This window comes from Mycolicibacterium iranicum, assembly GCF_002101705.1.
In the GTDB taxonomy this organism is placed as follows: Bacteria; Actinomycetota; Actinomycetes; order Mycobacteriales; family Mycobacteriaceae; genus Mycobacterium; species Mycobacterium iranicum.
The window spans coordinates 1-55365 of record NZ_LQPC01000047.1; the positions used below are offsets into that span (position 1 = coordinate 1).

Genomic DNA, 55365 nt, shown 5'->3' on the forward strand with positions numbered 1-55365 from the left:
GCCGCGATGGCCGCATCGAGCTCAGCATCAGCCATCCCGGCACACGACACCGAATCCGGCAGCCCTTCGAACATACATGCGACTTTACCGACCCCCACCGACAAGTTCGGCACCAAATCCGCAGCGGCAGTGAGGAAATAGAGCTGGCCAACCTGGACGGCCAGGTGATCGGCATGAACACGGCCATCGCCACCGTCGGCGGATCGGAGGCGGGCAACATCGGCATCGGGTTGGCCGTACCGATCGACCGTGCCGTCGAGGTGGCCAGAGAGATCATCCGGAACGGCTGAGCACACCGTAGCGCCCAGGTCAGGCGTTTCCCGCACCCGCGATAGGCTTGGCCTCGTGTTTGAATCCCTGTCCGACCGGTTGACCGGTGCCCTCTCAGGCTTGCGGGGCAAAGGCCGGCTGACTGATGCCGACATCGATGCCACCGCGCGTGAGATCCGACTTGCATTGCTCGAGGCCGACGTCTCGCTGCCTGTCGTCCGCGAATTCATCTCCCGCATCAAGGAGCGCGCCAAAGGCGCCGAGGTCTCCGCGGCGCTCAACCCCGCGCAGCAGGTCGTCAAGATCGTCAACGAGGAGCTCATCGGAATCCTCGGTGGTCAGACGCGCCAGCTGTCGTTCGCCAGGAACCCACCGACGGTCATCATGCTGGCGGGTCTGCAAGGTTCGGGCAAGACGACTCTCGCCGGCAAGCTGGCGAAATGGCTCAAAGGGCAGGGGCACACCCCGCTGCTGGTCGCCTGCGACCTGCAGCGTCCCGGTGCGGTCAACCAGCTGCAGATTGTCGGTGAGCGCGCAGGCGTGCACGTCTTCGCCCCCCATGCGGGCACTGTCGAGGGCTCCGATGACACCGCACCCGGGGATCCGGTCGCCGTCGCCGCCGCCGGTCTGGCCGAGGCCAGGTCCAAGCACTACGACGTGGTGATCGTCGACACTGCGGGCCGGCTCGGCATCGATCAGGAGCTGATGGCCCAGGCGGCGGCGATTCGTGACGCCGTCAACCCGGACGAGGTGCTCTTCGTCCTCGACGCGATGATCGGTCAGGACGCCGTGACCACCGCGGATGCGTTCCGCGAAGGCGTCGGATTCACCGGCGTCGTGCTGACCAAGCTGGACGGCGACGCGCGCGGTGGCGCCGCGCTGTCGGTCCGCGAGGTCACCGGCCAGCCCATCATGTTCGCGTCGGCGGGCGAGAAGCTCGAGGACTTCGACGTCTTCCACCCCGACCGCATGGCCAGCCGGATTCTCGGCATGGGCGACGTTTTGACCCTGATCGAGCAGGCCGAACAGGTCTTCGACGCCGAGCAGGCCGAGGCCACCGCCGCCAAGATCGGCAGCGGCGAGCTCACCCTCGAGGACTTCCTCGAACAGATGCTGGCCATCCGCAAGATGGGCCCGATCGGCAATCTGCTCGGGATGCTGCCGGGGGCCGGCCAGATGAAGGATGCGTTGGCCGCTGTCGACGACAGCCAGCTCGACCGCGTGCAGGCGATCATCCGGGGTATGACGCCGCAGGAGCGTGCGGACCCCAAGATCATCAACGCCTCGCGCCGGTTGCGCATCGCCAACGGCTCCGGAGTGACCGTCGCCGAGGTCAACCAGCTCGTCGACCGGTTCTTCGAAGCCCGCAAGATGATGTCGCAGATGGCCGGCCAGATGGGAATGCCGTTCGGCCGCAAGAACTCCCGCAAAGCCGGCAAGGGCAAGAACAAGCAGGCGGGCAAGAAGAAGGGCGGCAGGGGCCCGACACCGCCGAAGAACCGCAACCCGCTCGGCGCCGGAATGCCCGGGATGCCGGCCGGGTTCCCGGATCTGTCCAACATGCCGAAGGGGCTCGACGAGTTGCCGCCCGGCCTCGCCGACATCGACTTGTCGAAGCTGAAGTTCCCCAAGAACTGATGCAGGCATTCCGCGTACGCGGTAGAGGACTGCCCCTCGACGAGCCGGTCGAGTGGTGGGTGGTCGACGGACGACTGTCCGCTGAACCGGTGGCCGACGCCGAGACGATCTTCGACGGCGGCTGGGTGCTTCCCGGCCTGGTCGACGCCCACTGCCACGTGGGGCTGGGCCCCGGCGGTGAGATTGAGCTCGATGAGGCCGTCGCACAGGCCGAGACCGAGCGTGGCGTCGGTGCGCTGCTGCTGCGCGACGCCGGATCACCCACCGACACAAGGGTTTTCGACGATCGTCTGGACCTGCCGCGGATCGTCCGGGCGGGGCGGCATCTGGCCCGACCCAAGCGGTACCAGCGCGGGTTCGCCGCCGAGTTGGAGGATCAGTGGCAGCTGCCCGACGCGGTGGCACAGCAGGCCCGGTGGGGCGACGGCTGGGTGAAGCTGGTGGGGGACTGGATCGACCGGGACACCGGCGACCTGGCTCCGCTGTGGTCCGACGACGTCCTGGAAGCGGCGATCGACGCCGCACACGCCAACGGTGCCCGCGTCACCGCCCACGTGTTCGGCGAGGACGCGTTGCCCGGGCTGATCAAGGCGGGAATCGACTGCATCGAGCACGGCACCGGGCTCACCGAGGACACCATCGACTTGATGGTCGAGTACGGCACGGCGCTGGTCCCCACGTTGATCAACATCGAGAACTTTCCCGACATCGCCGGTGCGGCGCATAAGTATCCGGACTATCAGAAGCACATGCGGGCCCTGTACCAATCCTGTTCTGCCAGAATCGGTGCCGCCCGCGAGGCCGGGGTGCCGATCTTCGCGGGCTCAGATGCAGGTAGTGCGGTGGCACACGGCCGTATCGCCGAGGAGGTCGACGCGCTGAAGGGGGTTGGGATGTCGCCGACCGAGGCGCTCGGTGCTGCCTGCTGGGACGCCCGCGAATGGTTGCGGAGGCCGGGCCTTGAGCACGGCGCGTCCGCCGACCTCGTGTGCTTCGCCGAGGACCCTCGCACGGGCGCTGCAGTGCTGGGCAATCCGACGATGGTGATCCTGCGCGGAGTCGTCTACTGAGATGGCGCGTATCGTCGACCTGAGCCACCGGATCCGCGCCGGCCTCATCACGTACCCGGGCCTGCCCGCGCCTGTCATCACGCCGCACCTGACCCGTCGTGAATCTCGCGAGAAATACGCTCCGGGAACCGAATTCGCGATGGACATCATCACCATGGTCGGGAACACGGGTACCTACCTGGATTCGCCATTCCACCGGTACGCCGACGGGGCCGACCTCGCGGGCCTCGATCTCGCGACGCTGGTGGGCCTGCCCGCCGAGGTATTCCATCTCGAAGGTCAGCGCGCCGTCACCGCCACCCATGTCGCCGGCCGTGAGGTGCGCGGGTGCGCCGTGTTGCTACACACGGGATGGGACAGGCACTTCGGCACCGATGCGTACGGTTCGGGTGCGCCGTTCGTGACCGCGGAGGCGGCGCAGCATCTGGCGGAGGCCGGCGCGGTCCTCGTCGGCATCGACTCGGTCAACATCGACGACACGGAGTCCGGCGGACATCGCCCGGTGCATACGCTCCTGCTCGGTGCCGGGGTGCACATCGTCGAGCACCTCACCAATCTCGGCGCGCTGCCCGAGAAGGGTGCGCGCTTTACCGCGGCACCTCCGGCGATCGAGAACTTCGGGACGTTCCCGGTGCGCGCGTTCGCAGAAATCGCCAACTAGGCCGAATTGCGCGACGCCGAAGCGGTTCTCGGGCCCGCATTCCGCCGCTGCGTCACGCAACTTCCTACGGTTGGCTGAATCCGTAGTTCAGCAGGTCGATTGCCTGCCCGTACAGATCGCCGCTGCCGTACATCTGAACCACGACCAGGCGCCGGTTACCGCGCTGCGCCGCGCCGACGTAGGTCTTGCGGGCGAGATTGGTGAAACCGGTCTTGCCCCCCAGGTCGCCGGGATACCGGCTCAGCAGCTCGTTCTGGTTCTGCAACGTCTTACCGGGGAAGGGTGCCGACGGTGACCGCATGATCTGGGCGATCAGCGGATACTTCAGCGCTGCGCGCATGATGACCGCCAGATCGTGTGGGGTCGTGACGGATTCCCACCCCGGACCGTCCAGTCCCGACGTCGATGACGCTTTGGTGCTGCGTGCACCGACGAGTGCGGCCTTGCGGTTCATCGCGGCGACGGCGACCTGCTGGCCGCCGAGCATGTCGCCGAGCATGGTCGCGGCGTCGTTGCCCGACACCATCAGAATGGCGGCCACCAGTTGCGCGGTGGTGTAGGCCTGCCCGGGTTTGAGCCCGACACAAGAACATTCGATCCTGGTGTGGGACTCGTTGGCCCTGGCGAAGTTGTCCGGCCGAAGGTGGTCCAGCACGGTCATCGCCAACAGAACTTTGATCGTGCTGGCGGGAGCGTAGGTGCCGAATGGATCCTTGCTGGCCAGTACGCGGCCGGTGTCCAGGTCGGCGACCAGCCACGCCTTCGCCGGACCATCTGGAAGGGGTTGGGCGGCAGCGGGTTCGACGGCGGGTTGGGCCCAACCGGCCGGTGCGACGGACACCGACGAGGCAGGGATGAGCGCTCCGAGGGCGAGCGCCAGCCCCGCGAGTTGTCTTCGCACAAATGGCGACGCTAATCGCGCCAGGACTCGACTTGCGCGCGATCAGATATCCATCCGGTCTCAGCCGGTTTAAAGCCTGCTGATCCCCGGATTCGGACCGAGCGCGAAACCCCAGTCCAGCAGCGCCGCGGCCTGATCCCAGTACGTCGGCCCGCCCTCTTTGACCAGCCCGTACATCAGCGCGACGACGAGATGTCTGCCGTTGCGCGATGCGCCTGCGACGAACGTCTTGCGCGCGAGGTCGGTATAGCCGGTCTTGCCTCCGAAGGCGCCGGGGTAGCGGTGCAGCAGCTCGTCCTGGTTCACCAGCACGGTGTCGCCGGTCTTGGTGGGGAACACGGCGGTGGGTTGCGCGGTGATTTGCGCGAACACCGGATAGGCCATCGCGGCGCGGAAGATCACGGCGAGGTCGTGGGGCGTGGACCAGATGTCGATTCCGGGGCCGTCGATGCCCGAGGGTGAGCCGGCATTGGTGCCATAGGCGCCCACCATCGCGGCCTTGGCGTTCATTTTCGTCACGGCGGCCTCACGACCGCCCAGCATCGTCGCCAATGTGTTGGCGGCGTCGTTGCCCGACACCAGCAGCAGACCTTCGAGGAGCTGGCGGGTCGTGTAGGTGACGCCCGGGGCGACTCCCGCGCAGTTGCACTCGACCTTGGTGTCGGCCTCGTTCGCCACGATCGTCGCGTCCAGGGGCAACTCGTCGAGGGCCACCATCGCCAACAGGATCTTGATGGTGCTTGCCGGGGCGAAGTGGCCGTTCTCGTTCCGACCGGCCAGCACGGCGCCGGTGTCCATGTCGGCGAGGACCCACGCCTCGGCCGGTCCGTCGGGAACCGGCATCGAGCCGGCGGGCTGGGCGATCCCCGACATGGGTACGGCCGAAGCCTCCGGCGACGTGATCGCAGCGCCCCCGGCGGCCAGACACAGCGTGGCCGCGAAGGCCGCGAGAAGCCTTGTCATGGCGGCTGAGTCTAACTGCGCGTGATGCGGCGGGCGGATCGTGTTCAATCTAAAGCCATGTTGAGCATCGAGGAGATCTCGGACCGGCTGGAGATCCAGCAACTGTTGATCGACTACTCCACGGCGATCGATCAACGTCGCTTCGACGACCTCGACGCGGTCTTCACCCCGGACGCCTACATCGACTACCGGGTGGCCGGCGGCATCGACGGCAGCTTCCCGGAGGTGAAGGCGTGGCTCAAAGAGGTGCTGCCCAACTGTCCCGCGTACTACCACCTGGTCGGCAACGCCGATGTACGCATCTCGTACGGTCCGGAGGGGGACACCGCGACGTCGCGCGCGATCTGTTTCAACCCCATGGCAATGGGCGGTGACGGTGGCCAGATCTATTTCGTCGGCATCTGGTACGTCGACGAGTTCGTCCGTACCGATCAGGGCTGGCGGATGAGCAAGCGCGTCGAAGAGAAATGCTTCGACAAGATCGTGTGACCCGTCACCGGGCGCCGCGCCGCGCGATCTTTGCCGCGGTGCGCTTCAGGCGGTCGGACAGATACAGCGAGAACGCCACGTTGAAGACGTCTTCGCGAAGCCGGGTCAACGTCGAGCTGGTGATCAGCCAGCGCCCGTCGGTCTTCTCGTAGGTCTCGCGGTAATGCCCGTAGCCACGCAGGTTGAACCCGGGCGCCAGCCGCACCACGTCTTCGAGGGCCCACACGCCCTGTGCGGTCGTCGGCGAGGTCAGCTCGATTTCGGGAGCGTGCACCTGGTGCACGGTGACGTTGCCGCGCAAGCTGCGGCGGGGGAACGCAACGAACTCATCAGCTCCGGTGATGACCTTGCCGCCGGCCTGCGAGGTGTCACTGTGGAAGCCTTCGCTGAACAACGACCGCCACGCGTCCCAGTCCTTGGTGTCCAGGAGCCGGCAGTAGCGCGCCTTGAGCTGCTTGATCGCCTCGATCTCCCGCAGCGCGGCCGCGTCGTCCATGCCTAGAAAGGTGACACTGCGGTGTCGTTTTGTAAAGCGTCCGCGAGGTGGCCGGATGTGGGATTTCCACTGATGGGCGCAGGTCTGGCACAATGGGCGGCTGTCCGCGTACGGCTTCCGCGAGGATGCGCCGTGCCCAGTCACACACGTAAGGCAAAACCGGATCCGGCATCCCGCCGCGATCGCTGAATTGCAGCGTGGCAATCACAGGAGAGATCGCTCAATCATGGCTGTCAAGATCAAGCTCACCCGCCTCGGGAAGATCCGCAATCCGCAGTACCGCATCTCGGTCGCCGACTCGCGCCCCCGCCGCGACGGCCGCTCCATCGAGGTCATCGGCCGGTACCACCCGAAGGAAGAGCCGAGCCTCATCGAAATCGACTCCGAGCGCGCCCAGTACTGGCTCGGCGTCGGCGCTCAGCCCACCGAACCGGTTCTGCAGCTGCTGAAGATCACCGGCGATTGGCAGAAGTTCAAGGGTCTGCCCGGCGCAGAAGGCACCTTGAAGGTCAAGGAGCCCAAGCCCAGCAAGCTCGACCTGTTCAACGCTGCACTCGCCGATGCCGACGGCCCCTCGACCGAGGCCACCACGCCGAAGAAGAAGAAGGCTCCGGCCAAGAAGGACGAGCAGCCCACCGAGAGCACTGAAACTGCCGAGGCCACCGAGGCACCCGCCGAGGCCGCCGCCGAGACCCCGGCTGAAAGCTGAGTCGGCAGTGAGCTCTGTCGTCGTCGACGCCGTCGAGCACCTCGTGCGCGGAATCGTCGACAACCCTGACGATGTGCGCGTCGACATGGTGACCAACCGCCGCGGCCGCACCGTCGAGGTCCATGTCCACCCTGATGATCTCGGCAAGGTCATCGGACGCGGCGGTCGCACGGCGACCGCGCTGCGCACGCTGGTGGCGGGCATCGGCGGTCGCGGAATCCGCGTCGATGTGGTGGACACCGACCAGTAGCGAACCGAAGGGCGCTGCCTGATGGATTTGGTCGTGGGGCGCGTCATCAAGGCGCACGGCGTCACGGGTGAGATGGCCGTCGAGGTCCGCACCGACGATCCCGACGGCCGGTTCGCGCCGGGTGTAACTCTGCGGGGGCGCCCGGGCCGTGGTGGCGCCGAACGCGACTTTGTCATCGAATCCGTTCGTGCACACGGTGATCGGCTTCTGGTTCGGCTGGAGGGCGTCGGTGACCGCAATGCGGCCGATGCGCTGCGCGGCATCCTTTTTCTGGTCGATTCGGGCACTCTGCCACCCATCGACGATCCCGACGAGTTCTACGACCACCAGCTCGAAGGTATGACGGTCACGACGACCGAGGGGCGCATCGTGGGCACGGTGGCCGAGGTATTGCACACGGCCGCAGGCGAATTGCTGGCGGTACGGGATGCAGACGGGGCCGAGGTGCTCGTCCCGTTCGTATCGGCGATCGTCGTGTCGGTGTCGCTTGCAGACCAGGCGGTCGTGATCGACCCGCCCGAGGGTCTGCTCGAACTCTGAGGACGCGCAGCCGTGAAGATCGATGTGGTGACAATTTTTCCCGCGTTCCTCGACGCCCTCCGGCAGTCGCTGCCGGGCAAGGCCATCGACGCGGGCATCGTCGAACTCGCGGTACACGATCTTCGGGACTGGACCCACGACGTGCACCGCTCGGTCGACGATTCGCCCTATGGTGGCGGTCCGGGAATGGTGATGAAGGCGCCGGTCTGGGGGCCGGCGCTCGATGACATCTGTTCAGAGCGGACCCTTCTCGTCGTTCCGTCACCGGCAGGTCGCCTGTTCAATCAGGCTGCGGCACAACGCTGGTCGGGGGAGCAACACCTGGTGTTCGCGTGCGGCCGCTACGAGGGCATCGACCAGCGGGTGGTCGAGGACGCCGCCACGCGGATGCGAGTCGAGGAGGTCTCCATCGGTGACTACGTGCTGCCGGGTGGTGAGTCGGCCGCGGTCGTGATGATCGAGGCGGTGGTCCGCCTGCTGCCCGATGTGCTCGGCAACCCCGCCTCCCACCAGGATGATTCGCATTCTGAGCTCGTTGGCGGTCTGCTGGAAGGTCCGAGCTACACCCGGCCGGCCAGCTGGCGCGGACTCGATGTCCCCGAGGTGCTGCTCTCCGGTGACCATGCTCGCATCGCGGCGTGGCGGCGCGAGCAAGGGCTGCAGCGCACTCGCGAACGACGACCGGACCTGCTCGGCGACGGCTAGATTCGCCCGGCCGGGAACATGGTCTTGACGGCGTCGGTGATGGTCTTGCGGGCCGCGTCGTCGCCGGTGGCCTGCATCGATCCGATTACCATGATGAAGCGACGGTCAGGGCCGATGACGCCCGTGGACAGGTGCATCCAATCCGAGCCGATGCAGCACATCCAGCCTTGCTTGACGGCGACCGGTTCGGCGAAAAGTCCCTCGGGGATGCCGAACCGTTGGGGGTAGATGCCACCGGGCACCATCCCGTCGGGTGCGGTGGGCGTCGACGCGGAGAGGTAGGACAGCATGAGATCGACTTGCGCTCTGGGAAGCCCGCCCGCCCCCGACAGCAGCATGTCGTAGTAGCGGACCAAGTCGGGGGCCGTGCTGATGGTGTTGAACCACCGGCCGTTGCCGGGCCGCCGGGTTGACGTCAGCCCGTAGCGTGTGACGATTCGGTCCACGATCACGCTGCCGCCGCTGCGATTCCAGAACACCTCGGCCGCGCTGTCGTCGGATGACCGCAGCATGACGTTGAGCAGCTTGTGATCGTCCGGCGTCAACGTGGTGCGGCCCTGAGCGACCTGCAAGAGCAGGTCGTCGGCGATGAACAGCTTGACCACGGAGGCGATCGCGATGGGCTTGGTGTTGCCGTTGGTCACCAGTTGGCCGGTGTTGCGGTCGAGTACCGCCGCTGTGATGTCGGCACCCGCCGCAGCTGCCTGGGTGGTGGCCTGCCGCTCGCGATCGGCCAGTCCGGCGAACGTCGGGGTGGGCTCGTCGGGCGGGATCTCGGGCAACGGTGCCATTGTGCCGAGCGGAGCGGTGACCGTCAGATGAGGGCCCGGGGAGACGGGCTGGGCGCTGTAACCTGTCGCCGTACAGGCGGCGAGAAGTGATACCGCTGCGCCACTGGTGAACAGCCTCAACGGCCGTCGCATCGCTCGCTCCTCCAGAGTGTGTGGGCCGACGCTGTCCCCCGAGATCGGGCTGCACAAGGGTGCACACCCGGGCAAAACAAGGGTAACCGTTCCCCACCGAGCTCGCCTTGCGGCGACGGGGGTGCCGGGTGCTCGGTTCAACCGGATTTCGGGGAAACGGTCTCCGTCTGGCACAATTGGGCAGTTGTCTGTGCACGGCTGGGGCCGCATGTCCCGGTTCGGTTGCACGACTCGCCCAAGACGTCCGAATACATCGGCTCTGGTGCGTCATCGTGACGCCGGTACGGAGCCGCGAACAACAAGGAAGTGTCACCGATGAACACGCTGGATTTCGTCGATCAGACGTCGTTGCGCGACGATGTCCCGGCTTTCGGCCCCGGCGACACCGTCAACGTCCACGTGAAGGTCATCGAGGGCTCCAAGGAGCGCATCCAGGTCTTCAAGGGCGTCGTGATCCGCCGCCAGGGCGGCGGTGTGCGCGAGACCTTCACGGTGCGCAAGGAGAGCTACGGCGTGGGTGTCGAGCGCACCTTCCCCGTGCATTCGCCCAACATCGACCACATCGACATCGTGACTCGCGGTGATGTGCGCCGGGCCAAGCTGTACTACCTGCGCGAGCTGCGCGGCAAGAAGGCCAAGATCAAGGAAAAGCGCTGACCCTCGTGGTCGCGCGTGGTCTGACGGCCCGCTGGCTAGTCTGATCACGTGACGCTGTCCTCAGGGCCTTCCGGCAATCCCGACCCGTCCGACGATTCGTCCACCGAGCGCACGCTCGAAGATCCCGACGGTCGAACCGTCGAATCGGATACCGACGGTCGAACCGTCGAATCGGATACCGACGGTCGAACCGTCGAATCAGATACCGAGGACGCCGACGAGAAGTCCGGCAAGAAGAAGCGCGGAGCCCTCAAAGAGTTCGCGATCCTGATCAGCATCGCGCTGGTGCTGTATTACGTCATGCTGACGTTCATCGCCCGGCCGTACCTGATTCCGTCGGAGTCGATGGAACCTACTCTGCACGGCTGCAACGGCTGCGTCGGCGACCGCATCATGGTCGACAAGCTGTCCTACCGCTGGGGCGAACCCGAACCCGGCGACGTCATCGTGTTCAAGGGTCCACCGAATTGGAGCATCGGCTACAAGTCGATCCGTTCGGATAACACGGCCATCCGCTGGGTGCAGAACGCGCTGTCGGTCGTCGGCTTCGTACCGCCCGACGAGAACGATCTGGTCAAGCGAATCATCGCCACCGGCGGACAGACGGTTCAGTGCCGCGTCGACACCGGGCTCACCGTCGACGGCAAGAAGCTCAACGAGCCCTACCTGAGCCCTGAGACGATGATGGCCGACCCTGCGGTCTACCCGTGCCTGGGCAATGAGTTCGGACCCGTCACGGTTCCCGAGGGCAGACTGTGGGTGATGGGCGACAACCGCACGCATTCCGCCGATTCGCGAACCCATTGCACCAACATTCCCGCCGATGCGCAGAAGGGTCTGCTGTGCACCGGCGACCCGACGGCCGGAACCATCCCCGTGGAGAATGTGATCGGGAAGGCGCAATTCATCGCCTGGCCGCCGGGGCGGTGGGGCGGCGTATTGTCGGTCAACCCGCAGAGCTGAACCCGCAGAGCGACACACAGGAGGCACTGACAGTTGCCGGCTGCGTGGCCCCCGAGGGCCGTCATCCGCAAATCGTCGGGTCTGCGCACGCTGGAATCCGCGTTGTACCGGGCCGGTCTCGGACCGGTCGCCGGTGTCGACGAGGTCGGACGCGGGGCGTGCGCCGGCCCGCTGGTCGTCGCGGCGTGTGTGCTGGGCCCCAACCGGCTGGAAAGCCTGTCAGCGCTCGATGATTCGAAGAAGCTGAACGAGGCCGAGCGGGAGCGGTTGTTCCCGATCATCAGGCGCTACGCGCTGGCCTACCATGTGGTGTTCATCCCGTCGGTGGAGGTCGACCGCCGCGGCGTGCACGTGGCCAACATCGAGGGCATGCGCCGTGCCGTGGCGGGCCTGCCGGTGCGGCCGGGCTATGTGCTCTCGGACGGCTTCCGGGTGCCCGGCCTCCCGATGCCGTCGCTGCCGGTGGTGGGCGGCGACGCCGCCGCGGCGTGCATCGCGGCAGCCAGCGTGCTGGCCAAGGTCAGTCGAGACCGGCTGATGGTCGCGATGGAGAACGATCATCCCGGCTACGGGTTCGCCGATCATAAGGGCTACAGCACCCGGGCACACAGTGCGGCGCTGAACCGGCTGGGTCCGTCGAGTCAGCACCGGTTCTCTTTCATCAACGTGCGCAGACTGGTCGTGGATGGGGAACCCGGGGAGCATGGAGAACTTGAGTGCGGGAAGATGCCTGTGGACACGCCAGGAGACGGCGTACTACGTGAAGGACAGTTGAGCCGATGAGTGCCGAAGATCTCGAAAAGTACGAAACCGAGATGGAGCTCTCGCTCTACCGCGAGTACAAGGACATCGTCGGGCAGTTCAGCTACGTCGTCGAGACGGAGCGACGCTTTTACCTGGCCAACAGCGTCGAGATGGTGCCCCGCAACGCCGACGGCGAGGTGTACTTCGAGCTGCGCCTGGGTGACGCCTGGGTGTGGGACATGTATCGGCCCGCGCGCTTCGTCAAGCAGGTCCGGGTCATCACGTTCAAAGACGTCAACATCGAAGAGGTCGAGAAGCCAGAGCTGCGGCTTCCCGAGTAGCCTTCCGCGATGCCGGTTCGCTGTGCGATTTGACGGCTGAACGGGCAGGCCGTCGAATGATCCCATCGACGCGATGACAACACGCCCCCGCACCAGGTGGGCGACATGAGAAATGCTGCCGTCCCGACGCCGGCTGACGACGACTTCTACGTGGCCCCGCCGGGCCTGGGAGACCTCGCGCCGGGCACGGTGTTGCGATCCCGGCGTGTGCCGTTGGCTTTCTTCGGCCGACTTCGGCATGGCTCGGCGGTGCAGCTGATGTATCGCAGCACCGATGCCCACGGCGTGCCGGAGGCCGCCGTCACCACGGTGGTGGTCCCCCGGGGGCGGGCGCCGGAGACGTGCCCCATCCTGTCCTACCAGTGCGCGATCGATGCCGTCGCCGCGCACTGCTTCCCGTCGTATGCTCTTCGCCTCGGTTCGCAGTTGGTGGGCGCCTCGGTGCAGGCCGAATTCCTCTTCATCTCAGCCGCACTAGCACGCGGATGGGCCGTGTCGATCCCGGATCACGAAGGCCTGCAGGGAATGTGGGGTGCACCGTATGAAGCGGGCTTCCGTGTTCTCGACGGTTTGCGCGCCGCCGTGGGGCATTCCGAGCTCGGTTTGTCGGCTCAGGCGCCGATGGCGATGTGGGGGTACTCGGGTGGTGGCTTGGCCACCGGTTGGGCGGCCGAGGCGGCCGCCGATCACGCGCCGGAGCTGAGAGTGGTTGGGGCGGTACTCGGCTCACCGGTGGTGGACCCGGAAAATGTTGCGCGACGCCTGAACTCCACACCGTGGGCAGGGCTGGCCGCGCTGATGATCGCGTCGCTGGTCCACGTGTTTCCCGAGGCGCAGAAGGTCGTCGACGAGCATGCCACCGATGCCGGGAAGGCGCTGCTCACCGAGATCGAGCAGATGTCGACCGGGGCGGCGATCCGCCGATTACGCAATGCCGACATTGCCGACTATGTCGATATGACGCTCGACGAGTTGTTTGCGCTGCCCGAACTGCGGCGCGTGTTCGAGATGACGCGTCTGGGCCAGTCAACGCCAACCATGCCGGTGCTGATGATCCAGGGCCTGCACGACAGAATCGTCGACGTAGCCGACGTTGATGCCCTGGTTCGTCGCTACACCGAGGGTGGAGCGACGGTGAAGTACCATCGCGACCCTCTGGCGGAACATCTGATGCTGTACCCGTTCGCGGTCCCGCTGAGTCTGCGCTGGCTCGAGCGCAGGTTCAACGCACTCGATCACCGCCACGGCCGCAGCGCCTGGCCGGCCGTGCTCGACCCCAGGACATATAGGGGCCTGCCGGGGTGGGCCGCCGGGGTTCCGCGATACGCCCGATCCCTACGACGATGAGGGGCTCAGGGCGGTCCGGCGGCGCCGAACCGCCCTGGGCGACAACAGGTTCGGTTCTCAGTCGGCGTCGACGGTGGTGGGCTCTATCGATGTCTGCGAGCCGGCGCGGCTGACCTCGATCTTGCGCGGCTTGGCGCGTTCGGCGACCGGGATCGTCACCGTCAGGACGCCATTCTCATACGTTGCCTTGATGGCGGCGGTGTCCACGTTGTCGCCGAGTGAGAGCTGGCGCCGGTAACGACCGAAGAACCGCTCGTTGGCCAGCCATTGCGCCGAATCGTCTGATCGGGCGGTGCGGTGCGCCGAGATGGTCAACGTGCCGCTGTCGACGTCGACGTCGACCGAGCCTGGATCGACACCGGGAAGGTCGGCGGTCAGCACGTAATGGTCATCGATCTTGCAGAGGTCCATCGGCATGAACCGTGGCGCGCGATTCGATCCGGTCTGGCTGGCAAGCAGGCCCCGGGTCAGAGCATCGATGTCACTGAACGGATCAAAGCGGAGCACAGCAATCCACCTCCTAAGTTCCAGAGCCCGCCACCCTGGCGGGCGACCAAATCACTGTGCGATGCCGAGGTTAGCACTCGACCCACGAGAGTGCTAGCTCCGATCGGCAAGAATTTTGGATTTTTTGCGACCGGCTCGTGGTGTTCCGCTGTCGCAGTAGATCTTTGGTCTCGGGGTCGTCGGCGGGTGCCGATGGGATGTCGCAGCGCCTGCACGAAACTGACAGACTGAACCCGTGCGCACCTCACCGCTGTGCTGGCTCACCGACATGGACGGCGTTCTCGTCCGCGAGGAACACGCCCTGCCAGGCGCAGCCGAGTTCCTGCAACGCCTCGTCGACCGTGAGCGTCCTTTCCTCGTGCTTACCAACAATTCCATCTTCACCCCGCGCGACCTCGCCGCGCGGCTGGCCCGGTCTGGACTCGTCGTTCCGGAGAGCGCCATCTGGACGTCGGCGCTGGCGACCGCGACGTTCCTCGCCGATCAGCTCCCGGGCGGTTCGGCCTACGTCATCGGCGAGGCGGGCCTGACGACCGCGATGCACGAGGCCGGGTACACGCTGACCGACGTGGCGCCCGATTTCGTGGTTCTCGGCGAGACACGCACGTATTCGTTCGAGGCGATCACCAAGGCGGTCCGCCTTATTCTGGGCGGCGCGCGCTTCATCGCGACCAACCCTGACGTCAGCGGGCCGTCCGCCGAAGGTCCGCTGCCCGCCACCGGATCGGTCGCCGCGATGATCACCAAAGCCACCGGCCGCGAACCCTACTTCGTCGGCAAGCCCAACCCGATGATGTTTCGCAGCGCGCTCAACCGGATCGAAGCTCATTCGGAGAGCACGGTGATGGTCGGGGACCGTATGGACACCGACGTGGTCGCGGGCATCGAAGCGGGCCTGGAGACCATTTTGGTCCTGACCGGGTCGACCACGATCGAGGACGTCGAGCGCTATCCGTTCCGGCCGAGCCGCGTCCTGCCCTCCATCGCGGAGGCGATCGAGCTCATATGATTCCGGTCCACATGGGGCCGGACGTGGAGAAGCCGACGGTGACCGCGGTGTGATGCTGACCGGCAGAGGCGGCAGCGCAGGGATCGCCGAGGGATGAGCTTGCTAGCTTGAGCGGATGACCGAATCAGGGCCTGATCCGGCGCGGCCGCTGGCCGGCGTGCGAGTCGTCGAGATCTCCAGTTTCGTCGCCGTGCCGCTGGCGGGTATGACGCTGGCCCAGCTCGGAGCCGATGTGCTGCGTATCGACCCCGTCGGCGGCGCCGCCGATTACAAGCGCTGGCCCCTCACCGAAGCCGGCGACAGCATCTACTGGGCGGGACTGAACAAGGGCAAGCGATCGCTGGCGGTCGACATGCGCTCGGATCAGGGCCAGGATCTGGTCGCGAGACTGATCGTCGACAGCGGTGTCTTCATCACGAATGTCGCTGGCCGCCAGTGGCATTCCTATGATGCCCTACGCGAGCGCCGGGACGATCTCATCCATGTGGAGATCTCCGGCCGTGCCGACGGGGGCACCGGCGTCGACTACACCGTGAACGCGGCGATCGGATTCCCGCTCGTCACCGGGCCGGCGGGGCTGACCACGCCTGTCAACCACGTGCTCCCCGCGTGGGATGTCAGCTGCGGGCTGTACGCAGCGCTGTCCGTGGTCACCGCATTGCGACATCGGGACGCCACCGGCCGCGGCCAGCAGATCAGTATTCCGCTGGAGAATGTTGCGCTTGCGACCGCGAGCAACCTCGGCCTGCTCACCGAGGCCATGGTGAACGGCACCTCCCGGCAGCGCATCGGCAACGCGGTCTACGGCACCTACGGGCAGAACTTCATGAGCAGCGACGGTGTCGCGTTCATGGTCGTCGTGCTCACCGGCAGGCACTTCCGTGACCTCAACACTCTAACGGGGACGACGGAAGCCGTTGCCGCACTGTCGGAGTCGCTCGGTGCCGACTTCTCCGACGAGGGGGAGCGCTACCGGCACCGCGACGCCCTGAGTGGGCTGTACGCGGAATGGTTCAGCGCCCGCACCGGCGCGGAGATCTCGACGGCGCTGTCGACGACGTCGGTGCTGTGGGAGCGCTACCAGAGCTTCGCCGAGACCGCCTCGGATCCGCGCGTCACCGCCAACCCGCTGTTCACCGAGCTGGACCAGCCGCGCGTCGGCCGCTACCTCGCCACCGGCCTGCCCGTGGCGATCGACGGTGTCTATCCGAAAGCGGTCCCGGCGCCCGCCCTCGGCGACGACACCGACGTCGTGCTGGCCGACTGGCTGTCGCTCGATGCCGCTCAGATCGACGAACTCCGTGGATCTGGCACGGTCGCATGAGCAGGCTGCTCGACCTCCTCGATGTCGCCGATACCGGCGAGGAGACATGGCGTGGGGCGGCCAGTGGTCCGGAGGGCAAGCGCGCCTACGGAGGTCAACTGGTCGCTCAAAGCCTGGCCGCTGCTGCCCGCACCGTCGATGCCGGAAAGTCGCCGACCGCGATGCACCTGCAGTTCCTGCGCGGGGGTGAGGCAGGTAACCCCGTCGACTATTGCGTCGCCCGGACCTACGACGGCCGTACCGCCGCGGCCCGCCGCGTCGATGCGACGCAGAGCGAGCGCCTCCTGACCACGGCGACGGTGTCTTTCTCCGCGCCGCTGCCCGGCCCAGAGCACGGCAGGCGCGGCGAGCTGCCAGACGACCCCGACGCGTTGCCATCGACCGGGCCCGCAGGCCCTGCACCGTCGATGCCGCTCGACGAACTCGACATCCGCCTGGTCGACGACGGCTCCGGGGCAGACTTCGTCAGGCGCCTGTGGTGGAAGACACTTGTCGCGGTGCCCGACGATCCGTTGCTGCACACGCTGATCGCCGTCTACGTCACCGATGTATATCTGATCGACCCCGCGCTGAAGGTGCACGGCCACTCGATGCGATCACGAACGCACCGCAGCGGCACCACCGATTCATCGGTGTGGTTTCACCAAGGCATACGTGCCGATCAGTGGAATCTGTTGGAAGCGAGGTCACCCGCCGCAGCACGCGGCCGCGGCGTCGTCACCGCGAGCCTGATCCGTCAAGACGGCGTCATCGCGGCGACTCTGGTTCAGGAAGGTCTCATCGCAGAGCGGGAGCCTGCACCGGAACCGGCCGGCTGAGCCTGCGTTCGCGCAACCATTGACGGGCCTGGGTCACCATCGCTGTGAGGGTTACCCCGACGACGAGCGACGCCGCCACACCAGCCACCCGATGCTCGCCGAAGAGTGGATACACCTGGTAGTGCGTCAAATACACATACAGCGACGCCTCCGCCACCACGCCCGCAGCAACCGCGACACCGGAGGGACAGCGGATCGCGGGCAGCCAGATCAGCAGAGCCAGTCCGGTGAGCACGAGCAATTCGCGCACCGTGGTGGTGAAGTAGCCGTGCAAGCCTACGGCCAGCACGATTGTCACCGCCGCGCGCTGGATCGTGGTGCTCGCCTTCGCCGCCGCCCAGCCGACCGCGAAGAACCAGAAGGCCAGCATCGTGAACCACGCCTCGCGGCCCAGGTTGAGACCCAGGATGTCATAGCGCAGCGCCATACCGACGGCGAGGAACGCCATCGCCAGTCCGAACGGATACCGTCTCTCCGCGCGGTCCACGGCGGGTAGCCAGAACAGCACTGCGAGGGCGAGCAACGTCCACACCAGCAGCTCGACAAACCACAGCCGGCCCGCGGTCATGCTGTCATACGGGCCCAGGAACTTGTTGGCCAGCAACAGATTCGACAGGTGATAGTCGTCGGTGACCACGAGGGCGACGGCCACCCACAGAATCGACGGGATCGCGATCCACGCGATGGTCGAGCGTAGGTGCTGAACACGTACGGTGCGCGGCAGCGGGGTCAGGCAGAATCGGCCGAAGTTGTAGCCGGCCACTCCGAGGAGGATGTGCGCGCCGCCCCACATGGTGAACAGGTCGGCGTGGGATCCGACGATCAGCACGATCGCGACAGCGCGCAGGGCGACACTGGTTTCCAGCGTGCTTCCCCAGGATTGCCACCGGTGGGGCCTCGGCGCTGGGGCAGCAGCTAGCTCGCGCAGCGTCTTTCGCTGCCAATCGGCGGGCAGCCTGCCCAGGATCCGTTCGAGTCGCACCGACATCGTCACGTAGGTCAAGGAGTTTCCGCCGAGGTCGACGAAGCTGGCTCCGTCGTCGATGTCGGACGGCGGGAGGTTCAGGACATCGGCGAATAGCGCGCGCAGGTCTCCGCTGGCAGCTTCCGGCGCCTTGGCGTCAGCCGCCATGATCCGCGCGGTGGGATAGTCGGGCTTGCCGGAGGGCAGCTGGGGGAGCTCGGCGGCGACGACCGCGTCGACGGCACCCGCCGGTATCCCCGCGGCAGCGGCGGCCGCCCTGCGCACGTCCGCGGGGTCGTGCTTCCCGGCCGCGACGACGGCGATTCGCTCGCCGCGGTCGGTGCACAGGGTCTGCATGCCTTTGCCGCGAAGGGTGGCTTCGAGCTGCTGGAGGTCGATGCGTAGTCCATACATCTTGACGAAACGGCTTCGCCGGCCGACGACTTCGAAGAGGCCGTCATCGGCTCGGCGCGCGATGTCTCCGGTGCGTAGCGCATCAAGGGTCGTTCCGAGTGCGAGATCGGCGGGGGAGTGGGCGTAGCCCATCATGACGTTGGCTCCCCGGTAGACCAGTTCGCCGGTGCCGTCGTCCGGCCAGTCGTCGAGCGGTTCGATCGAGAAGTCGCCGCCCGGGATCGGGATGCCGATCGCGTCAGGCCGGTGGCGCGCCAGGTGTGGTGGGAGGTAGGCCATCCGCGACGTTGCCTCGGTGGCGCCGTACATCACGAACAACCGCCAGCCGTGCTGTTCTGCGACGGTGGCGAACTTCTGCACTCGATCTGGCGGCATCTTTCCGCCCGCCTGCGTGACGTACCGCAGGTGCGGAAGGCTCATGGCGGGGAAGCCGGCCCGCTCGAGCAGCTCGAATGTGTAGGGAACGCCGGCGAACGACGTGCCACGGTGCCGGCGGAACAGTTCCCAGAACTCGCGGTCCGTGACGGAATGTTCGGTCAGTATCAGCGCCGCGCCTGCCAAGAGGTGGCTGTGGATCACAGACAATCCGTAACAGTAGGACATCGGCAATGTGGTTGCTGCGCGGTCACTTTCGTCAATAGCAAGGTACTCGACAATCGATGCCGCGTTGGCGTACAGATTGGAGTGCGAGAGGCGCACGAGTTTAGGGGAGCCGGTGCTGCCAGACGTCGACAGCAGCAGAGCCAGGTCGTCGTGCAGTACGTGCGTGCCGTCACTGTGAATGTGCACACCGGCGCTGTCGATGACGACGTCGGGACGATAGGTAGCGACGATGTTGGCGTGTTCGCGCCCGGGGGGAACGGGTAGGACGACGTGGCGTCCCGCCAGCGCGCCGAGGTAGCGGACCAGCGTCGCGACGTCGTTGCGCGTCTCGATAAGAACCACTTGCCGCCGCTGCCCGAGCTCGGCGGCGAACGCCTCGACACGGTCGGCGAGTGCGCCATATGTGAGCTCGTCGAAGTCGGAGAGGACCGCGATGCGGTCACCCCGGCTGCGCAGGTGATCGACGAGCGGACGCATTCGGTGAGGATACCCTCACCTCATCTGTGCCCAGTCGGGTCTACATGCGGCTGTACTTGCTCCGGATGAAGCTGTAGAGGCCGAACGCTGCGATGCCCGCCGCCGCGGCAATCAGCAGGAACTTGCCGAAGGGTGCCTGCCCGAGAGTCTTCACGGCCGAATCGAGACCGGTCGCCTTCGACGGGTCTGCTTGGACCGTGGCGAGGATGACGAGCAGTCCCGCGCCTGCCAGCACAATGCCCTTGGCGACGTAACCCGTAACGCCGATGGCCGTGACGGCTTTGCCGCCCGAGACACGAAGCTCGTCGAGGAACTTCTCCGACGCACCTTTGTAGACGTGGTAGGCGCCGACCGCGGCCACGCCGATACCGACAGCGACCAGCAGCACCTTGCCCCACGTCGACTGCATCAACTGTGCCGACAATCCGGCGTTCTGCTGGGCGTTCGATTGACCGCTGCCCATGGCGAACCGGGCCGCGGAGAACGCGATGGCGAAGTTGACGACCGCGAGTCCGAGAGCCTTCGCCCGCTTCCAGCCGGGCTTGTCGTCACCGTCGCGGGGCTTGGCGCCCATTACCGCCTCGGCGACGTACCAGAGTCCGAGTGCGACGAGGCCCGCCGCGGCGACCCACAGCATGATCGCGCCGCCGGTCTGGCTTCCGAGAGTGGCCAGGGCGCCGGATTGGTCGGCGTTACCGCCTCCGCCTCCGACAAAGGCGAGCCGCGCGATGATGTAGCCGACGAGTAGATGAAGCACACCGCTGGCCGCGAAGCCGACGCGCGCCAGTTTCTCGAAAGCATTGCTGTCGGTCGCGCGGTCGGCGGCGCCGTGTAGCGAGCGCGGCATCGACCCGCCTGGGGTCTGGATGGCCATCATGTCCTCCTGGTCGGCTGATGGTTGCGTGTACCCCGGATTTGACGGCGGTGAAACTGCGTTTCGGCTTGTTGGGGATGAATTCGGGTTTGGGGATGGATCCGGGCCGGCGTCGGGTGGGTTCAGCAGGGTGGCCTCATGACCAGAACAGAGAGCCGCGCCGAGATCGGGGCGTTGGGCGAGCAGCTCGCGGTGGATCACCTGCAGGGTGCGGGGTTGCGTGTGTTGGCCCGCAACTGGCGGTGCCGGTACGGCGAGCTCGACGTGATCGCCGCCGACGACGCTGCGAGTGCCGTGGTGTTCGTGGAGGTGAAGACCCGCACGAGCGATCAGTTCGGCGGCGTCGAGCAGGCCGTGACGGCGGAGAAGGTGCGGCGGCTGCGTCGGCTTGCCGGGCTGTGGTTGGCGCAGCAGAGCAATCGTTGGACAGCGGTGCGCATCGATGTCGTGACTGTCCGCATCGGGCGTCGCCGCAGTCCGGAGATCACGCACATCCAGGGGGTGGGGTGATGGCGCTCGGTAGGGCGTTCTCGGTGGCGATGCGCGGGGTGGAGGGCGAGATCGTCGAGATCGAAGCCGACATCAGTGCGGGGCTTCCCGGGGTGTATCTCGTAGGACTGGCGGACGCGGCGCTGCGGGAGTCCCGCGACCGGGTGCGCGCGGCGATCCACAACTGCAAATTCAGCTGGCCGATGACGCGACTGACCCTGGCGCTGTCACCGGCGACGTTGCCGAAGATGGGCTCGGTCTATGACATAGCACTGGCCTCTGCGGTGCTCTCGGCGCAGGTCAAGAAGCCGTGGCCGCGACTGGAGAAGACAGTGCTGCTCGGTGAGCTCGCCCTCGACGGGCGGGTGCGGCCGGTCAATGGTGTGTTGCCGGCGGTGCTTGCCGCCCAGAGTCGGGGCTGGGCCGCGGCGGTGGTCCCGATCGACAACCTCGCCGAGGCGAGCTTGGTCGAGGGTATCGAGGTGTGGGGAGTTCGCAGCCTCGGCCAGTTGCAGGCCTGGCTGGTGGGCAAGGGTGACTTGGAAGAGCGCGTCGACAGTACCGACCAGGCTCCGGAAACGACAGCGGATCTCGCCGATGTGGTCGGGCAGACGCAAGCACGCTATGCGGTGGAGGTGGCTGCTGCCGGAGGGCACAACTTGTTGATGAAGGGTCCGCCCGGTGTGGGGAAAACCATGTTGGCGCAACGACTTCCCGGACTGCTGCCACCGTTGTCGATGGCAGAGTCGCTGGAGGTCACCGCCATCCATTCGGTGGCCGGAGTGTTGACCGGCGACGCCCCGCTGATCACCCGTCCACCGTTCGTCGCACCGCATCACACCTCCAGTGTGGCCGCGCTTGTCGGCGGCGGGCCGGGGATGGCGCGCCCAGGAGCGGTCAGCCGCGCCCACCGTGGCGTCCTGTTCCTCGACGAGTTCGCAGAGATCAATACGAATGCGCTGGAGGCGCTGCGAACACCGCTGGAGGACGGCGAGATCCGGCTCGCACGCCGCGACGGCGTCGCGCGCTACCAATGCCGGATTCAACTGGTGCTGGCTGCCAATCTCTGCCCGTGTGCCCCGCCCGACCCACGGGACTGCGTGTGCGGGGCGGCCGAGAAACGCCGCTACCGGACGAAGCTGTCGGGGCCTCTCGTCGACCGAGTCGACCTTCGCGTCGAGATGCACCCATCGCGGGAAGGAACGTTCAACGACCAGGAGGGGGAGCCGACTGCTGTTGTCCGCGAACGGGTTCTGGCCGCCCGAGCTGCGGCAACAGAACGCTGGCGGCCGTACGGCATCAGAACCAACGCCGAAGTCAGCGGCGCACTTCTGCGCCGAAAGTTTGCGCTGAGCAGCGACGCGATGAAACCGCTGCGTACCGCGGTGGACCGCGGGTCGTTGAGCATTCGCGGCATGGATCGCACTGTGCGGGTCGCTTGGACTCTCTGCGATCTCGTCGGTCGGACCTCGCCGAACAAGGCTGACGTCGCGACAGCAATGAGCTTTCGGCAAGTGGGGGGCTTCTGATGGACGAGACGACGCGCCGGGCTTGGGCATATGTGTCCAGGGTCGCCGAGCCGCCGAACCGACTCCTCGCCGACTTGGTGGCAAGAGAAGGGGTCGTGGCCGCTGCCGAGCGTATCCGGTGCAGGCAGGTCGAAACCAAACTGCTTCGCGCCACCGAAGCCCGCCACGAACTCGACTGCACGGCAGCAGATCTCGATGTACTCGACCGAATGGGTGGCCGCCTGCTCACCGAGGATGACGACGAGTGGCCCCACCTGGCGTTCATGGCCTTTCGCTCCGCCGACCACGAGAAACGGCCACACGCCCTTTCTCCGCTGGTGCTTTGGGCGTCGGGGCCGTCGCTGCTGTGCGACATTGCCGACCGCAGCGCCGCCATCGTCGGGACACGAGCGGCCACCCCGTACGGCGAGTATGTGGCCGCCGACCTCGCTGCGGGATTGGTCGAGCGTGATGTCGCGGTGGTGTCGGGCGGTGCGTACGGCATCGACGGCGCTGCGCATCGCGCCACGTTGGCTTCGGAGGGCGAGACGGTGGCTGTGCTTGCCGCTGGGCTCGATGTGCCCTATCCCGCGGGGCATTCCGCCTTGCTTCACAGGATTGGCAGGCACGGTCTTGTCGTCAGCGAGTATCCACCCGGGACGCGGCCGACGCGTCGACAGTTCCTGACCCGCAACCGCCTCGTGGCAGCGCTGGGCAAGGCGACAGTGGTGGTCGAGGCAGGAGTCCGCAGCGGAGCGGCGAACACCGCCGCCTGGGCCGAGGCACTCGGGCGAAGCGTGTGCGCAGTCCCCGGGCCGATCACGTCGTCGGCGTCGGTGGGCTGCCACGTCCTGATCCGTGAGGAGAAAGCCATTCTTGTCACCCGTGCCGACGAGGTCGTCGAACTGGTCGGAATGGTCGGCGAGCTCGCACCCGATCGAGGTCGCCCCGAGTGTGAAGTCGACGAGCTCAGCAGCGAGGAACTCATGGTGTACGAGGCACTGCCCGGGCGCGGTGCGCGCAGTGTGGAACAGATTGCCGTCACCGCCGGAATGCCCGCGACGGAGGTGCTCGGACCGCTGACCATGTTGAATGTGCGTGGCCTCGCCATTCAGGAGGAGGGTTGCTGGAAGCTGGCAAAACGCTAGGAGCCTGTGAACGGGTCGACGCTCGTATAGTCGAGCCCGAAGCTACGCAGTGGAGGAAACGAAGTGGCAGGACGTCCCGTGCACACCTTCGAGGTTGTGCGTACCGAGCAGCTGACCCCGCATGTGATTCGGGTTGTGCTCGGCGGCAATGGGTTCGACACATTCAAGCCCAACGACAACACCGACTCGTACGTCAAGTTGGTCTTCGTCGACGACGACATCGACGTCAGCTCGCTGACCTCTTTCGGACGCGCGCTGACCCTCGACAGTTTCAACGAGCTGCCGGCCGAGAAGCGGCCCACCGTACGCACCTACACGGTCCGCCACGCCGATACGGACCGGCGGGAGATCACCATCGATTTCGTGGTCCACGGGGAGCACGGAGTTGCCGGACCGTGGGCGGCGTCGGCGACACCGGGTCAGCGCCTTTTTGTGATGGGTCCCAGCGGGGCCTACTCGCCCGATCCGCAGGCCGACTGGCATCTGCTCGCCGGTGACGAATCCGCCGTGCCCGCAATCAGCACCGCGTTGGAAGCCTTGCCGGACAACGCGATCGGCAAGGTGTTCATCGAGGTCGCCGGCCCTGAAGATCAGATCGAGCTCACCGCGCCTGGCGGGGTCGAGGTGTCGTGGATCTACCGCGGCGGGCGCGCCGACCTGGTGGCCGAGGACAGTGCCGGCGACCACGCGCCATTGATCACCGCGGTCAAGGAGTCGGCGTGGCTGCCCGGTCAGGTGCAGGTCTTCATCCACGGCGAGGCCCAGGCCGTCATGCACAACCTGCGGCCCTACATCCGCAAGGAACGCGGCATCGATGCGAAGTGGGCGTCCTCGATCTCGGGCTATTGGCGGCGCGGCCGCACCGAGGAGACGTTCCGCGAATGGAAGCGCGAACTCGCGGAGGCGGAATCGAAATAGCTCGGTTGGCAACCGGTCGATGGCAGGCTGACGTCCATGACCTTCGGTAACTACCAGCTCGAGATCTACCTGCAAGGCCTCTCCGGCGTCATGCCGGCGTTTCCCATGGACTACGCCAGCTGGGAAGCCAAAGCCGAGGCGGCCATGGCTCCGTCGGTCTGGTCGTATGTCGCGGGCGGCGCCGGTGACGAGAACACCCAGCGAAGCAATCGCACCGCCTTCGATCGGTGGGGTCTGATGCCGAGAATGATGGTCGGCGCCAAGGATCGCGACCTGACGGTCGATCTGTTCGGCATGAAGCTGCCCTCCCCGATCTTCATGGCACCCGTCGGCGTCGCGGGCATCTGCTCGCAGAGCGGGCACGGCGACCTCGAGGCCGCTCGGGCAGCCGCCCGCACCGGCGTGCCGATGATGGTCTCGACGCTGACCGAGGACCCGATCGAGGACGTCGCCGCGGAGTTCGGGGACACCCCGGGCTTCTTCCAGCTGTACACCCCAACCGACCGCGATCTGGCGGCCAGCTTCGTCCACCGCGCGGAAGCGGCCGGCTACAAGGGGCTCGTCGTCACCCTCGACACATGGATCCCCGGCTGGCGCCCCCGCGATCTGTCCACCGCGAACTTCCCCCAGCTTCGCGGCCGCTGCCTGTCCAATTACACAAGCGACCCGGTGTTCCGCGGCCTGCTCACCCAACCGCCCGAGGAGAACCCACAGGCAGCAGTCCTGCAATGGGCAGGACTCTTCGGCAATCCGCTGACCTGGGACGACCTTCCATGGCTGAGGTCACTGACCGATCTCCCGCTGCTGCTCAAAGGCATCTGCCACCCCGACGACGTACGGCGCGCCAAAGACGGCGGCGTCGACGGCATCTACTGCTCTACCCACGGCGGACGCCAGGCCAACGGGGGACTGCCCGCGATCGACTGCCTGCCCGGCGTGGTCGAGGCTGCCGACGGGCTGCCGGTGCTGTTCGACTCGGGCATCCGCAGCGGCGCCGACATCATCAAGGCGCTCGCGCTGGGCGCCACCGCGGTCGGCATCGGCAGGCCCTACGCCTACGGGCTCGCCTTCGGCGGGGAGGACGGGCTCGTCCACGTACTGCGATCATTGCTTGCCGAGACAGACCTGATCATGGCCGTCGACGGGTATCGGTCGCTGGCGGATCTCACTCCGGACACAGTGCGGCGCGTCCTCTAGAACCTCTCCTGGCGGTCTGCGACCGTAGCCGCGTGGAGACCGGCAGGCAGCAGCGCAGCGACCGGGTGCTCGATTGCCACCTCGAGGCGTTCGACGAGTACCTGGCGTTGGAACGTGGCCGCTCGGAGCACACACGCCGTGCCTACCTGGGCGATCTGCGATCGCTGCTCGATTTCGTCGCCGAGCGGGATCCTGCCGCCGGTCTGGGCGGTCTGACGCTGCCGATGCTGCGGTCATGGCTGGCAGGCCAGGCGGGAGCGGGGGCCGCCCGATCGACGCTGGCCCGCCGCACCTCGTCGGTCAAGACCTTCACCGCGTGGGCGCTGCGCCGCGGTCTGATCGACCACGATCCCGCGGCCCGGCTGCAGGTCCCCAAAGCCCGCCGCACCCTGCCTGCGGTGTTGCGGCAGGATCAGGCGATCGACGCCATGGACGCCGCGAAAAGCGGTGCGCAGGAAGGTGATCCACTCGCGCTGCGGGACCGTCTGATCGTGGAGATGCTGTACGCGACGGGCATCCGCGTCAGTGAGCTGTGCGGGCTCGACATCGACGACGTCGACTCGTCCCGGCGACTGCTGCGCGTACTGGGCAAGGGCAACAAGCAGCGCACCGTGCCCTACGGCCAGCCGGCGCAGGCCGCGCTGACCGCTTGGTTGGCCGACGGCAGGCCAAAGCTTGTCACGGCGGCCTCAGACGCTGCGCTGCTCCTCGGTGCCCGCGGCGGAAGGTTGGATCCCCGTCAGGCGCGCACCGTCGTGCACCAGACGATGGCCGCTGTCACCGGTGCCCCCGACATCGGTCCGCACGGACTGCGCCACAGCGCGGCCACCCACCTCCTCGAAGGCGGTGCCGACCTGCGGGTGGTGCAGGAATTGCTGGGCCACTCGACCCTCGCCACCACGCAGCTCTACACCCACGTCTCCGTGGCGCGGCTGCGGGCGGTGCACGACCAGGCCCATCCGCGCGCATGAGTCGTCTTCGGTGCCCGGGTTTCCCTAGCTGACCGGCTTCAGGCGGATCGGCGTCGCCGCCAGTAGTCCCAGCGGGTCGACGTAGTCGGCCCGCGATGCCGGTCCCCACATCGCACCCCAATGTAGGCAGGCTGCCGCCGCGCAGCCCGCATGTCCGGCCATCAGTTCACCCAAATATGCACCGCCCGCCACCGTTTGGCCGCGCCGCACCGCAGGCTGGACGGGCTCATAGGTGGTGCGCAGGCCACCCGGGTGAGCGACCGACACGAGAGTCCGGCCCGCCAACTCGCCGGCGAACACCACCGTTCCCGCGCCTGCGGCGTACACCGGCTGACCTGCAGCCCCTGCCAAATCCACGCCGCGGTGCCCGGGTCGCCAGTTGGGGGATGGGCCGTCGAACTGGCGCGACACCGCCGGGCGGGGACGCAACGGCCAATCGAGGCGTCCGTCGGCCGACGCGGGGGCTGCACTCAGTAGCATCGACACCGCCGCGAGGGCGAAAATCCGCATTCGACCAGTTCAGCGGACGTCGCCCCTGAGGAGAAAGCCCCGCGACGTCGCCTGGGGATGGCTGGTCAGGGTGGTAAAAGCACCTGTTTTGAGCGTGTAAACTCCTACGCGCAGCTCGTTAACTCGAGCTGACTTCGCGCGTCTGCGTCACGGACCCACTGGTCCGTTACCTCGTATGCCGGGCGGTCCCGCCTCACCGGGTCAGATTTCTCGGGGGTCGGGTCCGGCATCGAAGCAGTCGCCAGGGCTCGGCGTCACCCGTCGCCGCGCGTCAACCGACAACATAAAGAGGTATGGCCAATCATGGCTGTAGTCACCATGAAGCAGCTGCTCGACAGCGGCACCCACTTCGGGCATCAGACCCGTCGCTGGAACCCCAAGATGAAGCGGTTCATCTTCACCGACCGCAACGGCATCTACATCATCGATCTGCAGCAGACGCTGACCTACATCGACAAGGCCTACGAATTCGTGAAGGAAACCGTCGCGCACGGCGGCACCATCATGTTCGTCGGCACCAAGAAGCAGGCGCAGGAATCCATTGCCGAAGAGGCGACCCGCGTCGGCATGCCCTATGTGAACCAGCGCTGGCTGGGCGGCATGCTGACCAACTTCTCCACCGTGCACAAGCGTCTGCAGCGCCTCAAGGAACTTGAGGCCATGGAGCAGACCGGTGGGTTCGAGGGTCGCACCAAGAAGGAAATCCTGATGCTGACCCGCGAGAAGAACAAGCTCGAGCGCAGCCTCGGTGGTATCCGCGACATGCAGAAGGTGCCGTCGGCGATCTGGGTCGTCGACACCAACAAGGAGCACCTCGCGGTTGCCGAGGCCCGCAAGCTGAACATCCCGATCATCGCGATCCTGGACACCAACTGCGATCCCGACCTCGTCGACTACCCGATCCCGGGCAACGACGACGCCATCCGTTCGGCCGCGCTGCTGACCAAGGTCGTTGCCTCCGCCGTCGCGGAGGGCCTGCAGGCCCGCGCCGGTGCAGGCTCCGACAAGTCGGAGGCCGAAGCTGCCGAGCCGCTCGCCGAGTGGGAGCAGGAGCTGCTCGCGGGCGCCACCACGTCCGCACCCGATGCGGGCGAGGCCACAACCGAACAGTCCTCCTGATCTTTTGCGACGTCTTTTAAAGGAAAGGCTTCATGGCTAACTACACCGCTGCCGACGTCAAACGCCTGCGTGAACTGACCGGCGCCGGAATGCTGGACTCGAAGAACGCGCTGGTCGAGGCCGAGGGTGACTTCGATAAGGCTGTCGAACTGCTGCGCATCAAGGGCGCCAAGGATGTCGGGAAGCGCGCCGAGCGCGCCACCGCCGAGGGCCTGGTCGCCGCCAAGGACGGAGCTCTCATCGAGCTGAACTCCGAGACCGACTTCGTCGCCAAGAACGCGGAGTTCCAGGCGGCCGCCGATCAGATCGTCGCCGCCGCGGCAGCCGCCAAGGCGACCGATGTGGAGGCCCTCAAGGCCGCCAAGCTCGGTGACACGACGGTCGAGCAGGCCATCGCCGACCTGTCGGCCAAGATCGGCGAGAAGCTCGAACTGCGTCGTGCCACGTACTTCGACGGACAGGTCGAGACCTACCTGCACAAGCGGTCGGCCGACCTGCCGCCCGCCGTGGGTGTTCTGGTCGAGTACACGGGTGACGACAAGTCGGCTGCGCACGCGGTCGCCCTGCAGATCGCCGCGCTGAAGGCCAAGTACCTCACCCGTGAGGACGTTCCCGAGGACATCGTCGCCAACGAGCGGCGTATCGCCGAGGAGACGGCCCGCAACGAGGACAAGCCCGAGCAGGCGTTGCCGAAGATCATCGAAGGCCGCGTGACGGGCTTCTACAAGGACGTCGTGCTGCTCGATCAGCCGTCGGTGTCCGACAACAAGAAGACCGTCAAGGCCCTGCTTGACGAGGCCGGTGTCACCGTGACGCGGTTTGCCCGCTTCGAGGTCGGCCAGGCCTGATCTCCACCCTTCGCGAAGCCCCCGAGACCTTGGTCTCGGGGGCTTCGTTTATCGGCCCTGATTTCGTGCGCGATATGGACAAACTCGACCGTGGCAGATCAAGAAAACGCCGCGCCGCGCCGCTTCTATTTGCTTTACCGTAAGGCCAGTGGGTATGTGGCCGTCAAAGACTGTTTTTCTGGAGAACAGCACTTTGCCGTGCGCCGGAGAGTGATCCTTTGGCAAATTGTGCAGCTAATCAATTTCACCCGTTGGCGACCTTCTGAAATCGCCAATTGCCGTCCGTGAACGCAGTCCAGAGTTAATCTTCTTCCATGATGGGGTGCGCAAACTGTTCTGGTCACGGTGACCAACACGGTTGATACGGCCCGCACGGCAAATTCAGTTGTCAGCGGGGGAACGCCGGCAGTAGCTCCGGTCGAGAGCGATCAGCTACATAAACACAAGGCCTGGGAGCCGTACCTGGGTGCGCTGATCGATTTGTCGACGGCGTCGCTGGCGGTGGCGCTCGGGATGACCTGGGCAAGCTCTGACCAGTTGACCCTGCCTCCGACCTGGATGCTCTGTTTTTTCGCGCCGACGGTCGTTGGCATCGCTGCCCTTCGAGGCTTGTACCGCCGCTCGCTCAAACGCACTTTCCTCGATGAGCTGCCCACGATCGAGGCCGTGGTTGCTTTGTCGGCCATGCTGCTGTTGAGCGGCCTGGTTCTCAACCCCTTGATCGAAGGCTCGCGGGGCAGTGCCGTGGCCAGGATGTGGATGTGCGCCGCGGTCGTTATTCCGCTGGGTCGCCTCCTGTGGATCGCCATCAAGAACCACCACTACCGCCACAACCGGATGACGGCCCCGACGTTGATTGTGGGCAACGGCCGGGTCGCCGCCAAGGTAGTCGATCGACTCAACATCACGCCGGAGTACGGACTCCAACCCATCGGGATCATCGACGACGAGATCCCGATGATGGGGATCGACCGCGACCAGCCCGCCACCATTCCGTATTTGGGCCGATTGGAGATGCTCGACGAAGTCATCACTCGGACCGGCGCCGAGTGCATGATCGTCGCGTTCTCTCGGACGAGAGACGAAGCCATCACCGCGGCGGTCAAGGTGGCACATCAGCGCGGTGTGACCGTGTGGATTGTCCCGCGGATTTACGACACCGTCGGAGTGCACGCCCACATCGAGCACATCGGCGGGCTGCCCCTGATTGCGGTGCCGCGCACGGATCCGCGCAGTTGGCAGTTCGCCGCCAAGCACCTCTCCGACCGATTCTTCGCGACTGTGGGCCTGTTGTTGATCTCCCCCTTCTTCCTCACCCTGATGCTGCTTGTGCGGCTCAGTTCCCCCGGGCCGATCTTCTTCAGCCAGCCGCGAATCGGCCGCGACGGGCGCGAGTTCGGCTGCCTCAAATTCCGCTCGATGCGACCGCCGCGGGACACCGACGCCTCATTCGTACGTTCGGACACCTCGGCCCCGGGCGGGGTCGAGGGCGAAGACCGCCGCACACCGATCGGCAAGATCCTGCGGGCCACCTCGATGGACGAGTTACCTCAGCTGATCAATGTGATCAGGGGGGAGATGAGCCTGGTCGGTCCGCGGCCGGAGCGTCCCGAGTACGTCGATCTGTTCAACGTTCAGATCGCGCGCTACGGCGATCGCCACCGCGTCAAGGCGGGAATCACGGGATGGGCTCAGGTGCACGGCCTTCGGGGGCAGACATCGATCGCCGACCGTGCGGAATGGGACAACTTCTACATCGAGAACTGGTCGCTGTGGCTCGACTGGAAGATTCTCGCGATGACCGTCGGCGCGGTATTGCGCCGCGCGGAGTGAATTCCCTGCTGAGGGGCGCGCCTGCAACGCGGTACGCTTTGGTACCGTCGGATGGATGGATCGCATTGACGCCTTCGCCGACGACGCTCTGGGAGATCTCGACGCGGTCGGTCTGGTTGCCGCGCTGAGTGCCGGGTCGGTCTCGGCGGCCGAGGTCGTCGACGCCGCGATCGCCCGCACCGAGAAGGTCAATCCCGCACTGAACGGGTTGGCACATGAGGCCTTCGAACGGGCCCGGGTGCGCGGCGGGCTTCGTCATCCCTACGGCGGCTTCTTCGATGGGGTGCCCTCCTTCATCAAGGACAATGTCGCCGTCGCAGATATGCCGACGATGAGGGGAACCGACGCATGGGATCCGGTTCCCGCGTCCGGGGACGGTGACTTCGCGAAAGCGTTTCTGGCGACCGGCGTGGTGCCCATCGGGAAAACGCGAATGTCGGAGTTCGGGTTCAGTGCCGCCGCTGAGCATCCCCGACTCGGGCCGGTGCGCAATCCCTGGAACACCGAGCACACCGCCGGGGCGTCCTCGTCGGGTTCGGGTGCCTTCGTGGCAGCCGGCGTCGTGCCGATCGCCCACGCCAACGACGGCGGCGGATCAATCCGAATTCCCGCCTCCTGCAACGGACTCGTCGGTCTCAAGCCCTCACGGGGCAGGCTTCCCCTAGACAGCGACATGCGTCAGATGCCGCTCCGAATCGTCGCCAACGGCGTCGTGACCCGTTCGGTTCGCGACACTGCGGCCTTCTATCGTGAGATCGAGAAGGTCTCGGCCAACCCGAAGCTGCCGCCGATCGGGGACATCGCAGCGCCCAGTCCACGGCGCATGCGCATCGCGGTATGCACCAGCTCGATAATTCGCGAGTCGAGCCCGGAGGTGCGGGAGTTGACGCTGCGCACTGCGTCGCTGCTCGAACGACTCGGCCATCGAATCGAGATCATCGACAACCCGATTCCGGCGCGTTTCATCGACGACTTCCTGCTCTACTGGTCGTTTCTCGCCTTCGCGTTGATCAAGGGCGGCCGCCGGAGCTTCGGGCCCACTTTCGACCGCGAGCGGCTCGACAATCTCTCACTGGGCCTCCACGATTGGGCCGGGCGCAACCTGCATCGCGTACCGCTGGCGATCGTCAGGTTGCAACGCATCCGACGGATCACGTCGCGGCTGTATTCGACATACGACGCGCTCCTGACGCCGACGCTGGCCGACGTTCCGCCACCCGTCGGCCACCTGGATCCGACATCGTCATACCAACAAATCATCGACCGGCTCGTCGACTGGGTGGCGTTCACGCCGCTGCAGAATGCCACTGGTGAGCCGGCGATCTCGCTGCCCCTCGCGCAATCCGCGGCGGGCCTGCCGGTGGGCATGATGTTCGCCGCCGGCGTCGGCGACGAGGCACGCCTTCTGCAACTCGCCTACGAGCTCGAAGAGGCGCAGCCGTGGCCTCGGATTCAGTCATAGCGGTCATCAGCTCCTCGACTTTCTCTCGGCTACGACGAAATCCGTAGCGGCACCGACACATCGAAGTAACGTCGCCGCGGTTTCGTTAACGCCACCGAGACCGTGGGTGGCGGCCGGTGAAACGTTTCGGTCCGAGCATCGCCGTTGTGGAGACCACAGCGCGGGCAGGATCGCCGCCGATCGCGCCTTCGACTGGGAACACCTTCGGGTGCCTGGTCCGATTCGCGCTGGCGAACATCCGGCGCCGCCCGGAACGATTCGTGCTGTCCGTCCTCGGCATCGCGTTGGCGATCGCGTGCGTTACGGTCGTTCGCGCGATCTCGGCCGGATTCGCGGCCACCGGAGAGGCGTCGATCACCGATGTGCTTGGGGGACAACAGTTATGGGTGGTGCCCGCGGCCGGGGTGCACTACGACCCCGACGTCGAGTCCATTGTCGTCGGCGGTCCGGCACCGGCCATCACCATCCCCGAGGGCTGGACGGCGACCCGCACACTGTCCGGTGTGATCGACGTCGACGGCCGGCCAGTGTCGCTGCGTGGCAGCAACGAGTTGGCGGCCGAGCAGGCGGTGCTCAGCCCGGCCCTCGCCGACCGACTGGACTTGGCTGCGGGCTCGCAGGTGCAGGTCGGCGGGCAACGCCTGGTGGTCACGGTCAGCGGCGACGGTCAATCGTTGACGGTGCCGACTTCGGCGGCTCAGGCGGTCGTCGGTGACAACGGCTGGTGGACGGTGGTTGCTCCGCCTGGAGAGCAACAGCGCCGCGATCTCGGTCAAAGCTTCGGTGCGGCAGTCGGTCTGCCGTTCAGCACGGATCCGTCGATGCAACCGGACCCACGAGGCGCCGGCCTGATCTACGACACCGTCGGCGGCTCCAGCCCACTGTCCTTCGAGCAGCGCTACTCTGCGCTGTTCTCCGGCAAGGTGACTGGTTCCACTCTCGGCATGATCTCGATGGTGGGCCTGGGACTCGGCTTCGTCATCGCGGTGTCCTCGTTCCTCGCGGCCGTCACCGAGCGGCGACGCGAGTTCGGCATCATGTCCAGCATCGGCCTCGCCGACGAAGTCCTGTACTTCTTCCTCGTCGAATCCGCGCTGGTGTTCGTGACGGCCTATGCGGTCGGGGTCGCCGGGGCGGGAATTGCTGTCGCTCTGGTGATTCCGGGTATCGCGTCGCTTTCGTCCTGGCTGCAGGGCGCGGCGCTGACCGCGATGTTCCTGCCGGCCATGGCCATTGTTGGTGCACTGATTCCGGTTCACCGACTCCTGCAGCAGAAGCCGGTCGAACTGTTGGGGGGCCGATAGATGAGCATCGGCAAAGGATTGTCCTACGGATGGCTCGCCACCCGGCGACGACTCGGGGAGATGGTGCTCCCCGTATTCACGACCGCCACCGGTGCGCTGCTGGTGGTCCTGGTGTTCGGGATGTCCGACGGAATCCGCACCCAGTCGGCCTCTTTGGGACATGCCGATGAGATCGCCCGCGCCGTGGTGCTGATCGCAGTGACGGTTCTTCTCGTCGGCGTGGCAGAAGTCGCCGTGGCGACCACCCGAACGGTGGCCCACCGCACCCGCGAACTCGGCGTGCTTGCCGCCAATGGGGTGCCCCGGGCGCCCGTCGTGGCAGCACTGCTGGTCGAACCGGTGATCGCCGGAATGCTCGGGGCGCTCGCCGGCGCACTGCTGGCGTTCGTCAGCGGCGTCGTCCTGGCGCTGACCGGCGTTGTGGCCACCGGGGTGTCCTATGGCGGGCTGGCGTTCGGTGCGGGCACCGCAGTCGTCGTCAGTATCGTGGCTGCACTGGCCACCAGCATTCTGCCCACCTGGAAGGCCGCATCTCGATCGCCCATCCATTCGCTCGCCTCTGGAGGTTGATCCCATGACCACGCTCGACGAAACATCCGGAGCCGCAGCCGAAACCGAGATGAGTACCGGACCGGTGATCGAGATCTCCGACGTCTGGAAGCTGCACAAGCTCGGCGATGAGGTCGTCAAGGCGCTCATGGCCGCCGAGTTGACCGTCATGCCCGGCGAATTCGTGTGCCTCATGGGCCCCAGCGGTAGCGGAAAGTCCACCCTGCTTAACATCATCGGGGGACTGGATCGGCCGACCAAAGGTACCGTCAAGATCGCGGGCCAAGACACCTCGGCGCTGACCGAAAGTCAGTACGCGGCCTTGCGGCACGACACCATCGGCTTCATCTTCCAGAGCTACAACCTGATTCCGTTCCTGTCGGCGGTCGAAAACGTCGAGCTTCCACTGATGTTCGAGCCCTACGATCGGAAGTCGCTGCGCAAGCGAGCCGTCGAGCTTCTGGAGCTGGTCGGGCTCGGGCATCGCATCAACCATCAACCGACCAAGATGTCGGGTGGGGAGCAGCAGCGGACGGCGATCGCGCGGTCGTTGATCAGCAATCCGACCCTTGTCCTCGCCGACGAGCCCACAGCCAACCTCGACCACCGCACGGGGGAGACGGTGGTGCGCATGTTGCGCGACCTGTGCTCGACCATGGGAGTCACCGTGGTCGCGAGCACCCACGACCCCACGGTGGCCGACGAAGCGAGCCGTGTCGTCCGGATGAAAGACGGACAGATCGTCAACTGACCAACACTGCTGATTTCCAACACTTGTGGGAGAACGCATGACACAGACGGAGCCCGTGCCGACCGCGGACCCAGGTAGAACTGTCGGCTCAGCCGACCCAGGTAGAACTGTCGGCTCAGCCGACCGTGACAAATTGATGACCACCGAGCTGGTCCCCGAGCAGATCCTGCCCAAGGTCATGAGCACGTTCGGTCTTACGGCGGCGTATGTGTTCATCATCTGCTGGATCACCGGTTCGTCGGTGATGGCCACCGGCGGTTGGACCGCCATACCCATGTGGATCCTGGGCATTCTCACGTTCCTCGTCCCTGCGGGCATGGCTGTGGTCGAACTCGGCAACCTGTGGCCGGGCCAGGGCGGCGTGTACATCTGGGCCACCAGGACGATGGGGGAGACGTGGGGTTTCATCGGTGGATACCTGTCCTGGGTTCCGGTGATCCTCAATGCCGCATCGTCACCGGCGGTGGTGCTCTCGTTCCTCTTGCTGGCGTTTCACGCCGAGCTCGGGGTGACGGCGAGCGTCATCCTGCAGCTGGTCATCCTGTGGACCGTGATCGGGCTCGCGCTGGCCAAACTGTCTGCCAGTCAGCGGATCATGAACGTCGTCTTCGTCGTCTTCGGCATCCTCGCACTGACCATCTTCGTCTGCGGGCTGCTGTTCGCGGTGCAGAACGGCTCGGCGACACCGTTCAGCTGGTCGGAGGCTCTGGTCCCGAACTTCGCCGTGGCGGGCTTCCTGTACGGCACCGTGCTTCTCTATCTGCTCGGTGTCGAGACGCCCTACAACATGGGTGCGGAGTTCCTGTCGGTGCGCAAGAGCGGCCCGCGGATGATCCTGTGGGGGTCGACGGCGCTGGTGGCGATCTACCTGCTGACGACGCTCGGCACGATGATGGCGCTGCCCACCGACGAGATCGATGCGGTGACGGGCGTGATCGGCATGCTCGACGTGGCCGGCTTTCCCGGCCTGATGGAGGTCTGCGCGGTGGTCTTGGCGCTGATCATCATCGTCGCTCTGATGACCTACCAGGTCGCCTACTCGCGCCTGATCTTCGTCTCCGGCCTGGAGCGCCACCTGCCGCGCATCTTCACGCATCTGAACCCGCGCACACGTAACCCCGTGTCCGCCATCCTCATTCAGGGTGTGATCTCCTCGCTGCTGATCGTCGGCCTGTACTCGCAGAGCAGTCTGGTCAACACCACGATCTTCCTGCAGGGCGGCCTGTCGACGGTCTGGCTGATCTCGGGCTTCTTCTTCCTGTTCCCGGTCATTATCGCCCGCAAGAGGTACGCGGACCGCTACGAGAACGAGACGTTCTGGCGCATTCCCGGCGGCATGGTCGGTGTGCGGATCACGGTGATCGTCGGCACGATCGGCACGATCGGCGGCATCTACTATTCGTTCGCGAAGTCATGGCTTGCCAGCTCCGGGGTCGGCGACGCCGAATGGATGATGTGGGTCGGCAGCATCAGCCTCGGGATGGTGGCTCTCGGTGCCATCGTGTACGTCTTCGGCCGGCGCTCGGCGCACAAGACCAGTCAGGAAGACGCCTTGGCCCACCTGGCCGTCTTTGACCTCACCAAGACAGAAACAGAGGAAACAGCGAAATGACGATGGAGGACACCCGGACGCGGGCCGAGCACGGTTCTGCCGTGGGCAGTTACCCCCTCGACCCGTTGACCGGAGCCGAGATCGAGGCCGCCGCGGCCATCGTCACGGGATCGGAATATGCCACCCCCACATTGAAGTTCGTCATGATTCAGCTCGCCGAACCCGCCAAGACGGACGCTCTGACGTTCCCCGCGGGGATGGAGGTCCCGCGGTGCGCATTCGTCACGATGTACGACGCGGCGGCGAAGATGATCTATGAGGCCGTCGTCGATCTGACTGCGCGAGTCGTCGAGTCGTGGACGCCGATCCCCGGCCGCTTCCCGTCCTATCTCGTCGAGCACATGACCGGGGTGGAGGAGAAGGTCCGTGAGGATCCACGCTGGCAGGAGGCGATGCGCAAGCGGGGCGTCACCGATTTCAGTCTCGCGATGATCGATCCCTGGCCCGCAGGGTATTACGGCGCCCAGGATCACTACGACAACTCGCCGCTGATCTGCCGGCCGTTGACCTTCATGCGGGCCGCGCCGTCGGAGCACGGCTACGCACGACCCGTCGAAGGCGTCATCGTCACGTTCGACCTCGACGCCATGAGGGTCATCGACGTCGAGGATCACGGTGTGGTTCCGCTGCCGCCGACCGCGGGCAACTACTCCGAGAAGTTCATGTTCTCTCCCGACAACAGACCGGCGTTCACGCAATTCCGCGACGACGTGAAACCGATCGAGATCACCCAGCCTGACGGGCCGAGCTTCACGGTGGACGGCTGGAAAGTGCAGTGGCAGAAGTGGTCTTTGCGCATCGGGTTCAATCCGCGCGAGGGCATCACGCTGCACGAGGTGACCTATACCGATCGGGGCGTGACGCGGCCTATCATGTATCGGGCGTCGCTGTCGGAGATGGTGGTGCCCTACGGCGATTCGTCGCCGACGCACTGGAACAAGAACGTGTTCGACATGGGTGAAGTCGGGATGGGATTCTCGGCCAACCCGCTGACACTCGGGTGTGACTGTCTCGGCGAGATCTACTACTTCGATGGCACGGTCAACGACTCCAGCGGCAACGCGGTAACGATCCCGAACGCGATCTGCATGCACGAGGAAGACTTTGGAATTTCATGGAAGCACACCGATTTCCGTACCGAAGAAGTCGAGGTGCGCCGATCCCGGCGGCTGGTGATCTCGATGATCTGCACCGTCGGGAACTACGAGTACGGCTTCTTCTGGTACTTCTACAACGACGCCTCCATCGAGGTTGAGGTGAAGCTCTCCGGCGTGCTGACCACCGGCGCCGTCGAGGTCGAGCCGGGGGAGCAGCCGCGTTGGGGCAAGATGGTGGCTCCGGGCATCTACGGTCCGAATCACCAGCACTTCTTCAACTTTCGACTGGACATGAGCGTCGACGGCACGGGAAACAGTGTGTACGAAGTTGATTCGGTACCCGAACCGGATCCAGAGCTCAACCCCCACCGCAACGCGTGGATCACCCGGGACACGCTGGTGGCCTCGGAGGCCGAGGGGGCGCGTGACTGGAACTGGTCGACGGGCAGGTACTGGAAGATCGCCAACCCGTCCAAGAAGAACGAACTGGGCGTCCCGGTGGCCTACAAGCTGGTGCCCAAGGACGTCGTGCCGGTGATGGTGCAGGAAGGCTCCTACATCTACGACCGGGCCAGGTTTCTTCAGCACAACCTGTGGGTGACCAAGTACGACCCGGCGGAGAAGTTCGCCGCGGGCGACTACATGTACCAGTCGGCGGATATACAGGGCCTGCCCGAATTCGTCTCGGGCGACGAGCCGTTGGACGACTCCGATGTGGTGCTCTGGTACACGCTCGGCGCCCATCATGTCGTGCGGCCCGAGGACTGGCCGGTGATGCCGTGCGCCTATACCGGATTCCACCTCAAGCCGATCGGCTTCTTCGACGGCAACCCCGCCCTCGACCTGCCGCCGTCACCACCGAAGGCGTGTCACGCCAACCATGCGGGTCTCCCAGTGGCAGAGCGCGCGATGGAGTCCTAAGACTTGCACCGCGAGCGCGCGTGTCTGTACGGCAAAACGCCGTCTCTCTTGGCATTTCGGGCGCCTTCGCGAACCGTGAACGCGCCCATCACGCACGATGCACCTGCCGCGCGGGGACGAACAGCGCCAGCGAGACGATCAGGAGCGCGCTCAGCGTCACCACGTTGAGGACCTGATCCCGTGGGCTGTAGTGGTGCAACATCTGCAGGTGCAGGATCAGGTGCAGCAGGTTGAACATCGACCACGCGCCGGCCGATACCCGCACGAGCGTCGTGTTGGCGACGTAGATGAGCGTGGCCACGCTGAGCACGGTCAGGCCGAGGAAGAACGCGCCGACGTCCCTGACGAAGTGCTCGTTGTATGGGCCGAGTTGGGGGATCCAGCTCAGGCCCAGCCCGGGGAAGGTGTCATACCAGTGCTGCGGTGCGAAGTAGGCCCACACACCGGTGACCGCGCCGACCAGAGCGAGAAAGCCGAGCAAAACCCGGTGCAATGTGGCGGACACCGCTCTCACGGCTTAACGGCGTAGTGGCTTGAGATCGCCACGCGGTTGAACGCGTTGATGGAGATGGCGACCCACCGCAGTGCGGCGGCCTGCTGATCGGTGACCGCCGCGGTTTCGTCGTCCACACCGGCCATGGGTGTGTCGATGTGCGTGATCTCTTCGGCGATGGCCAGGGCGGCCCGCTCGGCCGGGGAGAAATACCCCGTCTCTCGCCACGCGGGCAGCACCGCGATGCGATCGGTGGTTTCGCCTTTGGCCAACGCGTCGCGAACATGCATACGCAGGCAGTAGCCGCAGCCGTTGATCTGCGAGGCACGGATCCGCACCAGTTCGATGGCCAGGGGCTCGACGCCGGCGTCCAGGGCAGCCTTCTCGGCTTGCTCGCTGAGCGCGATCGTCGTCTTGTAGGCATCGGGTACTGCCTTGTTCAGCAGCGGCCGAGTGGACATGGGCATGCTCCGTTCGTCCGTGGGGTCTGTCCACGGTGTAGACGAGACGTGCGGCGCAAACGTGACAATCGGCGCCGACGAGCGCGCGCTTAATGCCCGCCGGCTGCGGCGTGTCGGCGGGCAAACACGCGCGCTCGCGGGGCGAGGTCGGCTCGACGGCGCACCCCGTTGCACCCATTCGCCATCGCGGACGTCAAGGTTTGGCAGGATTGGGGTATCGCCTCGTCGATGGCAACCTCACATACGGACCCGAAAGGAGCCTATTGGCCCCGATGACAGAGCCCGTTGCTGATCAGCCCCCCTCGTACCGGCCCGCCTATTCCAGAGTGCTGCTCAAGTTGGGCGGCGAAATGTTCGGTGGAGGGCAGGTCGGACTTGACCCCGATGTGGTCGCGATGGTGGCGCGCCAGATCGCCGAGGTCGTGCGCAGCGGTGTCGAGGTCGCCGTCGTCATCGGCGGAGGAAACTTCTTCCGAGGCGCCCAACTGCAGCAGCGAGGCATGGAACGCACCCGCTCGGATTACATGGGCATGCTCGGCACCGTGATGAACAGCCTTGCGCTGCAGGATTTCCTGCAGAAGGAGGGCATCGACACCAGGGTGCAGACCGCCATCACCATGGGACAGGTCGCCGAGCCCTACATTCCGCTGCGTGCCCGCAGGCATCTCGAAAAAGGCCGCGTCGTCATCTTCGGGGCCGGCATGGGGCTGCCCTACTTCTCGACCGACACCACCGCCGCGCAGCGCGCACTCGAGATCGGCGCCGAGGTCGTCCTGATGGCCAAGGCCGTCGACGGAGTGTTCACCGCCGATCCGCGGGTGCATCCCGATGCCGAGATGATCACCGCGATCACCCACCGCGAGGTCATCGACCGCGGGCTGGCGGTGGCCGACGCGACGGCGTTCAGTTTGTGCATGGACAACGGAATGCCGATCCTGGTGTTCAACCTGCTCATCGATGGCAATATCGCGCGAGCCGTCGCAGGTGAGAAGATCGGAACGCTGGTCACCAGGTGACGGGCGAGCGCGAGCAAAAGCGACGGGAGAGACAGTGATCGACGAAACCCTCTTCGATGCAGAGGAGAAGATGGAGAAGGCCGTGTCGGTGGCACGGGACGACCTGGCGTCGATTCGTACCGGCCGCGCCAATCCGGGCATGTTCAACCGCATCAACATCGACTACTACGGCGCGATGACGCCGATCACGCAGCTGTCCAGCATCAACGTGCCGGAGGCGCGCCTGGTGGTCATCAAGCCCTACGAGTCCAACCAGCTCAAGAACATCGAGGATGCGATCCGGAACTCCGATCTCGGGGTCAATCCGACCAACGATGGCAGCGTCATCCGCATCGCGATCCCGCAGCTCACCGAGGAGCGCCGCCGCGACCTCGTCAAGCAGGCCAAGTCCAAGGGCGAGGACGCGAAGGTCTCGATCCGCAACATCCGCCGCAAGGCCATGGAAGAGCTGTCGCGGATCAAGAAGGACGGCGACGCCGGCGAGGACGAGGTGACCCGCGCCGAGAAGGATCTCGACAAGAGCACCCACCAGTACACCAGCCAGATCGACGAGATCGTCAAGCACAAAGAAGGCGAGCTGCTGGAGGTCTGACCATGACCGATCAGCAGTCGACTCCCGTGGCAGAGAAGCCGGTCAAGACCTCGCGCGCGGGGCGCAATCTGCCCGCGGCGCTCGCCGTCGGCTTCGGGCTGGGTGGATCGCTGATCGCGATACTGCTGTTGGCTCCGAAGGTGTGGGTGGGGGTCGTCGCGGTGGCGATGGCCGTGGCCACCCACGAGGTGGTCCGACGCCTCCGTGAGGGCGGCTTCTCGATCCCCGTCATCCCGCTTCTGGTGGGCGGCCAGGCGATGGTGTGGTTGACGTGGCCCTTCGGCGCGGCTGGCGCTCTCGGCGCGTTCGGGGCCACCGTCGTCGTGTGCATGATCTGGCGGTTGGTGTCGGGCGGGCTGTCCACCGCCCCGCAAAACTATCTGCGCGATGTGGCCACGACCGTGTTCCTGGCGGCATGGGTGCCGCTGTTCGGCAGCTTCGGTGCGCTGCTGATCTATCCACACGACGGTGCGGGCCGGGTGTTCTGCCTGATGCTCGGCGTGGTTGCCTCCGACGTCGGTGGCTATACCGCCGGCGTGCTGTTCGGCAAGCACCCGATGGCGCCGGCGATCAGCCCGAAGAAGTCCTGGGAGGGACTCGTCGGGTCGCTTGTCCTGGGAATCCTGGTCTCGTCGCTGGCCGTGCAGTTCCTCACCGACAATCCGTGGTGGGTGGGCGTACCCCTCGGGCTGATGCTCGTCATCACCGGGACGCTCGGTGATCTCGTGGAATCGCAGGTCAAGCGCGACCTTGGGATCAAGGACATGGGCACGCTGCTGCCCGGGCATGGCGGGCTGATGGACCGCCTCGATTCGGTCCTGCCGTCGGCCGTCGCCACCTGGGTCGTGCTGTCGCTGCTGGCCTGAGGCTTTGCCTTTCAGTGAGATACTGGCAGGGCCATGTCTGGATCCGTGCCCGCTCTGCCCCTCGTGTTCGATGCGCCGCGACGCGCCATGCCGCCCCGGCATTTTGCTGACCTCGACGAGGATGACCGTGCCGCCGCAGCCACCGACCTAGGACTTCCCGCTTTCCGCGCCAAACAACTCGCCAACCAGTACTACGGGAGGCTGATCGCCGACCCGGCGCAGATGACCGATCTGCCCGCCGGGGTGCGTGCACAGGTTGCCGAAGCGCTGTTCCCGACGCTGATCAATCCGATGCGAGAGATCGAATGCGACGCCGGCGAGACCCGCAAGGTGCTGTGGCGGGCCGGTGACGCGACGACCTTCGAGTCGGTGCTGATGCGCTACCCGGACCGCAACACCGTATGCATCTCGTCGCAGGCCGGTTGCGGCATGGCCTGCCCGTTCTGCGCAACCGGCCAGGGCGGGCTCAAGCGCAACCTGTCGACCGCCGAGATTCTTGAGCAGGTGCGCTCCGCCAGTGCCGAACTCCGCGACCGCGATGGTGGGCGCCTGTCCAACATCGTCTTCATGGGCATGGGGGAGCCGCTCGCCAACTACAACCGGGTGGTCGCAGCCGTGCGGCGGATCATCGCCGCGCCCCCGAACGGGTTCGGGATCTCGGCGCGGTCGGTGACGGTGTCGACGGTCGGTCTGGCGCCCGCGATCCGCAAGCTCGCCGACGAGAAGCTCAACGTGACGCTCGCGGTGTCACTGCACACCCCCGACGACGAGCTGCGCGACACCCTCGTCCCGGTGAACAACCGCTGGAAAGTCTCCGAGGTCCTCGATGCGGCGCGCTACTACGCCGACGTCACCGGCCGACGGGTGTCGATCGAATACGCCTTGATTCGCGACGTCAACGACCAGCCGTGGCGCGCCGACCTGCTCGGAAAGAAACTGCATGGCGCGCTCGGGCCGCTGGTGCATGTCAACCTGATCCCGCTCAATCCGACGCCCGGCAGTGAGTGGGATGCCAGCCCCAAACCCGTGGAGCGGGAGTTCGTCCGCCGGGTGCGCGAACGCGGGGTCTCCTGCACCGTGCGCGACACTCGCGGTCGCGAAATCGCCGCCGCGTGTGGGCAATTGGCCGCGACGGCCGAGCCGTCAATCGGATAGCGAGAGCTGAGTTGCGTAACGCTATGGCGACACCGGCCGCATGTTTCCGCCACAGCGTGCCGTAACCGAACGCCGGACGCTGGACGGCCGGCTAGGGTTTGCCGACGAACCAGACGTTCTCCTCGCGCAGGTTGCGGCTGCGCCATTCCTCGGGCGTGCGCACCAGATCGTGGAAGTAATAACCGCCGCAACAGCTTTGGTCCGGCAGGCCGGGTAACTGCATCGGGTTGTAGAACATCGCGCGTGCCGTCGCGGTGTCCCCGGATATTTCGCATTCGACATTCGTGATGTAGTGCATCGTCCAGGGAATGGCCGCGAATCCCGCCTCCAACCACGCCGCGACCTCGTCACGGCTTCCCGCCACGGCCCCGGCCGAGGAATAGTCGATGTGCGCGTCGTCGGTGAACACCGAGCGGTAGAGGTCCCAATCCTTCGAATCGACGGCCCTGGCATAACGACTCAGAAGCGCCCTGATCTCCAATTCATCGGCGAGGCGTTGGACGTCGGTCACGCGGGCATGCCAATGGTTTTGGCCTCGAGGTATTCCCTGTAGCCCTCTTCGCCGTTGCGGTATCCCAGTCCGCTCTGCTTCGTCCCGCCGAACGGGCTCCCGATACCGAAGTGGCTCTTGCCGTTGATGGTGACGTTGCCCGTGCGCATGCGCGTGGCCACATTGAAGGCGCGGTCGAGGTCGGCGCCGCTGACCTCACCGGACAGGCCGTAGATCGAGTTGTTCGCGATCGCGATCGCTTCGTCGTCGGTGTCATAGGGGATCACCGTCAAGACGGGTCCGAAGATCTCCTCCTGCGCGACCTGCGAATCGGGGTCCACGTCGGCCAGCAGCGTCGGTTGGACGTAATAGCCGACGGGTAGGTTCTCCGGCACACCGCCACCGGTGACCAGGCGAGCTCCGGACTCGACACCGGACTTGATCAGGCCGAGCACCTTCTGGCGCTGTGTCTCGCTGATCTGGGGCCCCTGCATGTTGCCCGGATCCCACGGATCGCCGACCGGAAAATTCTCCATCATCGTCTTCATGATGTCGATGCCCTCGTCATACCTGCTGCGCGGCAACAGAATCCGGCTGGGAAGAATGCAGCTCTGGCCCGACATCACGCACGCCATCAGCGCGGCCATCGGCAACGCCATAGTGAAGTCGGCGTCATCGAGGACGATGTGGGCGCTCTTGCCGCCGAGCTCGAGCAGCGTCTTCTTCACGGTGGACGCGCCTGCGGCGAGGATGGCCCGTCCGGTCGCGGTGGAGCCCGTGAACGTGATCATGTCGACGCGCGGATCCGACGACAGGGCCGCGCCCACCTCGTTGGCGTTGGAGACCACGACGTTGAACACGCCCGCCGGAATGTCGGTCTCCTCGGCGACGATGCGGCCGTACTCGCTGCCCGACCACGGTGTCAGCTGTGCGGGCTTGAGCACCACCGTGTTACCCGCCATGAGTGCGGGCACCGTCTCGGCGACGTTCAGGTAGAACGGTACGTTCCACGGCGTGATGGCGCCGACTACGCCGACGGCCTCGTAGTGGATCTTGCGTTGCGCGGGTCCGAGCGGGGTTTCGTGGACACCGTTGTCGACGAGATAGTTGAAGTTCTTGCCGTGCTCGGCCCAGTGCTTGACTTCGTCGATGGGACTCTCGATCTGGCTGCCGGTCACCTTGACCGGGCAACCCACTTCGGTGATCAACACGCGTCGCAACCGTTCCTTGTTGCGCTCAAAGGCCTCGTGCAGCTGGGTGAGGCAGTGATACCGGAACTCCAGGTCGCGCGACCAGTCGGTCTCGTCGAACGCGCGCCGCGCTGCGCCGACCGCGCGAGCCATGTCATCGACGGTGCCGTCGGTGGCCTGGCCGGCGACCTGCTCGCTGGCCGGGTGGATCACGTCGAATGTGGCTCCGCTGCCGGTGAATTGCAATTCACCGTCGATGAGCATGCGCTGCTCGCCCGCGAGCACGCCGGTTTCGGTCTCCGCTGTCGTCATGACAGCTAGCTTTACAAGAATTCAGCCAAGTGTCACGCGTTCAGGTGGTCTTGATTCCCACCGCGTGACGGAGTTGAGCCAGGAACTGGTCGTCGTCGTCGGACCGGACGATGTAGTGCGATACCGCCACCCGGATCGCCGTCGCCGCCTTCACCGCGCCGTTGGGACCCGGTAACAGCTTCTCCAGCTGTGCGCGCATCGACGGGATGATGTGGCCCAGCCGCGCGATGACCACCTCCGGTTCGATGTCGACCACGCGCACGCCCGAGTAGGACTGCTGGTATTGCACGATGAACTGCATCGCGGCGTTCACGCGTTCGTTGCCGCGCAAGCCGGCGGTCGCCTTGATCAGGCCCGTCTCGAACATCTCTCGCTCGTAGATGCCGAACGCCTCCAGCAGCGCCTGCTTGTCGGCGAACCAGCGGTACAGCGTGGGACGCGATACCCCCGCTTGAAGGGCCACCTCGGACAGGCTCAGCTTTGTCTGGCCGCTGCGGCCGAGCACCTCGGCGGTTGCGGCGAGGATCCGGTTCCTGGTCGAGGTGTCGTCTGTGGTGTCGTCGCTGTCGCGTGCTGGATGGTTCACGTACCTGGCCTTACTTACGGGTTCGGTGTCGATCGTAAAGCGTGGCCGTGCCTGCCGACGACGGCGCGCGGGCATTCTTGATCACAGGCTCTTCTCGAGCAGGGTGACGGTGTCGAGATCGTCGAGTGCGTCCAGCGCGCGCTCCAGGCCTTTCAGCGCGATGTCCTCGTTCTGCATGCCGCCCATTCCCGCGGTGATCAGCGTGGCGACGTAGGGGTATAGCGCGCCCTGGCGGTAACGGTCCCAGAGTTCGGATGCGTCCAGTTCGGGTCCGCCCGCCGCGGCCAAGGCGCTGCGGTAGGCGCGGAGCAGGTCGCGTTGGGATTCGCGCCGGCTCTCGGTCGTCATGCCGGTGACCAGCGTGTAGGCGAGCTCCCGGCTGGGGTGGCCACGGCGCACCGCCTGCCAGTCCAGCAGTCCCGCCCGCCCGTCACGGAAATACAGATTTCCCGGGTGCGCGTCGCCGTGCATCACGGTGTGCGGCGTGCGGTCGACCAGCGCCGCGGCGGCGCGATAGCGGTCGTCGATGAAACGGCCGCGATCGATCGGCAGGTCCGTGCGCTCGGACAGTTTGCGCGCCGAGGTCTTCAGTAGTGGCGTAGTCAGCAACGAGGCGCTGTCCTCGGAGGCGGTGTAGAGCCAACCCAACGGTCCGGCCCCGCTGCGCTCAGGAAGCCGGCCCCAGAAGGTGGCGTGCAGTTGCGCCAGCAGTTCGACGACCAGCGCGGCCCGATCGGCGTCGATCGGGTTCAGGGTGTCCGGGAACTCGCAGTCACCGGCCGCGAGGTCCTCGAGGACGAGCGCGAACCGGCCCGTGTACGGGTCGAACTGGGCGCCGTAACTACGGGGGACACCGGTCAGCTCTCTGGAGAGCTGGCTGTAGAAGCGAGTCTCGGTTTCGGCGAGGTTCCCGAGTTCGCCCATCAGGCGGGTGGCTACGGTCTCGGCGGCCATCTTGACGAAAACCGACGCGGGGACGTCCTCACCGGTGAGGGCGAGCCGGGCGCGCGAGGAGGTGCCTGCGTCGCCGCCGATCACGGCCATCGACGTCACCCTCCGGTTCATCAGCCGAGACATCGCCGCGGGGTCGAGGTCACCGATGGTGCGCGGAAGCGGGCGCAGCCGCCCGATCAGCGTGTCGGTCCCGATTCGCCGCAGCCCCCGACCAAGATGCGAGGCGAGGCCGGTCGCGGGTGCGACCCGATTGGCGATGACGGACACCACGTGCCTCCTAGGCTGGGATCGGCTGCTAGTAAAGCGTTACAAATGGGATTGCTTTTGTAAAGTGACGAGGATGGGGAGATCATGGCGGGTCCGCTCCAGGGAATCAGGGTCGTCGAACTCGGGGTCTGGGTGGCGGGTCCCGCGGCCGGCGGCATCCTCGCAGACTGGGGTGCCGACGTCGTCAAGATCGAGCCGCCGGACGGCGATCCCGCCCGCACCTTCGGCCGGATGCTGGGAATCGCACCGCAGGACCGGCACCACGTCAGCCCGCCGTTTCAGATGGACAACCGTGGCAAGCGCAGCGTCGTGCTGGATCTCGCCACCGACGACGGCAAGGCGCGTGCCCGCGAATTGCTCGACGGAACCGACGTGTTCGTGACCAACATCCGTACCGGCGCTCTGCGGCGCATCGGGCTGGACTTCGACGAGGTCGCCGCGGCGAACCCGCGCCTGGTCTATGGATTGATCACCGGCTACGGGGCCGAGGGGCCCGACGCGGATCGGCCGGCCTATGACGTCGCCGCCTTCTGGGCGCGGTCGGGTCTGGCGCATCTGCTGACCCGTCCTGGCGACGTGCCGCCGTTCCAGCGTGGTGGCATGGGAGATCACATGGCCGGGATGACGCTGGCGGGCGCGATCTGCGCGGCGCTCGTGGCGCGGGGGCAGACCGGGACGGGGCAGCTCGTGTCGACATCGCTGTACCGGCAGGGTGCCTACACGATCAGCTTCGATCTCAACACCTTCCTCATCACCGGACACCCGATCGCCATCGGAGCGCGCGAGTCGATGGGCAACCCGTGCATGAACAACTACGCCGCCGCAGACGGCAGGAGGTTCTGGCTGGTCGGCCTGCAGGGGGATCGGCACTGGCCGGCGCTGTGCGCGGCGGTGCAACGACCTGACTGGTTGACCGACGAGCGATTCGCCTCCGCGCGGAACCGTGCGGCGAACGCGGTCGAGCTGATTGCCGAACTCGACCTGATCTTCTCGGGCAAGACACTCGACGAATGGACGGAAGTGTTTGCCGGACAACCGGATCTGTTCTGGTCGCCGATCAACTCGATCGAGGACGTCCTCGGCGACGATCAGTTCCACGCCGCGGGCGGGATCGTCTACGTGCCCGACGACGAGGCCGGGGCAGTGCCGATGGTGGCCACGCCGGCGGACTTTCACGGCACGCCCGCCGAAGTGCGCTGGACTGCACCCGAATTGGGTCAGCACACCGACGAGGTGCTGACCCAGCTCGCTCAGCGCACGAAGCGCTCGACGTAGGGCGCGAACACTAGGGTATCCCAAATCCGTTGCACCCCATGGCAGAAACTACTAAGGCGCCCGTCAGTCATCGGTGATCTCGGACCGACTACTCATCTGTTGTTTCACGCGCGCAGCGTGACGTAGTTGGGCGAGAAAGTCGACGGTGTCGTCGCTGCGCACGATGTACTGCGAGATCGCGACCCGCACCGCGGTCGCGGCACGCAGTTCGGCATCCTGGCCGGTGCACAGGCGCTGCAACCTCTCACGCATCATGGGCAGAACCCGCGCCATCCGCCGGATCACCTGGTCGGGCTCGACATCGACCATCCGCAGGCCGGGGTAGGAGAGCTGGTACTCGACGATGACCCGCAGTGCGGCGTCTAGACGCTCGTGTGGCGGAAGGTCGACCGTGGCTTTGGCGATGGCGCGTTCGTAGTGCTGCCGTTCCCACACCACGAACGCGTCGAGCAGTTCGCGCTTGTCGGCGAAGTACCGGTACAGCGTCGGTCGCGACACCCCGGCCTGGGTGGCAACTTCGGACAGCGACAGTTTCGCAGTGCCGTTCCGTCCGAGCACCTCGGCGGTGGCAGCGAGGAGCCGCTGCCGCGTCGCATTGTCCGTCAGCGCTTGCTGCATATACCAAGATTTACAAATTATCGATGAAGTGTCACGCTCACTGTGTGAGCGCACCATCGTCGGAGGAGCGTGGACGCAGCGCATGAGAGTCGACGTGGACCTTGCCAAGTGCACCGGACACGGCATCTGCGAGTCGATCGCCGAGAAGGTCTTCGAGGTGCAGGACAACGGCACCGTGGTGATCCACGAGCCGGAGCGGCCCGAGTCTGATCGCTCGCGGATGCAGCAGGCCGTCACCCAGTGCCCGGCCGCAGCACTTTTCCTCAGTGGCTGAAGGACACTTCGCGAAACGGCCACCAGCGTAGTGGGGACGCGCCTCCGGCTACCGTGACGGCGGTTTCGCGAGATCTATCTCGGTGGGCGCGGGCGCACGAGAACCGACTGCTGGATCGCCCCGACAGCGCCTGACTCGTCGAAGAGCGTGCCGATCGTGGTGCCGATACCGTCTGGGCCGTAACTGGTTTCGGCGCGGATGCCGACCCACTCGCCCTCGGGGAGGCGATGGATGTGCACGGCCAGGTCGGTGTTGAGGAATGTCCACCGACGGATGTCGAGTTTGGTGCCGATGCCGTTGGCGTCGTCGGCGACCGCGAACAACCGCTCCAGCGGTGTCATCGACTCACCATTGACGAGGGCGACCTCCGGCTTGATCCACGACTCACCCGGCCCGTCGCTCATCGGCTGAGTCAGCCACCGCCAATCCAGGCTGTGCACGTAGTTGAGATCCCAGTCCTTCTTCATGTCGCGGGTGAACGCCTCGGACACCGGTCGCAGCGGTTCGGCGGGGGTGTGGACGACCGTGGCCGTATCCAGGGTCTGCAGCCGCCAACCGCTGGCCCTGGCCACCGGACGCGGTTGCCCGTCGGGCCCCAGCGCCAACATTTCGGCGCTGACGAGCTCGATCTGCTTACCGGAGCGCTCGCGCCAGGCGCGCACCCAGAAATCGCCGTCGGCAGGCACCGGCCCCAGCAGGTCGACGAGCACCCGGCTCAGCCTGGTGTCGTCGCGCGGCTCGCAGCGCTGCAATCCGCGCACCAGAAGCGCCGAGACCGGAGCGGCATGCTGGATGGCCGCCGTCCACGTACTGCGGACGAAGTCGGTGGCGGCGAACTTCTCGCCGCGCTCGTCGTCGGCGTCGACCAATTCGTAATAGCAGTCCGGCATCTGCACCTCTTTCCGGGGCGAGCGAAGCGACGGGGGATGTGTCCGGGGCGAGCGAAGCGACGGGGGATGTGTCCGGGGCGAGCGAAGCGACGGGGGATGTGTTCTGGGGCGAGCGAAGCGACGGGGGATGTGTTCAGTGGGTGTGGGGTTCGGGTACGAACCCGGCGGCGGGGAATTCGACGTTGACGGCGTCGAGGCGCGAGAGCTTTGTGCCACGCAGCCGTTCGGGATAGGCGTCGGTCGTCGTCAGCAGGAACAATGTCACGCCTTCGGGTCCGCCCAGTGCACACGCGATGGCGGTGCGGTCACCCACCTCGATGCGGTCGGTCACCTGGCCGCCTTCGACGATGCGCTCGAACTGGTGTGCCAGCGTCATTCCCGCCCAGACACCGCCGCCTTCGTCGAGGCAGATGCCGTCCGGCGGTCCGTCCAGTTCGTCGGCGAAAACCCTCTCTTCGCAGAGCGTTCCGTCCTCAGCGATGGTGAAGGCTGTGAGCCGCCGCGCCGTCGACTCCGCGACGATCAGGGTTCTGCCATCGGGCGTGATTGCCATTCCATTGGGGAAGTCCAGGTTCTCGGCGACGACGGCGAGGTGTCCGCCGTCGGGGTCGACGCGGACGATAACGCCGCCTTCGCGCGCTTGGGACCCGACGTAGGCGCACCCGTGGCGGTCGACCACCATGTCGCCGAGGTTGGCGGGGGCCAGTGCAGAGATGTCGGCGACGACCTCGACGGCGTCGCCGTCATAGCGCAGGATCTGCCTGGCCTCGGTCGAGACGATCAGAAGCGATCCGTCGGGGCGAAAACCCAGACCCGACGGGGCATGGCCGGGTAGGGGCAAGGTGCTGGTCTCGCCGTTGAGTGTGGCGGTGTGCACGGCTTCACCGAGCATGTCGGAGAACCACACCAGGCCCTCGAACCAGCGTGGGCCCTCGCCGAAGCAGAATCTGTTCGCCAGCGGGGTGAGCGTCATCGTGCGAACACTAGCGGACCCGTCTCCGGCACTTTACAAAACATGGGAAAAGTGTCACGCTCGCACTGTGCTGCTGTCAATGGGGAGCTCGTCGTGAACATGAAGAAATACCACAGCCACACCCTGCTCTATCTGCACGAGACTATCGATCTCGGCACGGCGCGCGGCGACCAGTTCGCCGCGGAATTCAGCAATTGCTACCACCCGATGATGAGCGAACTCGGCGCGCGGTTGTTCGCGTTGTGGGAGACGACGCCCTACAACGGGCACTGGCCCCAGGTCACCATCATCTGGGAGATCGACGCTTTCGCAGACTACGCCCGCATCGGACGAGCCCAGTCCCGCGGAGGCAGCCATGAAACAGCCGCCGCGAAGTGGTCGATGTACCTGCGTGACGTCGGCGCGCGCGGCGAGGGTCGGATCATGTATGCCGGGCGGGCCAACAAGACGCTGACCCAGTTGCAGGACGCGGGTTTCAAGGCCGGCCTGGTGATCCAGGAGATCATGCAGACCAAACCTGGACGCCAGGACGACTACATCCGCGAACTCGAACGCCTTTACGTGCCCTGGTCGGAGTCGACCGGCAAGCGTTGGCTCGGTTCGTTCATCACGACGTTCCGGTTCAACGAAGTGATCCACTACTGGGCTCTGGAGGCGGACTGGGCCTGCTTCGAAAACCATTACCCCTCCTGGAAGGACAGTCCGCCCGCCGAGATCGTGACGTGGATGAGCGTCGCCCCGGCGCTGCGCGACGGCTGGGAGGACTCGATCCTGGCCGCCCTGCCGCCGTCGCCGCTGCAGTGATGTACGACCCGTTCGACCCGGCGGTGATGGCCGATCCACTGCCGTTCTACCGCGTTCTGCGCGACGAGCATCCGGTCTATTACCTCGACAAGTGGGACACCTTCGCCCTGTCACGCTTCGACGACATCTGGAATGTACTGGAGATCAACGACGGAACGTTCGTGGCCTCCGACGGCACCCTGCCCGCCGCGACGGTGCTGGCCGAGCATCACGACGGACCGGTTCCCGATCCGCCCCTGCACCCCATGCCTTTTCACGCCAACTTCGACTCCCCGATCTACGACGAGGTACGCCGATGCACTGCAGCACCGTTCCGGCCCAAGAACGTCAATGCGCTGCGTGACCGCATCCGGGTCCTCGCCAACGAACGCCTCGACGAGCTGTTGCCGCGTGGCCGATTCGATCTCACGCAGGACTACGGCGGCATCGTCGCGGCATCGATCGTCTGCGAAATCGTCGGACTGCCAGCAGAACTGGCGGCCGACGTGCTGGCCACCGTCAACGCGGGCAGTCTCGCCACGCCGGGAGACGGCGTCGAGGTCGCCAACGCGCGTCCCGGCTACCTGGAGTACCTCACCCCAGTGGTCGAGCGTAGGAGGGCGGGCCAATCCGACCCGCTTCCGATCGTGGACAACCTGCTGGCCTACCGACTGCCCGACGGCTCCCCCCTGAGCGACATGGAAGCCGCTGTGCAGATGCTCGGCGTGTTCATCGGCGGCACCGAGACCGTCCCCAAGATCGTCGCGCATGGCCTGTGGGAACTCACCGAGCGACCTGACCAGCTCGCCGAAGTCCGTGCCGATCTTGACACCGCCGTGCCCGTCGCACGCGAAGAGATGATCCGCTACTGCGCGCCCGCACAGTGGTTCGCGCGTACGGCACGCCGGCCGTTCACGCTGCACAACACCACGATCAGACCGGGTCAGCGGATCATCTCACTGCTCGCCTCGGCAAACCGCGACGAGCGCGAGTACGACCGGCCCGACGAGTTCATCTGGAACCGGCCGATTCCGCGGCTTCTGGCCTTCGGGCGCGGACAGCATTTCTGCCTCGGCGCCCACCTCGCGCGGCTGGAGATCGCGATCATGGTGACCGAATGGCTCAAGCGCGTGCGCGAATTCGATGTGGACATCGCCGCGGCATCGCGGCCGCCGTCGAGTTTCCAGTGGGGCTGGAACAACCTTCCCGTCGAAGTCCATGCGGGGGGTATCTGATGTGGTCCTACCGACTGATCGCGCCGTATACGTTCACGAAAAGCGACGTGCTGCCGCGGTCGCCGGAATCCCTCGGCGACGGGCAGGTGCTGCTGCGATTCCTGGCGGCGGGGATCTGCGGAAGCGACCTTCCCGGCTTCCGCGGCGCCAAGGGGCGGTTGCCGTTCGACACCGGCAAGCAGGCCGCGGACAAAGACGGCTTCCCGATCCACGAGATCGCCGGAGAGGTGATCGCGAGCCGGCACCCTGCCCACCGGCGGGGAGACCGCGTCGTCGGTTGGGCCTCCGGATTCGACGGACTGATGGAGGAGGTCGTCGCCGACGGCGACGGTCTGGCGGCCTACGACACGTCGCTGAGCCCCGCTCACGCCGTCGCACTGCAGCCGCTGGCCTGCGTTCTGTACGCCGTAGAACAACTTCCGGATCTGGCCGGGCGGCATGTCGCGGTCCTGGGTCAGGGGTCGATCGGTCTGCTGTTCTCGTACGTCGCCAAGAGCTTCGGCGCTACGCACGTCACCGGGGTCGATCCGGTCGACCGTGACGGTGTGGGGCCGTCGTTCGGGGTGGACACCGTCGTGCGTGCCACCAGCGACCGCTGGCTGAGTCACCTGAGGCCGGACGCCAAGCCCGACGTCGTGATCGAGGCCGTGGGACATCAGGTCGCCACGCTGGGACACGCGATCGAAGCGGCCGCCTTCGGCGGCACGGTGTTCTATTTCGGTGTGCCCGATGATGATTGCTATCCGATCAGCATGCGCACGATGCTCAGGAACAACCTCACGCTCAAGTCGGGAGTCACCATGGACCGCCAACGCGTGCTGCACAAAGCCGACACGTTCGCAGCGGAGCATCCCGGGCTCCTGGACCGCTACCTCACCCACACCTTCGGTGTCGACGAGGTGCAGGCGGCGTTCGAGCTGGCGTCGCGGCCCGTGCCCGGACGCATCAAGATAGCGATCGTGGCCTGAGATGACGAGCAGACTGCAGGACGCCCTGGCCGCAAAACCGCACGTGTGGGGCGGCTGGTTGGTGGGGCCGACGGTGATCGGGCCCGAGGAGTACGCGGCCGCCGGTTACGACTACGTCGGATTCGACATCCAGCACGGTTACCTCAGCGACGCCGACGTCGCGTTGATGCTGCGCCGCCTCGAGCACGTACCCATTGCCACGCTGGTGCGTCTTCCCGACGCGGCACCCGCACCGATCGGACGAGTTCTAGACGCAGGCGCCGACGGCGTCGTCATCGCCATGGTGGAATCCGCGGCCGACGCCGCCGCTGCGGTGGCCGCGACACGCTACGCCCCCGGCGGGGTGCGCAGCTTCGGTCCGCTTCGTGCGAGCCTGGGTATCGACCCCATCGCCTTACAGGAACGGGTGTCGGTCTTCGCGATGATCGAGACGACGCGTGGTCTGGCTGCCGCCGAGGAGATCTGCGGTGTCGACGGGCTCACCGGAATATATGTCGGTCCCGCCGATCTGGCCATCTCCATGGGCCACGGACCGACGGAAGCATGGGCCCGTCGCGACGTTTTCGACGTGATCCTCGAGGTCCAGCGCATCGCTACCGAGGCAGGGCTGGTCAGCGCCATCCACGCGAGCACAGGAACCGCAGGGAACATGCTCGCCCAACACGGATTTCACATGATCACACTGGCCTCCGAATCGCAGGCACTGCGTCGCGGGGCCGCCGCACACCTCGCCGATGCGCTCGGAGAGGACGCCTGATGCCCGCCGAGCGCGTCGCCCTGGTGACCGGCGCCGCCCGAGGGCAGGGCGCCGCGATTACCGCCAGGCTCCTGCAGGACGGATTCTGCGTCGCAGCATGCGATCTGCTCACCGACGAGGTTGCCGGCACCGTCGCCGACCTGCACACCGACCGGGCTCTGGCCGTGACCCTCGACGTGACCTCGACCGAGCAGTGGGAGAGCGCGGTGACCAGGATCGTCGAACACTTCGGTGCGCTGACGGCGCTGGTCAACAATGCCGGTGTGCTGCACCGTGCCTCGCTGTCGGAGGAGACCGCCGCCGGTTTCGAGGGCAG

60 protein-coding genes and 1 pseudogene (1 of these 61 only partly in view) are annotated in these 55365 nt (G+C 66.1%); 44 read left to right on the forward strand and 17 right to left on the reverse strand.

Annotated elements, in window-relative coordinates:
- The 4 genes and pseudogenes from AWC12_RS31385 to AWC12_RS21160 form a co-directional block, all read left to right on the forward strand.
- Positions 1 to 290: pseudogene (locus AWC12_RS31385) on the forward strand (S1C family serine protease); the annotation flags it as partial.
- Between the two features lie 55 nt (positions 291 to 345).
- Positions 346 to 1908: a signal recognition particle protein gene (ffh, locus tag AWC12_RS21150; RefSeq protein WP_085176795.1), complete on the forward strand. Its 1563-nt coding sequence runs from the start codon at positions 346 to 348 to the stop codon at positions 1906 to 1908.
- Entirely contained in the window at positions 1908 to 2978 is a 1071-nt protein-coding gene (locus AWC12_RS21155; RefSeq protein WP_024447028.1) for a metal-dependent hydrolase family protein, read from the forward strand. The genes ffh and AWC12_RS21155 overlap by 1 nt, the downstream gene beginning before the upstream one ends.
- 1 nt (position 2979) lies before the next feature.
- Positions 2980 to 3639, forward strand: a complete 660-nt coding sequence (locus AWC12_RS21160) for a cyclase family protein (protein ID WP_024447029.1) — start codon at positions 2980 to 2982, stop codon at positions 3637 to 3639.
- Between the two features lie 64 nt (positions 3640 to 3703).
- On the opposite strand, the gene AWC12_RS21165 is transcribed toward AWC12_RS21160, so the two are convergent.
- Together AWC12_RS21165 and AWC12_RS21170 are read right to left on the reverse strand one after the other, a co-directional pair.
- A complete protein-coding gene (locus AWC12_RS21165) occupies positions 3704 to 4540 on the reverse strand; it encodes a D-alanyl-D-alanine carboxypeptidase family protein (RefSeq protein ID WP_085176796.1) in 837 nt (278 codons plus the stop codon).
- 69 nt (positions 4541 to 4609) lie between these two features.
- Positions 4610 to 5503 (reverse strand): D-alanyl-D-alanine carboxypeptidase family protein, encoded by an 894-nt coding sequence (locus AWC12_RS21170; RefSeq protein ID WP_085176798.1) that lies wholly within the window; start codon positions 5501 to 5503, stop codon positions 4610 to 4612.
- Between the two features lie 57 nt (positions 5504 to 5560).
- Between AWC12_RS21170 and AWC12_RS21175 the strand changes: the two genes are divergently transcribed.
- Entirely contained in the window at positions 5561 to 5992 is a 432-nt protein-coding gene (locus tag AWC12_RS21175; protein ID WP_085176800.1) for a nuclear transport factor 2 family protein, read from the forward strand.
- A 4-nt stretch (positions 5993 to 5996) separates the two neighbouring features.
- Here AWC12_RS21175 and AWC12_RS21180 read toward each other — a convergent pair whose 3' ends face one another.
- Complete coding sequence (locus tag AWC12_RS21180) at positions 5997 to 6488, reverse strand: nuclear transport factor 2 family protein (RefSeq protein ID WP_085176802.1); 492 nt, start codon at positions 6486 to 6488, stop codon at positions 5997 to 5999.
- Between the two features lie 226 nt (positions 6489 to 6714).
- Here AWC12_RS21180 and rpsP point away from each other — a divergent pair, with 226 nt between their 5' ends.
- From rpsP to trmD, 4 genes are read left to right on the forward strand one after another with little or no spacing between them, the layout of a single operon-like run.
- Positions 6715 to 7197 (forward strand): 30S ribosomal protein S16, encoded by a 483-nt coding sequence (rpsP, locus tag AWC12_RS21185; RefSeq protein WP_085176803.1) that lies wholly within the window; start codon positions 6715 to 6717, stop codon positions 7195 to 7197.
- A 7-nt stretch (positions 7198 to 7204) separates the two neighbouring features.
- Positions 7205 to 7447 carry an RNA-binding protein gene (locus AWC12_RS21190; RefSeq protein WP_003928628.1) on the forward strand — a complete coding sequence of 81 codons (243 nt, stop codon included), beginning with the start codon at positions 7205 to 7207 and terminating at the stop codon, positions 7445 to 7447.
- 21 nt (positions 7448 to 7468) lie between these two features.
- Positions 7469 to 7987 (forward strand): ribosome maturation factor RimM, encoded by a 519-nt coding sequence (gene rimM, locus AWC12_RS21195; protein ID WP_085176805.1) that lies wholly within the window; start codon positions 7469 to 7471, stop codon positions 7985 to 7987.
- 12 nt (positions 7988 to 7999) lie between these two features.
- Positions 8000 to 8692: a tRNA (guanosine(37)-N1)-methyltransferase TrmD gene (gene trmD, locus AWC12_RS21200; protein WP_024447036.1), complete on the forward strand. Its 693-nt coding sequence runs from the start codon at positions 8000 to 8002 to the stop codon at positions 8690 to 8692.
- On the opposite strand, the gene AWC12_RS21205 is transcribed toward trmD, so the two are convergent.
- Positions 8689 to 9615 (reverse strand): serine hydrolase, encoded by a 927-nt coding sequence (locus AWC12_RS21205; protein WP_024447037.1) that lies wholly within the window; start codon positions 9613 to 9615, stop codon positions 8689 to 8691. The genes trmD and AWC12_RS21205 overlap by 4 nt on opposite strands.
- A 315-nt stretch (positions 9616 to 9930) precedes the next feature.
- Here AWC12_RS21205 and rplS point away from each other — a divergent pair, with 315 nt between their 5' ends.
- From rplS to AWC12_RS21230, 5 genes are all read left to right on the forward strand, one after another.
- On the forward strand, positions 9931 to 10272 hold the full coding sequence (rplS, locus tag AWC12_RS21210) for a 50S ribosomal protein L19 (protein WP_024447038.1): 342 nt from the start codon (positions 9931 to 9933) through the stop codon (positions 10270 to 10272).
- Between the two features lie 48 nt (positions 10273 to 10320).
- Positions 10321 to 11235 carry a signal peptidase I gene (gene lepB, locus AWC12_RS21215; RefSeq protein ID WP_085176807.1) on the forward strand — a complete coding sequence of 305 codons (915 nt, stop codon included), beginning with the start codon at positions 10321 to 10323 and terminating at the stop codon, positions 11233 to 11235.
- 33 nt (positions 11236 to 11268) lie between these two features.
- Positions 11269 to 12018 carry a ribonuclease HII gene (locus AWC12_RS21220; RefSeq protein ID WP_085176809.1) on the forward strand — a complete coding sequence of 250 codons (750 nt, stop codon included), beginning with the start codon at positions 11269 to 11271 and terminating at the stop codon, positions 12016 to 12018.
- Complete coding sequence (locus AWC12_RS21225) at positions 12015 to 12320, forward strand: DUF2469 domain-containing protein (protein WP_003928621.1); 306 nt, start codon at positions 12015 to 12017, stop codon at positions 12318 to 12320. The genes AWC12_RS21220 and AWC12_RS21225 overlap by 4 nt, the downstream gene beginning before the upstream one ends.
- 105 nt (positions 12321 to 12425) lie before the next feature.
- Positions 12426 to 13667, forward strand: coding sequence for a lipase family protein (locus tag AWC12_RS21230; RefSeq protein WP_133057372.1), 1242 nt, complete (start codon positions 12426 to 12428; stop codon positions 13665 to 13667).
- A 57-nt stretch (positions 13668 to 13724) separates the two neighbouring features.
- On the opposite strand, the gene AWC12_RS21235 is transcribed toward AWC12_RS21230, so the two are convergent.
- Positions 13725 to 14174 (reverse strand): Hsp20/alpha crystallin family protein, encoded by a 450-nt coding sequence (locus tag AWC12_RS21235; protein ID WP_024447042.1) that lies wholly within the window; start codon positions 14172 to 14174, stop codon positions 13725 to 13727.
- Positions 14175 to 14442: 268 nt separating this feature from the next.
- Here AWC12_RS21235 and AWC12_RS21240 point away from each other — a divergent pair, with 268 nt between their 5' ends.
- The 3 genes from AWC12_RS21240 to AWC12_RS21250 all read left to right on the forward strand — a co-directional run bounded on the left by AWC12_RS21240 (position 14443) and on the right by AWC12_RS21250 (position 17325).
- Entirely contained in the window at positions 14443 to 15183 is a 741-nt protein-coding gene (locus AWC12_RS21240) for an HAD-IIA family hydrolase (protein ID WP_412098552.1), read from the forward strand.
- A 115-nt stretch (positions 15184 to 15298) separates the two neighbouring features.
- Entirely contained in the window at positions 15299 to 16507 is a 1209-nt protein-coding gene (locus tag AWC12_RS21245) for a CoA transferase (RefSeq protein ID WP_024447044.1), read from the forward strand.
- Positions 16504 to 17325: an acyl-CoA thioesterase gene (locus tag AWC12_RS21250; RefSeq protein WP_024447045.1), complete on the forward strand. Its 822-nt coding sequence runs from the start codon at positions 16504 to 16506 to the stop codon at positions 17323 to 17325. Before AWC12_RS21245 ends, AWC12_RS21250 begins: the two co-directional genes overlap by 4 nt.
- On the opposite strand, the gene AWC12_RS21255 is transcribed toward AWC12_RS21250, so the two are convergent.
- Positions 17285 to 19783 carry an AMP-binding protein gene (locus AWC12_RS21255; protein WP_024447046.1) on the reverse strand — a complete coding sequence of 833 codons (2499 nt, stop codon included), beginning with the start codon at positions 19781 to 19783 and terminating at the stop codon, positions 17285 to 17287. The genes AWC12_RS21250 and AWC12_RS21255 overlap by 41 nt on opposite strands.
- A 40-nt stretch (positions 19784 to 19823) precedes the next feature.
- A complete protein-coding gene (locus tag AWC12_RS21260) occupies positions 19824 to 20657 on the reverse strand; it encodes a DUF1206 domain-containing protein (RefSeq protein ID WP_085177346.1) in 834 nt (277 codons plus the stop codon).
- Positions 20658 to 20795: 138 nt separating this feature from the next.
- Between AWC12_RS21260 and AWC12_RS21265 the strand changes: the two genes are divergently transcribed.
- The 6 genes from AWC12_RS21265 to AWC12_RS21290 all read left to right on the forward strand — a co-directional run bounded on the left by AWC12_RS21265 (position 20796) and on the right by AWC12_RS21290 (position 26888).
- Positions 20796 to 21167 (forward strand): YraN family protein, encoded by a 372-nt coding sequence (locus AWC12_RS21265; protein WP_024447048.1) that lies wholly within the window; start codon positions 20796 to 20798, stop codon positions 21165 to 21167.
- Entirely contained in the window at positions 21167 to 22675 is a 1509-nt protein-coding gene (locus tag AWC12_RS21270; RefSeq protein ID WP_024447049.1) for a YifB family Mg chelatase-like AAA ATPase, read from the forward strand. Before AWC12_RS21265 ends, AWC12_RS21270 begins: the two co-directional genes overlap by 1 nt.
- Entirely contained in the window at positions 22675 to 23802 is a 1128-nt protein-coding gene (dprA, locus tag AWC12_RS21275; RefSeq protein WP_085176812.1) for a DNA-processing protein DprA, read from the forward strand. The genes AWC12_RS21270 and dprA overlap by 1 nt, the downstream gene beginning before the upstream one ends.
- A 63-nt stretch (positions 23803 to 23865) precedes the next feature.
- Positions 23866 to 24720, forward strand: a complete 855-nt coding sequence (locus tag AWC12_RS21280; RefSeq protein ID WP_085176814.1) for a siderophore-interacting protein — start codon at positions 23866 to 23868, stop codon at positions 24718 to 24720.
- A 36-nt stretch (positions 24721 to 24756) separates the two neighbouring features.
- Entirely contained in the window at positions 24757 to 25917 is a 1161-nt protein-coding gene (locus AWC12_RS21285) for a lactate 2-monooxygenase (RefSeq protein ID WP_085176816.1), read from the forward strand.
- Between the two features lie 32 nt (positions 25918 to 25949).
- On the forward strand, positions 25950 to 26888 hold the full coding sequence (locus tag AWC12_RS21290) for a tyrosine recombinase XerC (RefSeq protein ID WP_024447053.1): 939 nt from the start codon (positions 25950 to 25952) through the stop codon (positions 26886 to 26888).
- A gap of 24 nt (positions 26889 to 26912) precedes the next feature.
- On the opposite strand, the gene AWC12_RS21295 is transcribed toward AWC12_RS21290, so the two are convergent.
- Entirely contained in the window at positions 26913 to 27398 is a 486-nt protein-coding gene (locus tag AWC12_RS21295; protein ID WP_024447054.1) for a murein hydrolase activator EnvC family protein, read from the reverse strand.
- A 303-nt stretch (positions 27399 to 27701) separates the two neighbouring features.
- Between AWC12_RS21295 and rpsB the strand changes: the two genes are divergently transcribed.
- From rpsB to AWC12_RS21340, 10 genes are all read left to right on the forward strand, one after another.
- Positions 27702 to 28517 (forward strand): 30S ribosomal protein S2, encoded by an 816-nt coding sequence (gene rpsB / locus AWC12_RS21300; RefSeq protein ID WP_024447055.1) that lies wholly within the window; start codon positions 27702 to 27704, stop codon positions 28515 to 28517.
- 32 nt (positions 28518 to 28549) lie between these two features.
- Positions 28550 to 29365, forward strand: a complete 816-nt coding sequence (gene tsf, locus AWC12_RS21305; protein ID WP_085176818.1) for a translation elongation factor Ts — start codon at positions 28550 to 28552, stop codon at positions 29363 to 29365.
- Between the two features lie 90 nt (positions 29366 to 29455).
- Positions 29456 to 29653, forward strand: coding sequence for a hypothetical protein (locus AWC12_RS30890; RefSeq protein ID WP_133057373.1), 198 nt, complete (start codon positions 29456 to 29458; stop codon positions 29651 to 29653).
- 57 nt (positions 29654 to 29710) lie between these two features.
- Positions 29711 to 31198: a sugar transferase gene (locus tag AWC12_RS21310; protein WP_024447057.1), complete on the forward strand. Its 1488-nt coding sequence runs from the start codon at positions 29711 to 29713 to the stop codon at positions 31196 to 31198.
- Between the two features lie 55 nt (positions 31199 to 31253).
- Positions 31254 to 32660, forward strand: coding sequence for an amidase (locus AWC12_RS21315; RefSeq protein ID WP_085176820.1), 1407 nt, complete (start codon positions 31254 to 31256; stop codon positions 32658 to 32660).
- 146 nt (positions 32661 to 32806) lie between these two features.
- On the forward strand, positions 32807 to 33964 hold the full coding sequence (locus tag AWC12_RS21320) for an ABC transporter permease (protein ID WP_085177348.1): 1158 nt from the start codon (positions 32807 to 32809) through the stop codon (positions 33962 to 33964).
- Positions 33965 to 34534: an ABC transporter permease gene (locus tag AWC12_RS21325; protein ID WP_085176822.1), complete on the forward strand. Its 570-nt coding sequence runs from the start codon at positions 33965 to 33967 to the stop codon at positions 34532 to 34534.
- Positions 34535 to 34538: 4 nt separating this feature from the next.
- Entirely contained in the window at positions 34539 to 35264 is a 726-nt protein-coding gene (locus tag AWC12_RS21330) for an ABC transporter ATP-binding protein (RefSeq protein ID WP_085176824.1), read from the forward strand.
- Positions 35265 to 35400: 136 nt separating this feature from the next.
- Positions 35401 to 36876 carry an APC family permease gene (locus AWC12_RS21335; protein WP_085176826.1) on the forward strand — a complete coding sequence of 492 codons (1476 nt, stop codon included), beginning with the start codon at positions 35401 to 35403 and terminating at the stop codon, positions 36874 to 36876.
- Positions 36873 to 38894: a primary-amine oxidase gene (locus AWC12_RS21340; RefSeq protein ID WP_085176828.1), complete on the forward strand. Its 2022-nt coding sequence runs from the start codon at positions 36873 to 36875 to the stop codon at positions 38892 to 38894. Before AWC12_RS21335 ends, AWC12_RS21340 begins: the two co-directional genes overlap by 4 nt.
- A gap of 88 nt (positions 38895 to 38982) precedes the next feature.
- Here the strand turns inward: AWC12_RS21340 and AWC12_RS21345 are convergent, their stop codons facing one another.
- The gene (locus tag AWC12_RS21345) at positions 38983 to 39399 is read right to left on the reverse strand and encodes a hypothetical protein (protein ID WP_024447064.1); all 417 of its coding nucleotides are present in this window, start codon (positions 39397 to 39399) and stop codon (positions 38983 to 38985) included.
- 5 nt (positions 39400 to 39404) lie between these two features.
- Positions 39405 to 39848, reverse strand: coding sequence for a carboxymuconolactone decarboxylase family protein (locus AWC12_RS21350; RefSeq protein ID WP_024447065.1), 444 nt, complete (start codon positions 39846 to 39848; stop codon positions 39405 to 39407).
- A gap of 272 nt (positions 39849 to 40120) precedes the next feature.
- Here AWC12_RS21350 and pyrH point away from each other — a divergent pair, with 272 nt between their 5' ends.
- The 4 genes from pyrH to rlmN are packed head-to-tail and all read left to right on the forward strand — an operon-like array spanning position 40121 to position 43477.
- Positions 40121 to 40864, forward strand: coding sequence for a UMP kinase (gene pyrH / locus AWC12_RS21355; protein ID WP_024447066.1), 744 nt, complete (start codon positions 40121 to 40123; stop codon positions 40862 to 40864).
- A 34-nt stretch (positions 40865 to 40898) separates the two neighbouring features.
- A complete protein-coding gene (gene frr, locus AWC12_RS21360) occupies positions 40899 to 41456 on the forward strand; it encodes a ribosome recycling factor (RefSeq protein ID WP_024447067.1) in 558 nt (185 codons plus the stop codon).
- Between the two features lie 2 nt (positions 41457 to 41458).
- A complete protein-coding gene (locus tag AWC12_RS21365; RefSeq protein ID WP_024447068.1) occupies positions 41459 to 42322 on the forward strand; it encodes a phosphatidate cytidylyltransferase in 864 nt (287 codons plus the stop codon).
- 33 nt (positions 42323 to 42355) lie between these two features.
- The gene (rlmN, locus tag AWC12_RS21370) at positions 42356 to 43477 is read left to right on the forward strand and encodes a dual-specificity RNA methyltransferase RlmN (protein WP_110808707.1); all 1122 of its coding nucleotides are present in this window, start codon (positions 42356 to 42358) and stop codon (positions 43475 to 43477) included.
- Positions 43478 to 43568: 91 nt separating this feature from the next.
- Here rlmN and AWC12_RS21375 read toward each other — a convergent pair whose 3' ends face one another.
- From AWC12_RS21375 to AWC12_RS21390, 4 genes are all read right to left on the reverse strand, one after another.
- The gene (locus AWC12_RS21375; protein WP_085176830.1) at positions 43569 to 43988 is read right to left on the reverse strand and encodes a nuclear transport factor 2 family protein; all 420 of its coding nucleotides are present in this window, start codon (positions 43986 to 43988) and stop codon (positions 43569 to 43571) included.
- Positions 43985 to 45469 carry an aldehyde dehydrogenase family protein gene (locus tag AWC12_RS21380; protein WP_085176832.1) on the reverse strand — a complete coding sequence of 495 codons (1485 nt, stop codon included), beginning with the start codon at positions 45467 to 45469 and terminating at the stop codon, positions 43985 to 43987. Before AWC12_RS21380 ends, AWC12_RS21375 begins: the two co-directional genes overlap by 4 nt.
- A gap of 40 nt (positions 45470 to 45509) precedes the next feature.
- Positions 45510 to 46055, reverse strand: a complete 546-nt coding sequence (locus AWC12_RS21385; protein WP_085176834.1) for a TetR/AcrR family transcriptional regulator — start codon at positions 46053 to 46055, stop codon at positions 45510 to 45512.
- Between the two features lie 81 nt (positions 46056 to 46136).
- The gene (locus AWC12_RS21390; protein WP_085177351.1) at positions 46137 to 47276 is read right to left on the reverse strand and encodes a phosphotransferase; all 1140 of its coding nucleotides are present in this window, start codon (positions 47274 to 47276) and stop codon (positions 46137 to 46139) included.
- Positions 47277 to 47360: 84 nt separating this feature from the next.
- On the opposite strand from AWC12_RS21390, the gene AWC12_RS21395 reads away from it, so the two are divergent.
- Positions 47361 to 48551, forward strand: coding sequence for a CaiB/BaiF CoA transferase family protein (locus AWC12_RS21395; RefSeq protein ID WP_085176836.1), 1191 nt, complete (start codon positions 47361 to 47363; stop codon positions 48549 to 48551).
- 63 nt (positions 48552 to 48614) lie between these two features.
- On the opposite strand, the gene AWC12_RS21400 is transcribed toward AWC12_RS21395, so the two are convergent.
- The gene (locus AWC12_RS21400) at positions 48615 to 49169 is read right to left on the reverse strand and encodes a TetR/AcrR family transcriptional regulator (protein ID WP_085176838.1); all 555 of its coding nucleotides are present in this window, start codon (positions 49167 to 49169) and stop codon (positions 48615 to 48617) included.
- An 82-nt stretch (positions 49170 to 49251) separates the two neighbouring features.
- On the opposite strand from AWC12_RS21400, the gene AWC12_RS21405 reads away from it, so the two are divergent.
- Positions 49252 to 49443 carry a ferredoxin gene (locus tag AWC12_RS21405; RefSeq protein ID WP_085177353.1) on the forward strand — a complete coding sequence of 64 codons (192 nt, stop codon included), beginning with the start codon at positions 49252 to 49254 and terminating at the stop codon, positions 49441 to 49443.
- 74 nt (positions 49444 to 49517) lie between these two features.
- Here the strand turns inward: AWC12_RS21405 and AWC12_RS21410 are convergent, their stop codons facing one another.
- Entirely contained in the window at positions 49518 to 50333 is an 816-nt protein-coding gene (locus tag AWC12_RS21410; protein WP_085177355.1) for a thioesterase family protein, read from the reverse strand.
- 133 nt (positions 50334 to 50466) lie between these two features.
- A complete protein-coding gene (locus tag AWC12_RS21415) occupies positions 50467 to 51306 on the reverse strand; it encodes an SMP-30/gluconolactonase/LRE family protein (protein WP_085176840.1) in 840 nt (279 codons plus the stop codon).
- Positions 51307 to 51405: 99 nt separating this feature from the next.
- Here AWC12_RS21415 and AWC12_RS21420 point away from each other — a divergent pair, with 99 nt between their 5' ends.
- The 5 genes in view from AWC12_RS21420 to AWC12_RS21440 are tightly spaced (at most 1 nt apart) and all read left to right on the forward strand, a layout consistent with a single transcriptional unit that may run on beyond the window.
- Positions 51406 to 52110 carry an NIPSNAP family protein gene (locus tag AWC12_RS21420; RefSeq protein WP_085177357.1) on the forward strand — a complete coding sequence of 235 codons (705 nt, stop codon included), beginning with the start codon at positions 51406 to 51408 and terminating at the stop codon, positions 52108 to 52110.
- On the forward strand, positions 52110 to 53324 hold the full coding sequence (locus tag AWC12_RS21425) for a cytochrome P450 (protein WP_110808709.1): 1215 nt from the start codon (positions 52110 to 52112) through the stop codon (positions 53322 to 53324). Before AWC12_RS21420 ends, AWC12_RS21425 begins: the two co-directional genes overlap by 1 nt.
- Positions 53324 to 54292: a zinc-binding dehydrogenase gene (locus tag AWC12_RS21430; protein ID WP_085176844.1), complete on the forward strand. Its 969-nt coding sequence runs from the start codon at positions 53324 to 53326 to the stop codon at positions 54290 to 54292. The genes AWC12_RS21425 and AWC12_RS21430 overlap by 1 nt, the downstream gene beginning before the upstream one ends.
- Before the next feature lies 1 nt (position 54293).
- On the forward strand, positions 54294 to 55049 hold the full coding sequence (locus AWC12_RS21435; protein ID WP_024447080.1) for an HpcH/HpaI aldolase family protein: 756 nt from the start codon (positions 54294 to 54296) through the stop codon (positions 55047 to 55049).
- A protein-coding gene (locus tag AWC12_RS21440) for an SDR family NAD(P)-dependent oxidoreductase (protein ID WP_024447081.1) crosses the window boundary here: on the forward strand, positions 55049 to 55365 show its start. It continues 415 nt past the right edge of the window; only the first 317 of its 732 coding nucleotides appear in the window; its start codon is at positions 55049 to 55051; the stop codon falls past the right edge of the window. The genes AWC12_RS21435 and AWC12_RS21440 overlap by 1 nt, the downstream gene beginning before the upstream one ends.

What these genes read in the sequence shown, in the direction of transcription:
- AWC12_RS21285 (WP_085176816.1), top strand. Translation starts at nt 24,757, where the DNA reads ATGACCTTCGGTAACTACCAGCTCGAGATCTACCTGCAAGGCCTCTCC.
- AWC12_RS21335 (WP_085176826.1), top strand. Translation starts at nt 35,401, where the DNA reads ATGACCACCGAGCTGGTCCCCGAGCAGATCCTGCCCAAGGTCATGAGC.
- rpsB (WP_024447055.1), top strand. Translation starts at nt 27,702, where the DNA reads ATGGCTGTAGTCACCATGAAGCAGCTGCTCGACAGCGGCACCCACTTC.
- AWC12_RS21170 (WP_085176798.1), bottom strand. Translation starts at nt 5,503, where the DNA reads ATGACAAGGCTTCTCGCGGCCTTCGCGGCCACGCTGTGTCTGGCCGCC.
- AWC12_RS21155 (WP_024447028.1), top strand. Translation starts at nt 1,908, where the DNA reads ATGCAGGCATTCCGCGTACGCGGTAGAGGACTGCCCCTCGACGAGCCG.
- AWC12_RS21270 (WP_024447049.1), top strand. Translation starts at nt 21,167, where the DNA reads ATGGCGCTCGGTAGGGCGTTCTCGGTGGCGATGCGCGGGGTGGAGGGC.
- rimM (WP_085176805.1), top strand. Translation starts at nt 7,469, where the DNA reads ATGGATTTGGTCGTGGGGCGCGTCATCAAGGCGCACGGCGTCACGGGT.
- AWC12_RS21435 (WP_024447080.1), top strand. Translation starts at nt 54,294, where the DNA reads ATGACGAGCAGACTGCAGGACGCCCTGGCCGCAAAACCGCACGTGTGG.
- AWC12_RS21295 (WP_024447054.1), bottom strand. Translation starts at nt 27,398, where the DNA reads ATGCGGATTTTCGCCCTCGCGGCGGTGTCGATGCTACTGAGTGCAGCC.
- AWC12_RS21255 (WP_024447046.1), bottom strand. Translation starts at nt 19,783, where the DNA reads ATGCGTCCGCTCGTCGATCACCTGCGCAGCCGGGGTGACCGCATCGCG.
- AWC12_RS21230 (WP_133057372.1), top strand. Translation starts at nt 12,426, where the DNA reads ATGAGAAATGCTGCCGTCCCGACGCCGGCTGACGACGACTTCTACGTG.
- AWC12_RS21240 (WP_412098552.1), top strand. Translation starts at nt 14,443, where the DNA reads ATGGACGGCGTTCTCGTCCGCGAGGAACACGCCCTGCCAGGCGCAGCC.
- dprA (WP_085176812.1), top strand. Translation starts at nt 22,675, where the DNA reads ATGGACGAGACGACGCGCCGGGCTTGGGCATATGTGTCCAGGGTCGCC.
- AWC12_RS21380 (WP_085176832.1), bottom strand. Translation starts at nt 45,469, where the DNA reads ATGACGACAGCGGAGACCGAAACCGGCGTGCTCGCGGGCGAGCAGCGC.
- AWC12_RS21425 (WP_110808709.1), top strand. Translation starts at nt 52,110, where the DNA reads ATGTACGACCCGTTCGACCCGGCGGTGATGGCCGATCCACTGCCGTTC.
- AWC12_RS21160 (WP_024447029.1), top strand. Translation starts at nt 2,980, where the DNA reads ATGGCGCGTATCGTCGACCTGAGCCACCGGATCCGCGCCGGCCTCATC.
- AWC12_RS21250 (WP_024447045.1), top strand. Translation starts at nt 16,504, where the DNA reads ATGAGCAGGCTGCTCGACCTCCTCGATGTCGCCGATACCGGCGAGGAG.
- rplS (WP_024447038.1), top strand. Translation starts at nt 9,931, where the DNA reads ATGAACACGCTGGATTTCGTCGATCAGACGTCGTTGCGCGACGATGTC.
- AWC12_RS21415 (WP_085176840.1), bottom strand. Translation starts at nt 51,306, where the DNA reads ATGACGCTCACCCCGCTGGCGAACAGATTCTGCTTCGGCGAGGGCCCA.
- AWC12_RS21405 (WP_085177353.1), top strand. Translation starts at nt 49,252, where the DNA reads ATGAGAGTCGACGTGGACCTTGCCAAGTGCACCGGACACGGCATCTGC.
- AWC12_RS21225 (WP_003928621.1), top strand. Translation starts at nt 12,015, where the DNA reads ATGAGTGCCGAAGATCTCGAAAAGTACGAAACCGAGATGGAGCTCTCG.
- AWC12_RS21180 (WP_085176802.1), bottom strand. Translation starts at nt 6,488, where the DNA reads ATGGACGACGCGGCCGCGCTGCGGGAGATCGAGGCGATCAAGCAGCTC.
- AWC12_RS21410 (WP_085177355.1), bottom strand. Translation starts at nt 50,333, where the DNA reads ATGCCGGACTGCTATTACGAATTGGTCGACGCCGACGACGAGCGCGGC.
- rpsP (WP_085176803.1), top strand. Translation starts at nt 6,715, where the DNA reads ATGGCTGTCAAGATCAAGCTCACCCGCCTCGGGAAGATCCGCAATCCG.
- AWC12_RS21395 (WP_085176836.1), top strand. Translation starts at nt 47,361, where the DNA reads ATGGCGGGTCCGCTCCAGGGAATCAGGGTCGTCGAACTCGGGGTCTGG.
- AWC12_RS21420 (WP_085177357.1), top strand. Translation starts at nt 51,406, where the DNA reads ATGAAGAAATACCACAGCCACACCCTGCTCTATCTGCACGAGACTATC.
- AWC12_RS21400 (WP_085176838.1), bottom strand. Translation starts at nt 49,169, where the DNA reads ATGCAGCAAGCGCTGACGGACAATGCGACGCGGCAGCGGCTCCTCGCT.
- AWC12_RS21325 (WP_085176822.1), top strand. Translation starts at nt 33,965, where the DNA reads ATGAGCATCGGCAAAGGATTGTCCTACGGATGGCTCGCCACCCGGCGA.
- AWC12_RS21315 (WP_085176820.1), top strand. Translation starts at nt 31,254, where the DNA reads ATGGATCGCATTGACGCCTTCGCCGACGACGCTCTGGGAGATCTCGAC.
- AWC12_RS21330 (WP_085176824.1), top strand. Translation starts at nt 34,539, where the DNA reads ATGACCACGCTCGACGAAACATCCGGAGCCGCAGCCGAAACCGAGATG.
- AWC12_RS21430 (WP_085176844.1), top strand. Translation starts at nt 53,324, where the DNA reads ATGTGGTCCTACCGACTGATCGCGCCGTATACGTTCACGAAAAGCGAC.
- AWC12_RS21245 (WP_024447044.1), top strand. Translation starts at nt 15,299, where the DNA reads ATGACCGAATCAGGGCCTGATCCGGCGCGGCCGCTGGCCGGCGTGCGA.
- AWC12_RS21175 (WP_085176800.1), top strand. Translation starts at nt 5,561, where the DNA reads ATGTTGAGCATCGAGGAGATCTCGGACCGGCTGGAGATCCAGCAACTG.
- AWC12_RS21340 (WP_085176828.1), top strand. Translation starts at nt 36,873, where the DNA reads ATGACGATGGAGGACACCCGGACGCGGGCCGAGCACGGTTCTGCCGTG.
- tsf (WP_085176818.1), top strand. Translation starts at nt 28,550, where the DNA reads ATGGCTAACTACACCGCTGCCGACGTCAAACGCCTGCGTGAACTGACC.
- AWC12_RS21260 (WP_085177346.1), bottom strand. Translation starts at nt 20,657, where the DNA reads ATGGCCATCCAGACCCCAGGCGGGTCGATGCCGCGCTCGCTACACGGC.
- rlmN (WP_110808707.1), top strand. Translation starts at nt 42,356, where the DNA reads ATGTCTGGATCCGTGCCCGCTCTGCCCCTCGTGTTCGATGCGCCGCGA.
- pyrH (WP_024447066.1), top strand. Translation starts at nt 40,121, where the DNA reads ATGACAGAGCCCGTTGCTGATCAGCCCCCCTCGTACCGGCCCGCCTAT.
- AWC12_RS21205 (WP_024447037.1), bottom strand. Translation starts at nt 9,615, where the DNA reads ATGCGACGGCCGTTGAGGCTGTTCACCAGTGGCGCAGCGGTATCACTT.
- AWC12_RS21265 (WP_024447048.1), top strand. Translation starts at nt 20,796, where the DNA reads ATGACCAGAACAGAGAGCCGCGCCGAGATCGGGGCGTTGGGCGAGCAG.
- AWC12_RS21350 (WP_024447065.1), bottom strand. Translation starts at nt 39,848, where the DNA reads ATGTCCACTCGGCCGCTGCTGAACAAGGCAGTACCCGATGCCTACAAG.
- AWC12_RS21365 (WP_024447068.1), top strand. Translation starts at nt 41,459, where the DNA reads ATGACCGATCAGCAGTCGACTCCCGTGGCAGAGAAGCCGGTCAAGACC.